Here is a 57,244-nt window from a genome sequence, read left to right on the forward strand (position 1 = left end):
ACGCCTTGCCTAAACTCACCGCACAGCAACACTGTTACGAAGAACGGTTGCGTACGGCTGTAATGATCGTCCAGCGAACCGGCAAGGAGTGGCAACACGGGGCGGAATGCTTGGCGACCAAACGTCACGAAGAATGAATTTGAGTTTCGGGTGAATGACAGCAGCGCCGCAAGTCAGGCCTGAGGCTTCTCGCGCAGGCTGGACGGCAGCGAATCCCAGGCACGGATCAGTTCGCCGACCGAAATAGTGTGCATTTTACGCATCACATTGCTGCGGTGGAGCTTGACAGTGATCTCGCTAATCCCGAGCTCGAAAGCGATCTGCTTGTTGAGCCGTCCGCGCGCTACTTCGCCAAGGACCTGGCGTTCGCGTGGGGTCAGGGTCGCAAACCGGATGGAATGCTGATGGATGTTTTCCGCCTGCGCCCTTTGCTCCACGTCGCGCTGGATACCGGCAATCACGGCGTCGAGCAGCGTCTGATCCCGCACAGGTTTCGTCAGAAAATCGACGGCCCCGGCCTTCATGGCCTGGACGGTCATCGGGATGTCGCCGTATCCGGTGAGAAAGACGATAGGTTTTGTGACGCCACGCGTCGAAAGTTGGTGCTGCAGGTCGAGCCCGCTCGCCCCAGGCATCCGCACGTCCAGCACTAGGCAGCCCGGCCGATTGGGAAGGCCGACACTTAGCAGTTCGCGTGGTGAAGGGAAACAGGCGACATCAAGTCCGACCGATTCCATCAGTTCCTGCAGGGAATTGCGTACATCTTCGTCATCATCGACGACCAGAACCAGCGGACTTTCCGCGACGGCAGCTTGTGTATCCATCTGATCAGCTCCCAGCACGGCAGTTCGTCGGCTCTACCAGGCTCGCTGACGGGTAAGAGACGTCGTTGCAGGCGCGGTCGAAAATATCCTGCATCACTCTAAATCCTCATTTGCGGTTGCGTCGGCATCTGAGCCGCGCACGGTTGTATTCTCAGCCGCCGCCCGATAACCCGCTCTTCAGCTTTTCAGGACAACGCTCAATCCTCTGCTGCACCACCTCGGGACCGCCCCTTCGTCCTTTCCGCGAACCAGTTGCGGACGTCGTCGGAAAACTCCGGCGGCGCCTTTGGACCGAATTCGCCGGCGATATCGGCCAGCGTCTGGCTGGCAAGCGAATCCCGCATCGCCTTTTCCGCGCGCAACATCGCCGCGTGGATAGCGCAAACGCCTTTCATCGCCCATAAAGGCGGCCGCTCCCGATAAACGGCGCAGCGGCCGCGAATCTCCTGACAATCGAACAGCGGCTTCCTGCCTTCGATCGCGTCGACGACCTCCAAGACTGTGATATCTCCAGGCTGCTTTGCGAGCAGATACCCCCCTTTGATACCCTCGGAGGCCGATACGATCCCTGCCTTTTCCAGTTTCGGAAATACCTTCGCCAGAAAACTCGGAGAAATCCCCTGAAAGTCCGCCAGGTCGCGGCTGCTCAGTGGCGCTCCGGGCGAGCCCGCCAGCCAAAGGAGACAATGTAACCCGTATTCCACACCTGCCGTCATATGCGCCATAACGCGGACTGTAATAGTCCGCGTTATGGTAAGCAAGCATTTATTTCTGGCGTCAGACGGCGCAGGAGCTGGCGCCGCTCGGAAATCGGCGGGCGCTGGAGGTCAAAAGTCTATCAATGCCGCGGATTGCTATTGGCTTTCGGCAACCGGCAAGTACATTAAGTTTGCTTTCAACGACAATATCTCCTTCGACTTCCTCGACAAAGCGCTCAACCAGTGGCAAGCGGAAGCCACCGAGCCCTGTCGCTCTCGTTGTGAAGAGCGACTCGAAGGCGCGCTGCGGTGTCTAAGGGCTCCGACCTAACCAGATCGATTATAAACCCGCGCCAAAGGGTTACCCGCACTCTCCGAGCCGCCAGCAGGCTCGAACTCTCGGTATGGCTGGGCGCTGTGCGCTCCGTATGCCACCGTGCTCGTTACCAATCAAAAGAGCCGGAAGACATGACCTCTATCAACATCCTCACTGGGCGCACGCGCACGATCCTGCCGTTGATACCAGGGTGCGACATGGCACACGATCCGTGCAGACGGACAGGCTTGGTTCGTCCGCTATGTCCTGTCAGCTTGTTCAGATGGAGTTTAGCAAGCCTCTTCATATCTGTCGGTAACTCGTATGCACCGATGGAGACGGTATCGAACCGACGAAGATCATTCGGTCTTTGTGATGCGTTCTCACCGCGTCAGACAACAACCATATTTCGGCGCCCGCTAAGCTCGTTACAAGCGGCGAATGAAAAAGTGCGGAATATCCCATGAATTGGTTCTCAGTATTGATGGTCCTGATGGGCGCTATCCCTGTCCTTGCCCAGATACCGTCGCCCGGCACTACAGAAGGAGACGCTTCAACCACGTCAGCATACCAGCAGAAAATCGGCGGCCCGGGGGAGCATTTTGAAGGTATCAACCTTCGCCGCCAGTTTGTAGCCCAGACAGACCGAAATGCCGAGGCTGCGCCACCCTCCCTGAGCAGGACCCATGACGAAACCTCAACCGGAGATATCACCCGGGCGGTGTCAGCCTGGGAAACACGGGCTCGCGTCGAGCTCCAAAGACTGGTTTCGTCGATGCCGCACATTCCCGAAGATATTCGGCTGGCCTACCTTCGCCTTCGCGCGGACGCCACGAGTGAAAGTCATGCAACAGCGACAATCGTCCTCTGTCTGCTTGTCGCGTCCGCGGTAGCAGCCGAATGGCTTGTTCGTCGCAAATTGTGGTGTCATGGCAAGGGGGCGGAGCATTACCTGCCGACAGCCGTCCTCGCCACATTCACGGCTGCATTTTTTTTCGCAATCGAATGGCCGCCGCTGGTTCGGCTGGTCGTCGCCTGCTTTCTCGCGGCCTTCATCACCTATCGTTTTATCGCAGCAGGCATCGCGCACGCCGCGCATCCCGAAATCCACGGACGGCTAAAGATTATCGTTGCCTGGGTTGTGATTGCCATGGCCTTCCTGGCAGCGAGTACGGTCCTTGAGGTGGACGATGGCACCCTTAACGCGGTGGCCCTTCTCGCCTCAATGCTGACCTTGATACTGGCAATCGAACTCGTCTGGCGCAAGCTTACCATGAGCATCGCCGTCAAGACCATGTTGAGCCTTTATCTTGCAGGTGTCTGGCTGCTTTGGTGTCTCGATTTCACGGCGCTGTTCTGGGCCGGCATCTACATTGTCGTGTTTCCCCCAACGCTGCGCGCTATTGGTCATACCTTGCGCGATTACATTGCCGCGCACTTTCTCATTCCCCAGTCGGACAGCCGGAACGTCCTTATTGTCCGCGGAGCCCGGGCGACAATCATCGGGCTCGCCGTTGCCTGGATAGCAACCGTCTGGGAGACGGACGGGCACATGGTCAGCCAGGGCGACCCGCGGGTGGGGGCCGTGTTTTACGGGTTTCTCAAGAGCATCGTCGTACTGCTTTTGGCCGATCTGGTCTGGCATCTTGCCAAGGCAGCGATCGACCGCAACGTTCCGTCTCCCGGCTCGAGTAGCACGGTTATTAACTTGGAAACCAATGGTGCCGTCCAGGAAAGCCCGGCTACTCGGCTTCACACCCTTCTTCCGATCTTGCGCAATGCGATGGCGGTCGCCCTTTTCGTCACTGCCGGTCTCGTCATATTGGGCCAACTCGGTGTCGATATAGGACCCTTAGTCGCCGGAGCCGGCATATTCGGCGTAGCGATAGGGTTCGGATCGCAAGCGTTGGTGCGCGACGTGATCAGCGGAATCTTCTACCTGTTCGACGACGCGTTCCGCGTCGGGGAGTACATTCAGGCGAAGAATTACAAGGGCACTGTCGAAGGGTTCAGCCTGCGCTCTGTCAAGTTACGACACCACCGCGGGCCGCTTTTCACAATTCCCTTCGGCGAACTGGGCGCAGTGGAAAACATGAGCCGCGATTGGTCCAAGGTGAAATTCGTCGTCACGGTACCGTACGATACGGATATCGAGAAGGCGCGCAAGATTGGCAAGGCAATAGGTCGGGAACTGCTCAGCGATCCGGAACTGGGGCCGCTCTTCATCGAGCCTTTGAAAATGAAAGGCGTCGAGGAATTCGGCGCCTACGGGATAGTTATCAGCTTCGCAATGATCACGTTGCCGACCAGCCAGCAAAGCTTCATCCGCCGCTCAGCCTATGCGATGTTACGCGAAGCCTTCCAGAGAAATGGCATCGAATTCGCTCAACCGTCGGTGCAGATCGGCTCCGCTAAGACCCAGGAGGCCCACGCCACGGCTTATCAAGCTCACGAGCTTACGAAGGCAGATGAACGGGAACGCGCGGCAGAACTTTAACTCGCCATCTTTGAATTAACCTGTGGACCTCGTGCCGTCGTAGTGGGCCATGAAAGAGACACGCGTTTCTACGCCTTGAACTGATACGAACCTTCAACCCGTCTTTATGTTGGACTAATTGTGTTTGCGAATTCAGCCAGCCTAGTGCGATCCGACCTCTCCAAACCGGGCGGAGCGATGACGCCTTTACGTATGCTTCTGCATACCCCGGAGAGAACGGATGTCTAGAAATGGGGCCATCTTGTATCACCGTGGTTAAACCCGACTTGTGGGATGGTGATGCATGCCACATTCACATATGGGCAGCGCAAGGCTTAAAGAAACCTGCGAGCAGGGGCTGCATGGCGGTTACGAGTGTACGCTTCGATGACGCTGCAGGCCCGGTCGTTTCAAACTGTCCAGCAAATGCTGCGCCATCGCGTGTCGTCAGGGACGTCGCCGCCGAATGCATCAACTCTTTGAAATCGTCCAGACCCACGTCGTCAGCGCGCATGACCGAACGGATCAGTGGATCTGCGAAAATCTCGGCGAGCGTCATCTCGTCTATCGTGTGTCTCACCTCAGTCTCCTTTCGATAATTCCCAAGCTCTGAAAGCGGGCGATTGCTTGACGGGCTCGCGCCAAGGTGTTACCGGTAAGTAACATTTGAATAGTTACCGATCGGTAACACGCATGTCAACACCGCTTCAGGGTAAAAATTAAACTCATGAAATCCGAGACATCTGATCGTGCTTCTGAGCAAAAAATCGCACCTCGTGACCGGATTGTTTCAACGGCCTGTCAACTGTTTCGTGAACATGGGATACGCGGCATCGGCGTTGATGCCATTGCCGAAGCCGCCTCGACCAACAAGATGACGTTATACCGACATTTTGGTTCCAAGGACGATCTTGTGTGTGAAGCGCTCAAGCATAGTTCTCGAACGCTCAATAAAGCCTGGGAGGATCTCGAAAAAGAGAACCCGGGCGACCCGAGGGCTCAGCTCACGGCATGGGTTAAAGCGCGCGCGCAATGTCTTTCCAGCGAGCCCTATGGATGCGATTTGGCCAATGCTGCGGTAGAGTTGAAGGAGCAAGGACACCCTGCACATGCGATAATAGAAACGTTGAAGATGGAACAGCATTCCCGGCTTGCCGACCTTTGTCGTTCGACAGGTGTAAGCGATCCTGAACTTTTGGCTGATACGCTATCCATGCTGTTGGAGGGAGCACGCGTCAGCAAACTTGCCGCCGGCAAAGAAGGTCCGTCGATGCGATTTACGCGTGCGTGTGAAGCGGCGATGGTCTCGTTTGGTCTAGCTGCACAGGCTTCTGCCTGATCCTGATGGTGCAAGAAGGACGTGCTACCGAAAGAGCGAAGGTAGCATGTTGATCGGCCAACTTAGAATAACCTTCGCAATATGCGTTCTCTTCGGGATTGAGAGACGGCTGACCAGTTTATCAGCTGCATCGAAGCCGCCGGCCGATGAATGGGTTAGCCATTGTGCGCCGCTACAGCGAGCGGGGCGCCCGGAATAGCCGTTGTCGGCGTGAGGCAATCCGCCCCCGTCAACTTTCAATAGAAAGCCTAATACACCCCGACAATCGTTGACCGGGCGAGATCGTTTCGACGCCCCGCCCTTTTCGCTCAATTTCCGGTAAGCCAAGCGCTCCGGCGACCATGGAAACGGGTTCAAGACAAAGATAGCGGTCCATACGATGGGCAGCGAGATTGCTAAAAAAAGGATCAGCTTCGAGCAAAAGTGAAAAACTGCCAAAACTGATGCGCGCATATGACCAATCGGTGAAGTGCAAGGTGTATCCCGTCGTAGCAGGAATGGCAGGTTTCGAGCGGGGCACCGCTTGCTGGCCGGTTGGCACGTTCTGCACATCGAGGGGATATTGCAGTTTGGCATCGGTGCTAGCGTCGCAGCCCAATTCTGCCGCAAAATAGGGATGCCAGCCAAGCGAAACCGGCGCAGGCCGGTCTTCCAGATTGGTTATCGACAATTTCACCGTCAAACTGTCGCTTTCAAGCAGGAACGACTGTTCAGCGCGGAAGGAAAATGGCCATTCAGCATCCGCCTTATAGTCAAGCACCAGCACGCACCGATCGGCCGCCAGGCTGGAAATATCCCACGATCGTCGGTGAGCAGGTCCATGCATGGCATCAGGCGAAAGGGCCGGATGTGGAAGAAGGTCGTGGCGGATATCCGCGTGAACGAATGAGCTGCCATATAACCTGTTGTGGTAAGGAATGAGCGGATAGGCACCTGCCCTCGGCCAGTTGAACGGGTCAAAAGACTCCCCCGCTGTCGGCACCAGAATATCGCCGTGATCCTCGTGGTGCAGATGCGTCATCCTTCCACCCCAGGAAGGGTGGAGGCGAGCCGAAAGCTGCCTGAAGGCAATAGTAACCGTTTCAGGCAAAAGCATATGAGCCATCAGGCCGTTTCGGCACGCGTCGCTGCCAGTGAACATAGCCATCTTCCTGCATGGCCTTTTCATCCATCTCGACTCCCCAACCCGGCCGGTCCGGCCTCAGTTCCAGGTATCCATCCTTTGGCAGATAAGGGTCGACAACATAGCGCGTTTCATCCTCGCGTTTTTCGAGGTCGGTGCCACCATAAACATAGCACTGCCCCTTCGGCAGCCTGTATTCAAGAATACGGAAATTCTGCTGGGCGGCGGAGAAATGCACGTTGACGGCGGTGGCGAGCGGTCCCATCGGGTTGTGCGGCGCGATGCTGACGAAATGCGCCTCTGCAAGCGTGGCGATGCGGCGCATTTCCGAAATACCACCGACAACGCAGATGTCGGGTTGAATGATATCCGCGCCCCGGACTTGCAGAAGACGCAGGAAGTCATTGCGGTTGTAAAGACTTTCACCCGTTGCCAGCGTGCAGTTCAGCCCCTGCTTCAGGTCTCCCCACATCTCGATATTTTCCGGACGCAACGGCTCTTCGAAAAATAGGGGATCGTAAGGGGCAAGCGCATTGCCCAGTTGACGGGCAGCGGCAGGCTCGAAAATCTTGGCATGCGCGTCGAAGGCAATATCGTAGTCGGGCCGCACCGTTTCGCGAAGCGAGCGGAAATATTCGGCCGAACTTCGCACCACCTCACCCCAGCGATGGGCGTGAATATCGACACGCCATGGGCTTAGCTTGAAGGCTGTGAACCCCCAATCTTCGTTGAGACGATCGAATTCTTCCCTTGCCGCCGGCGCATCCGGTGCCGTGTAGACGCCGGCGTAAACCTTGATACGATCACGCACTTCGCCACCCAAAAGCTTGTAGACAGGCACCCCCGCCGCCTTGGCGGCAAGGTCCCAGAGGCAATGGTCAAGCGCTGAGATTGCCGAAAGACCGAGTGCTCCGGGCGGAAAGCGGTTTTGTTGGAGGAGGAGATTGTAGAGATACTCGACCCGAGTCGGATCCTGCCCGGCAAGGAAGCCGTAGAGGTAATCCAGAACCGGGGGCAATGCGAGATCGGGGCCGTGATTGTAGCATTCGCCCCAGCCGGTCAAACCGTCATCGGTATCGAGAGCGACGATGACGCGGGGGCGGTCCTTGTCGCGGGTAACGAATACCCGCATGCGATCGATTTTCATGCTTTGGTCTTCCTCTTGAATTGCGAGAAGCAACAGCCGCACCGTTATCTGGCAGCGGCTCCGTTCTTGATCTCGGACGGCTCGACGTAGCGGAACCTTCTCGTGCGGTCGCGGTCGCGCGGATCAGGGCGCGGAATGGCCGACAGAAGTGCCTGCGTATAAGGGTGATCCGGCGCGTTGCAGACTTTTTCGGCGTCTCCCACCTCGACAAGCTTGCCGCGATACATCACCCCGACGCGGTCGCACATGTATCTGATGACGCCAATGTCATGGCTGATGAAGATGTAAGCCAGGCCAAGCTCGTCCTGCAGCCGCATGAGCAGGTCCAGCACCTGGAAACGCACCGAAACATCGAGCGCCGATGTCGCCTCATCCGCAACGATGATGCGCGGCCGGAGCGTGATGGCGCGGGCGATACCGATGCGCTGGCGCTGGCCGCCGGAAAAGGCGTGTGGGTAACGCTCACGTCCGGCCGGGTCCAGCCCCACCTGCTCCATCAGGGCGCAGACGCGCTCATCCAGTTCCTTGCCTTTCGCAATGCCGTTGACCAGCAGCGGCTCGCCGATGACCTGTCCCACCGTCATGCGCGGATTGAGCGAACCGAACGGATCCTGAAAAACCATGCGCAACTCACGCCGCGCCGCTTTCAGCTCCGCACCTTCGATTTTGGCAAGATCGACCACCGTGCCATCCGCCCGGCGATAGCGCATCTCGCCCCCGGTCGGATCGTAGAGGCGCATGATCGAGCGGCCCATGGTGGTCTTGCCGGAGCCGCTTTCGCCGACGATGCCGAGCGTTTCGCCCGGAAGCAGCTTGATCGACACGCCATCCAGTGCCTTCATCTCACCGAAGTGCATCGAGAGGTCGTTCACTTCTAGGATAGGTGCCGCGGCAAGATTGAGCGGCGGGCGGGCAAGCCGGATTTCCGCCTTCTGCTCCAGCTTCAGAACCGAGCCGATCAGCATGCGCGTATAGGGGTCTTGCGGATTGTGGAATATTTCATCGACAGTGCCATATTCCTTGGCGACGCCGTGATGCATGACCAGCACGTCATCGGCAATCTGCGCCACCACGCCCATGTCGTGGGTGATAAACAGCACCGCCATGCCATGCGCCTTTTGCAGCCGCGATATCAGGTCGAGGATTTCGGCCTGCGTCGTGACATCCAGCGCGGTTGTCGGTTCGTCGGCGATCAACAGTTGCGGTTTGCAGGCCAGCGCCATGGCGATCATGGCGCGCTGGCGCATGCCGCCGGAATATTGGAAGGCATAACGATCCAGCGCCTTTTCGGGGTTGGGAATTTCCACCTGTCGCAGCAGCTCGATGGCTTCCGCCCGTGCCTGCGCCTTGCTCATCTTCAAGTGCAGCCGCAGAACTTCGGTGATCTGATCACCGACGGTATGCACCGGCGACAGCGACGACATCGGCTCCTGAAAAATCATCGCGATATCTGCGCCGCGCACCGAGCGGATGGCCCGGCTGCGCGGATCGAGCTTTGCGAGATCCAGCGACGTGCCGTCGGCACGGTTGAGGATGATCGACCCGGAAGCGATGTAACCGGGGCTGTCGATGATCTGCAGGATCGAGCGGGCGGTGACGGATTTGCCGGAACCGCTTTCGCCCACAACGCAGAGCGTCTTGCCGGGATCAATGGAAAAAGAGAGATCGTTTACCGCGCGGAAAATGCCGTTTCGCACGGGAAATTCGGTGACCAGATTGCGGACGTCAAGCAGCGGTCGGTCTGGCTTCATGGAGAGAATATCGCTCATCCGGGGCCTCACTTGTTATAGGGGTCGGCTGCGTCACGCAGACCGTCACCGAGCAGATTGAGCGCCATGACGGCAACAACCACAGCCACGCCGGGCAGGAACAGCCACGGCGCGGTTGCGATCGAGCGAATATTCTGCGCCTCGCGAAGCAGCACGCCCCAGGAAATGGTCGGCGGCTGGAGGCCAAGACCGAGGAAGGACAGCGAGGTTTCCGCAAGGATCATCGCCGGAACCGCAAGCGTGACCGAGGCGATGATGTGGCTCGAAAAACTCGGCAGCATATGGCGGAAAATGATGCGCCCTTCCGGCACGCCATCCAGCCGGGCTGCCGCCACGAATTCTTCCGTCCTCAGTGACAGGAACCTGCCGCGCACGACGCGGGCAAGCTGCGCCCAGCCGGTCAAGGACAGGATGATGGTGATCATCATATATTGCAGCGTTGCCGGCCAACCCTGCGGCAGGGCAGCGGCAAGCGCCAGCCAGATGGGAATGGTCGGCAGCGACAAAACGAAGTCGATGACGCGCTGCATGACAAAATCGATGCGGCCGCCGTAATAACCGGAGATACCGCCCAGAACGACACCGAGAAGCAGCGAGAAAAACACGCCGACGAGACCGATGGACAGCGAAATCTGCGAGCCCTGTATTACCCGGCTGAAAACATCACGGCCAAGGCGATCCGCGCCGAAAAGGAAGAGCGGTCGGGTCTTGTCGGTCGAGGCCAGCAGGTGGATATCCGTGGTGAACAGGCCGAGCACCGAATATTCGTAGCCGCGACCGAATAGCTGGATCGGGATTTTCTTGGCCGTATCTTCGACGAACACCGCCGCCAGCGTTTCAGGATCACGCGTCAGCTTCAGCGGATAATAATGCAGACCAAGCGAGAGGCCGTCCGTCGTATCGATGAAATGCACACGTTGCGGCGGATGAAAGGTGGCGCGCGCATTCTGCAGAACCGGATCGTTGATGGCGAAGAAACCTGGCAAAAGCGCGACGATATACATGGCGATGGTGACGAACAGGGCGGCCATGGCCAGCCTGTGGCGCTTGAACGCCCACCAGATCAGTTGCCATTGCGAGGCGACGGCAGCGCGGTCCGGCCGGGTATTGGTGGTGATGGCGATATCGCTCATGGCGCCCTCCTATTCGAGACGGATGCGCGGATCGACCAGCGCAAGCAGGATGTCGCTGATGAGCGATCCGATCAGCGTCAACCCGCAGATCAAAAGCACGAAAGCGCCGGCGAGATACATGTCCTGCGCCATCAGCGACTGCAAAAGCAGCGGCGCGGCCGTCGGAAGATTGAGCACGATAGCAACCACAACCGAGCCTGAAATGAGATTGGGCAACAGCCATGCAATCGTGGAAATGAATGGGTTGAGCGCAATTCTCAAAGGATATTTCGTCAGCAGCCGGAACTCGGACAATCCCTTTGCGCGCGCGGTGGTCACGTAGGGTTTGGGTAATTCGTCCAGCATGTTTGCGCGCATGACGCGGATGAGGCTTGCCGTGGAGGACACCGCGAGGATCGCAACTGGTAGCCAGATGTGCGCCATCAGATCCATCATCTTGGCGATGCTCCACGAGGCAGTCTCATACTCCGCCGAAAACAGCCCTCCGACATCGGCCCCGAATTCCACCGCCGCGACATACATCAGCACCAGCGCCAGGAGGAATGACGGTATGGACAGGCCGAAAAAGGAGAAGGCGGTAAAAAGATAATCGCCGATCGAATATTTGCGCACGGCGGAGAAGACGCCGATCGGAAGTGCGATGGCCCAGGTTGCGAGAAGGCTTGCTATGGCCAGAACCAGCGTCAGCGCCATGCGCTCCCAGATGAGGCCGGAAACGGGCTGCTGCCATTCGAACGAGATGCCAAAATCGCCGCGACTGATGATGCCCCATATCCATTTCAGATATTGCACGATCATCGGGTCATCGAGGCCGAAGCGCTCTCGCAGTTGCGCCGCCGTATTGTGGTCTATGACCTCGTTGGACGCAGCAAGCGTGGCGATGTAAGTCGTCACGTAGTCACCGGGTGGCAGCTGGATCAGTACAAAGGCAAGAAAACTGACGGCGAACAGGGACGGTATCATCCACAGCAGGCGTTTTACGATAAATAGCAGCATGACGTTCTCGCAATCACGTTTTACCACACGCGCCGCCTTCCACTACGAGACGGCTTGCGGGTGGTCGAAGCAACCTGAGAGGCGCCGCCGCGTTGATGAAGCGACGCCCATGTGGCGGTGTCAGCTTGTGAAGGTGAACTGTTGCGGCAACGCCGGGCCGGGGTTGGGCCACGACCAGCTGTCGGGTTCTTTCTCCGGCACGTTGCGAAGGTTGTTGCGGATGATACCGAAACCACCAACGGCAAGGCAAAGACCGATCGTCTCGAACTCTTCCGCCGCAATATCGAAGATTTCCTTCATCTTCTCGCCGCGCTTGGCAAGGTCGGCAGTCGAACGCGCTTCATCGAACAGTTTGAAGCGCTTCTTCTGGCTTTCCGGCGGCTCTTCCCCCTTCTGCCCGTTGGATGTGTACCAAAGCGCCCACGGAATCGCGTAGCGCGACCCCTGTGGGTGGAACGCGAAGAAGTCACGCGGGTCGAGCATCGGATCGAGACCGCCCGGACCCGGCCAGACCGCCGCATCATGGGCGTTATCATCGCCGCGTGTGTAGTACAGCGCGCGCTCGATGGTGTTGACCTTGATATCGACGCCGATTTGCGCCCACTGCGCCTTCACCAGTTCCAGCGCATCGACCAGATCGGGATAGAGTGTCGGGATCACATCGATCGAGAAGAAAATCGGCTGGCCGTCAGGCCGGAGCCGCATGCCGTTGCCGTTCTTCTTGTCGTAGCCGGCCTTGTCGAGAAGATCGTTCGCTTTGTCCGCGTCATATTCGGTGTATTGACGTGCCAGCTTTTCATTATACCAGGGATGGGTCGGGCGTGGCCCGGCTTGGTATCCCTCGCTCTGACCGAAATAGACGATATCTATGATTTCCTGCCGGTTAAGAGCGATGGACAGCGCCTGACGGAACGACTTGTCCGCAAACATCTTGCGCATTCCCGGATCTTTATGGGTAATGTTGAGGTAAATCTGGCATTGTTGTGCAGCTGATGGCACCAGCGTCAGCAGGCGGTAGTCGCCTTTCTTCATGTTCTGCGACAGGGTCGGCTTGTTGGCCAGCACGCTGATATGGCGCTCCTGAATGTCGATCTTGCCTGAGATGACGTTCAGCATCAGCGATTCGACATCCTGCGAAATGCCGAAATTGACTTCATCGATGTAGGGCAACTGATTGCCTTCGGTATCGACCTGCCAGAAGTAAGGGTTGCGGGTCATGACAACGCGTGTGGCGCCCCCGGAATAGGGCTCCTTCACCACCCACGGATCAAGTGTCGGCTTGTCGACATTCGACCAGCGCGACGGAATTTCGATGTCACCGCACTTGGCGCGGAACAGTTCCGTCCAGCTGGACACGCCAGCCGCCTTGACGTCGGCATCGAGCGCCGTGTTGTATTTTGGCAGGAACTTGCTGCAATAATGCTTGGCGAACAGCGTCGGATGCTGGCCGAGCGGCGTGGCGAGGTTTTCCAGATAGAGCGCGTTTGGCGCTGCGAATTTGAACCTGACCGTGAAATCATCGACTTTCTCGACATCGACCGCCTTACCGGCGACGGAGAGTTGCGCCGGGGTAGCGCTGTAAAGCTCCTTGTTCTTGATGCAGTCCTCGATGGCGAACACCACGTCATCTGCGGTAAAGGGATGTCCATCAGACCATTTCGCCCCCTGCAACAGATGGAAGGTGAACTGCGAGGCGTCGTCATTGACCTCCCATTTCTCGGCAAGGTTGGGCAGAACTTCGGTGAAGTCCATGTTCCAGCGCACCAGCCCCTGGTTGCCGACCATGCGCAGGATGCCGTTATGGTCCGACGAACCGCGCAGGCCGCGGCGCAATGTGCCGCCATAGGTGCCGATCTTTTCATGCGGCGTCACCACCATCGGATTTTTTGGCAGACGTTCCGCCAACGGCGGCAGTTTCCCGTCTTTTACCAAAGCTGCCAGTTCCGGCGCTTCCTTGCCGGCAGCAGCCAGGGCCGAGCTCCCGATGACGGACACGGCGGCGACGCCGCCAAGCCCAGCCATAAAGGTTCGGCGCGTCACGCCCAGTGAAAATTTATCGCCATCGCGCATCGATTATCCTCCCAAAAAATCACCGGCAGCGAGACAGCTTTCACCGAACCGCAACAGCCTCCCGGCCAGCCAGCACACCGATCCTCCACCGGCAGGGCAGACCATATGGGCGTTTTCAGATGATTACAAGTATTGACAGATTTTTACATATTTTTTATTCGTAGTCCGGTTTTCAGGATCAGGTTTGAGGAAAGAACCGGCACGACAGTAACCACGTTCACGAAAACCCCGGTATTTCTGTTGCGATTGAAATGCAGGAAACCCATTAACTTCAGCGATTTGCAACGGAAGGGCTGCTGATGGACAATCAAACCGCATCCGCCGCCGCTCGAGGCGAGACTCGCTTGAGCGACATCATCTACGAAAAGATCATCGGAATGATTTCTGGTGGGCGGTTTCCCGTGAACGAGCGGTTGCCGTCGGAGCAAAATCTGGCTTCCCTGTTCGGGGCTTCCCGGCCGGTGGTGCGCGAAGCGCTGGAGCGGCTGCGCAACGACGGGCTTATCGTTTCGCAGAAAGGTTCCGGCTCCTATGTGCGCCAGCAGCCGGATTCGTCCGTGTTGCAGCAGGTTCCTGTCGGCTCGCTTGCCGATGTGCAGCGTTTCTTCGAGTTCCGGTCCGGCCTTGAGTCTGCAGCCGCCGAACTTGCAGCACGCAGTTGGCAGGCTGCCGACAAAGCCCGCATCGAACAGGCCATTACCGCACTGGAACAGTGTCTTGCGCGCAACGATCTTGGTGCGGAGGAGGACTTTGCCCTGCACGAAGCCATTGCGAAAGCGAGCCATAACCAGTTCCACATCACCGTGCGGATCTGGTTCAAACCGCATTTCGCGATCGGCCAGTCGGTGACACGCAGCCTCAGCCTCAAGCGCACGCCGCAACATGTGCGCGAGGTACAGAACGAACATACGGCAATCGTGGAAGCGATTTTTGCGCGCCAGGAACAGGCCGCGCATGACGCAATGAAAGATCACATCCTGAAGGCCCGTGCCCGCATGTTTCAGGGCGTCGGCAGCTAGAACCGTTTTTCCACATTTCAAAAGGCGAGCCATACAGGGCAAGGGAAAATAATCAGTGATCCAGCCACGCATCATAGAGCCGAAACTCCGCTCTCTCATCGACACGCCGTTGAAGGTCGGCGAATCACCGGCATGGGATGAGCGTACCGGTAATCTCTGGTTCGTCGACATTCTCGCCCCCGCCATTTTCTGCCTGCATCCGGGCGGCAAACTCGACAGATACGAAATGCCCGCCCAGGTGGGATGCCTCGGTCTTTGTGACAATGGCCTTGTTGTGGCGGGCCTCAAGACGGGCGTGCACCTTCTAGACCCCGCAAACGGCACGCTCGAACTGCTGTGCGATCCGGACGAAGGACGAGCAGACAGCCGTCTCAACGACGGCAAGGTCGGCCCCGATGGCCATTTCTGGGTGGGAACCCGCGACGAGGCTGCCGTGCAGACAGGAAATGCCCGCCTCTATCGTATCGCGCCTGATGGCGGCGTCGAGCTTGTCATCAATGGCGATATGTTCACATCGAACGGGCTTGCCTGGAGTCTGGACGGAACGCGCATGTATCATTCCGACAGCAGCGGTCTGATGTATCAGGCGTTCGATTTCGATGTCGCGACGGGCAGGCTCGGTCCAGCCGAACGCCTGCACGATTTCGCACCCGACGAAGGCAGGCCTGATGGCGCGGCGACCGATTGCGAAGGCTGTTACTGGAGCGCCGGCGTTCAGGCCGGGCGTCTCAACCGCTTTTCGCCGGAGGGCGAACTGTTCGAGATATACAGGTTGCCGTTCAAAGGGCCGACCATGCCATGTTTCGGCGGCCCGGACCTCAAAACGATCTATCTCACGAGTCTTGTAACCGAAACGAACGGAACAACCACCCCAGGTACGCTTGTTGCGTTTGATGTGCCTGTCGCGGGCGTAGCCGTTCACAAATTTTCTATCTGAAGATGCCCTTTGATTTTTAAGGAAACCAGTTGATGATGACATTCGATTTCCGCCAGGCTCTGCACGGTATTTCCGGCGTCCCCGTAACGGCTTATGAGACAGATGGGGAAGTCGATATAGGTGTCACCATCGAAGCCTATGCCCGTGTAGCAAAGGCGGGCATCCACAATATCGTTGCTGCGGGCAATACCGGCGAGTTTTACGCGTTAACGCCCGCTGAAATTCTCAAGGTCTACGAAGCCGCGATAGAAGGGGTGAACGGGCAAGCCCCCGTTACTGCAGCGATTGGACGCTCGCAGCGGGAGGCCCTGTCCATGGCGCGTCGGGCCAGGGAGATGGGCGCGTCTGCAGTCATGTCCCACCAGCCGGTTGATCCGTTCGCAGCGCCGCAATCACAGATCGACTATTTTATCGGCCTGGCTGAAGGCAGCGAATTGCCTCTCGTAGCCTATGTCCGCGCCGACGGGTTCTCGGTCAACGACATGGTCAGACTATCCAGCCATCCGAATGTCGCAGGCATAAAGTTCGCGACGACCGATATTATGCTTCTGTCGCGCGCGATCGCCGCTTCCGATCCTGACGGCTCACTTTACGTGTGTGGACTGGCAGAAAGCTGGGCTCCCGCCTTCTGCGCCGTCGGAGCCCGCGGTTTCACATCCGGTCTCGTCAATGTCGCACCGCACTTTTCCCTGCAAGTTCATGATGCACTGACGGCCGGCAATTTCTCGGCCGCACGTAAGATCGTTGAAAAGATCGAGTTGTTCGAACGGCTGCGGACACGATACCGGAACGGCGCCAATGTGACTGTGGTGAAGGAAGCGATGCAGATACAGGGGCTTGCGGTTGGTCCAGTTCGAGCACCAGGACTCGCCCGTCTTGACGACGAGGATCGTGCAACACTTGAAGTCCTGCTTGCCAGCTGGCAATGACAGAAGCCTCATTCCCAACTGTGGAGAGACACTACGATGCCGATGATGGCGTCCAATCCATCTGTGGAACTATGCGCCTAACCGGCTCGGTTGCGAGGAACAAACGATGCCTCGCGTCACGCCATTTCCTAATACATCTCGCTGTGAGGCGCGCCAGAAAGCTTTCGTTGAAAGTGCACTCCGCTCCGCCGGTACAGACATCTTCATCGCCAAAGAATTACATGATGTTGTCACGTTAAGTTGCCCAAGCCGAGAAAGGCCAGCGGGTCGAAATTTTTCAAGCGATGCAGGCAGCAATCTTCCATGCATCGAACGGCGAATCGTCTCATATGAAATATCAATCCCACGCTCGAGCAGCATTTCCTCAACTTCACGAGGCTCAGGTTGAACCGCAGGTAAAGCCAGACCGCGTGAGAAACGATCTGCGGCGCAAAACGGTGACGCTTGAAACTGATGTCCGGTGTCTGCCTCGCCGAAATTTACGCCCAACCCAAAAGGTAGGCAACGCAAGCCGGTTAACGTGACAACACCCTTGATGCTGCCGTGGTGACAAACCCGGATATCGAGCTGCGCACGGTCACAGCCTGTTCTTTAAGATCTTGCCCCCTTTCATGATCAGGTCGATGTTTTCGCCTCGATGAGTAAAAACCGTAGCATCCACGGTTGGATCGCCTTCCACGACAAGAATATCGGCGACAGCATTCCTTCTGATCACTCCGATCCGGCCCTCCATCATCATCATCTCGGCATTAACGCTGGTTGCCGATATCAAAGTGTCGACTGGGTCCTCGACCTTTGCGCGGAGAGTGAATTCCTCCCCTTGATAGTCGTGCAGTTCGATCCCAAGAAGATCCGTGCCGAAGCCGATTTTCACGCCAGATTTGCGGGCGATTGAGAGGCCCTTGAGCCCCTGATCTCTCACCTGAGCGATTTTTCGCATGCTGTTGCTCGAAAATCCGTATTTGTCGGCAAACTGGGTCAGAATATCGGATGCGACGAGCGTCGGAACCAGGTAAGCACCCGCCTCTCGCATCAGATTGGCTGTCAGCTCATCAATCAGGTTGCCATGCTCGATTGTTCGACCACCAGCCTTGACGACAGCAGCAATAGCCCGAGGCGTGTAGGCATGCGCCATCACATATGTATTCCAGGCGCGCGCTTCCTCTACGATTGCCTCAAGTTCCTCGCCGGAGTATTGCAGGTTTTCGATGGGGTCGGTGACTGAGGCTGCGCCACCTGAAGCCATTATTTTGATGAAATGCGCTCCTTTTCTAAGCTCATCGCGAGCCGCTTCGCGCACTTGCGATATGCCGTCGGCAATGCGAGCGATCGAACTGCCGACCTTGTTTGCGGTCGTTTCGCCCGGAGCGAGCAAGACAGATCGCATATCGCCGTGACCACCAGTCTGGCTGAGTGCCAAACCTGAAATGACCAGCCTCGGACCGGCGATCAGTTCCTGTTCGACAGCCTGTACGAGACCAGCGTCAGCACCACCACCATCTCGGACCGTCGTGAAACCGCGTTGCAGCATTCCTTCCATGATGTAGCGCGCCTGAGTGAAGACGAACGATGGGAAGAACTTGGCAGCGCTTAGATCAACGCTGTTGGCAATGACATGAACGTGAGCGTCGATGAGACCGGGCGTGAGTGTCTTTCCCCGACAATCAACGGTTGTCGTTCCCTCCGGCAAGCTTGGCGACGAAGAGACTTCGCGAATAGTCCCATCTACCTCCAGAACGGAGAGGCCATCGATCAAAGTTCTTTGGAAGCCATCAAATATGCGAGCGTTTTTGAATAGTGTGGCCATTTCGGTCTAGTCTCTCCGGAGGCATATAAAGGAATGGCGTTGGGGGGCTTACGCCCTCGAACGGCTGTCTAAGAAGATAGTTGATAGGAAAGTCACCAGTTCCAGGTACCAGTTGGCATGCACTGCGGGAGAGCTTGGACCGGTAATATTCTAAGGCGAGGAGCGCCGTCAGACGTAAGTCTCGGCAACGGCAGGAGCCAAAATTCCAACCAGCGTCTTCAGATAATCTCCGTCTTGCTCGTCGTAGTACCCCTCCTCCCGATGCGAGAGATTGGCCGATCCGATTACCTTTCCCTGCCAAACGACAGGGATGTTGATCATGCTACCGATGCCCAGTCCGAAAATAATCTGATGGTCCGGGAAATTTGCCCGAATATCATCCGCATTCTTCGAAATCAGTACGCGACCTTCACCGTACACGACACGACCCCAGACGGTATCTTCCCTCTCTTTCCGTCCTCCCGGGGGATAGGTAACGCTGTCACTGGAATAGAGGCGCTCCACGGCGTCTCCGCCCTCGACGATCCTCAGAACGGTGAAAAGTTTGTGGCCAAAACGGTCCTGGATAATGTCATCGAGAACCTCTGCGCTTTCGATGATATCGTTCCGGGCTGTGGTCGCCGCGACCAGGCGTGAAACATCGTCCAGGACTGGGGTCTTGGTTTTCATGACGATCTATTCCTTTCAGGGTGTAGGTTTCGCAAGGTTGGGCAGCTTGGCACGGAGACGCGATACGACTGGATGATCTCGCGCTTCTGGAATGAGGCCGGCTACCCTGAACCTGAGTACAATCAGAAGTGTCGCGCTGAGAAAGAGTTCCCGCATCGCGGCGCCCTGGGGCGGCGTGATATAGGGAATGAAGGGGATCAAGAAGCGCGAGCCTTCAAGGATGACAATGATGATGGCAGCTCCCAGCACCGCACCCCGATTGTTGCCGACACCGCCGACAAGAAGGGAAAGTTTGATGTACAGCGTGAGCAGTGGAACAAACAGATCGGGCGAGATGAAAGATGTGTAGTGAGCATAAAGTCCCCCCGCGAAACCGATGATACCGCTGCCCAGTGCAAATGCCTGCACCTTGAAGACCTGCATATTTTTGCCGGCCACGCTGACGACGACATCATCGTCACGCACAGCACGAAGCACCCGCCCGAACGGCGAATAGAGAATCCGCTGGCAGCAGAAATAAAGCACCGCCAAAATCAGGACCACTATGCCAAGATAGACCAGATTGAATTGCAGCAGGCTGAGATCCGCCCGAAAAGGACCAGGAATGCCCGAAATCCCATCTGTGCCGTTGGTCAACCATATTTCGTTGGACGCGACGATGCGGATCGTTTCCGCGAAACCGAGAGTCACGATGGCAAGATAGTGATCCTTCAGGCGTCGGGTTAGCATGGCGAGCCCTGCGCCGACTATTGCCGCAGCGATTGTGGCGAATATCATACCTCCCCAAATCGGCAGGCCAAGCGTCTTGGTCAGGATGGCGCTGGTATAGGCGCCAACCGCGGCTGAACCGACAAGGCCAAGATTGACGAGGCCAGCCATGCCCCACATCACGTTGAGGCCGAGGGCCATAACGGCATAGATACCCGCCACGACCGAAATGCTGATAATGTAAACTTCCATGACTAGCGAGCCTCGCGACCGAGAAGCCCTTGCGGGCGTAGCGTCAGGATCAGGATAATCGCGACGAAGGCGATTGCCGACTTGTAGCTGGCCGGCAGAACCAGCAATGAGAGTTCCTCTGCGATGCCTACGAACAAGGCACCCGCCACAGCCCCTGGAATGCTTCCCAGCCCTCCGACGACGGCCGCCGCAAAAATCGGCAGCATAGCACGGGAGCCCGTCATCGGATCGATGGAAGCATCGAGGCCAAGAAGCATACCACCCAGGCCTGCAAGCCCCATTCCCATGAATGAAGCAATGCGCGCCACCACGCGGGAATCGATCCCCTTGATGTCGGCAAGCCTGGGATTGTCGGCAACGGCCCTCATCGCCTTCCCCATGCGGGTAAAGGACAGGAAACCAAAGACAATTGCCATTGCGACCAGGGACACCATCAGGTTCTTGAGCTGTTGCGGCCCCAGATGGATGCCGAAAACGGTGATGTCGCGGGCCAGGGGAAGATCGTATCCGCGAAGATCGCTGCCATAAAAGAGGCGGACGACATTCTCCAGCCCGATTGTCAAGGCGAGAGAGCCAATGGCCGTGGTGATCACACCGGCAGCGCGAAACGGCTTCAGGATATATTCATCCGTGAACAGGCCAACAAGCCCGCTGACGAGTAAAGCGACAACCAGCGCAGGCACCACTGACAGGCCGAATTCAACATTCGCGACCCAGCCGGCAAAAGCGCCCACTGTGGCGTGGGACGCAATTGCAAAGTTGGGAAACCGGAGTACGGAATACATGGCCGTCAATCCGATGGCCGGTATGGCGAGAACACTTCCCGCCATGATTCCGTTTGCGATCAACTGGAGAACGTTCATTCCTGGTCCTCGATCAGACGATTTTGATCAGTTGGATCTTGCCGTTTTTGGCTTCGCTGTAGCGGAACCGGCAATCGACGATGTCGCCTTTGTCGTTGAAGTCACACGCACCACTCGCACCGTCGTAATTGACGTCCTTTCCGTCCCGGAGAAGCTTCAGACCCTCGACTGCCGAGTATGTTTTCGCGCCGTTGCCCTGAGAGATAAGCCGGACGGCGTCCCGAATGCCCGTGCCTTCAGCTTTCCCGACCTTTTGGATCGCGAGAAGGGCAAGCGAGATCCAGTCGGTCGCCTGCGCTTCATACGAATCCGCGGATTGGTTGTTCAGGCGTTTCTGTGCGAGCGCGTAAGCTTCGCTGTCGACGTCGCTCGAGGGCTGAGCCGTTACGAGACCGTCGGTTACGTCCGATGGAATACCCTCGGCCACCTTGGTGGTGTAGGCATATGACTGGGTAATGCGTCCCCCTTCATAGCCGGCACGATAGAGGTCTTTCAGGAGGACGGTCAGGTCTGGTCCGTAACTGTTGAGATAGATGAAATCGGGTTTGGCGGCGATAGCGCTATCGATTTCCGAGCGATAGCTCGACTTCGATGGTTCGTAAATCAGCCCGCCGACAAGCTCGGCGCCGTTTGATGCCAGAACGGAGGCAATCTGGTTTTTCATTGTCGCGGCGAAAGGCGTTTGTACCGCCACGTAGAACACTTTCTTCGCACCCGTGGACACAAGATATTCGGCGTGCTTGGTCGCCTGAAGCGCCGTATTTGGTTGCGTTCGGAAAATGTAGCCCTGATGCGGCAGCTGCGTGATGGAATCGGCCCCTGAAACGGTCATCAGGCACGTCTTGCTCTCCCAGCAAACCGGTGCGACGGCTGAGGTCACGGCAGATGCCCAGGTTCCCATGACAACGGGAACGCGATCAACGCCGACGAGTTTTTGAGCCGCGCGGACGGCGGCCTCGGGATTGGTCTGATCATCTTCAACGATCAGTTCGATGGTTCGGTTCAGGACACCACCGGCTCCGTTGACCTCGTCGACAACCGCCTGCATCGCCTTCAGCATACGGGGGCCATCCTGGGCGCCGGCACCGGTAAGCGGCGTCAGCACGCCAAGTTTTATGGAGGTTTCAGCTCGCAGGATTGCCGGTGCAAATAGGCTGCCGGCAACGATGGCGGATGCGGAAAGGAATTCTCTTCTGTTCATGGCATTCCCCTTTTTGTTTGAATGGCAGTAGTGTCTATCAACCCCCGAGGAACATCCTGTTGATGTCCTCGTTCGCAAGCAGGTCTGCCGATGGCCCCTCGATGCTGTTCCTTCCATCGACAAGGATGTAGGTGCGGTCGGAAATCTCCATGGCCTCACGCGCATTTTGCTCCACCAAAGCAATGGCCTTGCCGGAATCCCTCAGTTTGCGAATTTCGCGGAAGAGTTCGTCGGCTGCCGCCGGAGACAGGCCGGCAGTGGGCTCGTCAAGCAGGATCAGACCCGGATCCACCATCAGCGCCATCCCCACCGCGAGCAGTTGCCGCTGGCCGCCGGAAAGCGTGCGTGCCAGTTGGCCTTTCTTTTTCGCAAGAATTGGAAAGTGGCTCATGACATCGTCAGCACGGGCCCGAAAATGTTTCGCGGCGATGTAGCCGCCCATTTCCAGGTTCTCGTAAACGGTCATGTTGCCGAAAACATTATGCTCCTGGGGTACGAAGGCGATGCCCTGGCGGGATACGTCGTGGGGTTTTAAACCGCTGATGGGTGTATCGCCGTAGACGATGCGCCCCTGCGATGGACGAAGCAGGCCTGCGATCGTTTTCAGAAGAGTGGACTTACCTGCGCCGTTGGGGCCGACGATGCATACGATCTCTCTTGGCGATACATGAAAATTCACGCCCTTGAGGATCTGATCCCCTGCGGAGTAGCCAGCGATTACATTTTCGACTGTCAAATCACTCATCGGCGGCTTCCCATATAGGCGCTTTGGACGTCCTTGTTGGCCGCCACGAACTCGAATGTCCCCTCAATCATCTTCCTGCCGTCAGCCATGACGATCACGTGGTCGCAAAGCCTGGAAATCAGGTCCATCTGATGTTCGATGAGCACGATGGTTACACCTTCTCTGGAGATGGCCAGGAGGCGTTCGCCGATCTCCCTGACAAGCGATGGATTGACCCCGGCCATCGGTTCATCAAGCAGAAGCATGCCAGGATCTCGCATCATGGCACGGCCAATTTCGAGCAGCTTTTTCTGGCCGCCGGAGAGGTCAGAAGCCTTGTTGTCCAGAACATGCGACAGCTTCAATCGCTCAGCAATTTCCAATGCCTTGCCGAGCAGTTCCTCTTCGCGGCGAATGCTGGCCTTGCTGCGCGTCAACGCCTGCAAGAGGCTCTCGCCCGGCTGGTTGGTCCCGTAAAGCAGCAAGCTTTCGAGCACGGTCAGACGCGGAAACCCGCGTGCAATCTGAAACGTACGCACGAGCCCGCGGCTTGAAATCTGGTCGGGACGCATCCTCTCGATACGCTCGCCCTTAAATCGGATTTCTCCACTGGATACCGGCAGAACACCCGAGATGCAGTTGAACAGTGTTGTCTTGCCGGCGCCGTTGGGGCCGATCATCCCGATAATGCCGCCTTCGGCAATTTTCAGATCGACTCCTGAAAGGGCGTGAACCCCACCAAAATGTCGTTTAACTCCGCTAATTTCGAGCATACCAACCTCTATGAAAACGACCGCGAGCGAAAGGCAGGTCAGTATTTCCGTTTGACGTAATATCCGGCCACGACGGTAATCGAGATCGTGACGGAGAGGAGGATAAAGGACAGGGCAGCGCCGAATGGCCAGTTCGCCTTGTTGAGAATTTCGCCGACGATCATCGGTGACATCATGCGAAATGACGGACCTCCGAGCAGGACCGGGGTCGCATAGGCATTCATTGTCAAAATGAACGACAGAACGAATGCAGCGAGAAGACCTGGTATGATCTGGGGCAGCTTTACGAGCAGGAAGTTTTGCAGTGGCGTCGCACCCAGGCTTGCAGCGGCAAACTCCACATTCTCGTCCAACCCCTCGAGCACACTCTGGAGCGTCAAGACCACGTAGGGAAGATTGACCGCGACGATACCCACAAAGACCGCTAAGGGCGTATACATTATTTCAAGCGGCGTTGAGATCAGCCCAAGCGAAAGCAGCCCGTAGTTCAACACACCACTCTTGCCGAAAGCAACCATCCAGCCTGCTGCTCTGACAGCGTTCGAAATGAACAGCGGCAGGATAATCAGCATGAGCAGGAAGGTTTTCATACTTCCGTGTTTGCGCGATATCCAGTTGGCCAACGGCAAGCCAACAATCAGGCATACGACCGTCACACCAAACGACATGAGGATCGTTGTCCGCATTCCTTTTAGATAATAACTATCCGAGAAGAAGGCCGAAAAGTTAGCAAGCGTGAAATCGCTCACCATGAACTGACCCGGCACATAGCTGTTCATGCTGTAACGCAAGAGGTACAACAATGGCAGTGCCATGAAGACCAGAACGATAGTTGTCGCGGGCATAAGCATTCCCGCTGCGGAAAGATTGTTTTTCTGCATTACCCGGCATCCGGATCAGTGTTACTGGCGACAGCTACTCGCGTTCTTAAGCGCGAGTAGCGCAAATCAGTTTGTAGTCATCAGGACTTGAAGTCCTTTTCCCACCAGCTTTGCAGACTTGCATCGACTTTAGCCATGTATTCGAGGTCAGGCTGTACGAACTGCTGATCAGGCTTGTAGTTGATGACTGCTGCCAAAGCGGGGTCCAGCGTTACCGTCGAGTTTGGCGGCGCATATCCCATTTTTTCAGCGAATGCGGCCTGCGGACGCTCGTCAAGCATTGCGTTGAGGTAGGCAAAAGCCGCTTCCTTGTTCGGGGCGTTCTTTGGGACACCGACATCGGAAATGTAAAGTGCCAACCCTTCCTTCGGAATAGCGACATCGACATCGATACCAGCATTCTTCCACATAAAGCCGCGCGCATTCCACATGATGCACATGACAACTTCGCCGGACTTCAAGGCCTGCGCCATGGCTTCATTGGTGGGGTATATTTTAACACCCTGCTTCTTTAGCTCGAGCAGCTTTTCCTTGCCTGGTTCGACATTCGAAGGTCCACCGCCCGCAATCATTGCCGCTGATTCAATGGTGTTTTGATACTGAATGTCGATGACACCGACGCGGCCGGCATACTTCGGATCCCAAAGATCGGCGTAGGAACTTGGTGCAAGATTAACCTCCTTCGGATTGTAAAGAATGACGCGCCCAGTATACATGTGAGGCACGGAATACTTGGTCCGAAGGAAGGGATGAACCTTTGCAAGATTGGGAATTTTTGTCTCGTCGAGCTCCTCGAGAGCACCGTTGGCGTACATCTCGTAAGTTCCCTGACGCGTCAGGCAGGCAACGTCCATGGTACCACGTGGCAGACGGCGCTCCGCCAGTATCTTGGATTTTCGAACGGTTTCTGCCGCCGGATCAAATACGACCTGCAGGCCACTATCCTTCAACACGGTATCGACGATGTTTGCCTGCTGCAAACTCTGGTAGTCGCCTCCCCACGTTCCTACGATGACGCGGCCGCGAGCCTGCGCCAGGCCAGGTAGCGCTGACGATAGGAGGGCGCTTGCGGAAAGTGCTCCAAAGGCGCGGCGAGTGATGTTCGGCATTTTTGAGTTCCCCTTTTTTTAATTGAAATCCGCTGCTCGATATGACCGACGACACGCCGGTTCCTGGTCAAAGCGGAATGATGTCTTTCTTTGCGATGCTGACGAAAAGCGGACTGTTGACCGCAGTCGAGAGGCCTTCAAAGTCCAGTTCCCGCGGCGACGTTACTGCCTTCAGTCGAGTTCCGCTTTCAAGTTCGATATCGGCTTCGACCATGCCGCCCAGGAAGACGCAGCGCTCGAGGCGGCCGCGGAAGCAATTGGGCTCCTGTGTCGTCGCTTCTCGCGTCAACCGAATGGCTTCAGGTCTTATGAGGATTTCCTCAGACCCGGCCCGATAGACAGCGGCCTGCATAAGCAGACCATTCTCGGTCCTGAAAGCACCGGCTTCCATGGCGGCCCCTTTGAGAAAATTGGTGCGCCCGATGAAGTCGGCGACGAAACGGTTGGCGGGTGCGTTGTAAAGGTCGCCGGCAGAGCCCACCTGCTCGATCACTCCAGCCTGCATGAGGACGAGGCGGTCGCCGACCGACATCGCCTCTTCCTGATCATGTGTGACCATAATCGTGGTGATGCCGAGAGATTTCTGGAGGTTTCGCAGCTCGTCGCGAACCTGAAGGCGTAGCTTGGCGTCAAGATTGGACAATGGTTCATCGAGAAGAAGAATATCAGGGCGGATCGCAAGCGCCCTTGCGATGGCCACGCGTTGCTGCTGACCACCGGAAAGTTGCCTTGGAAAGCGTCCAGTCAGATGGGACAGCTTCACAAGATCCAGTGCGTCACCCACCCTTTTGCGAATTTCCTCTTCAGCCACCTTTCGACGCCGCAAACCGAACGCAACGTTTTCGAAGATCGAGAGATGGGGGAAAAGTGCATAATTTTGGAACACCAGACCGATATTGCGCCGATGCGGTGGCTCGTGGGTCACGTCTCGAGCCCCGATCGCAATCCGCCCTGCATCTGGCTCGATAAAGCCTGCCATCATGCGCAGCGTCGTGGTCTTCCCGCAGCCGGAAGGACCAAGGAAAATCAGGAACTCGCCTTGTTCTATCTTAAGGGAAATATCCGATACGGCGCGGAACGTGCCATATTGTTTCCTCAGGCCGGTAATCTCGACGTTAGCCATCACACAATCCTGGAAATATTGACGAAACGGTTGGAAACAATCAGAGCGGTTGCCACGAAAGCAACCTGAAGCACGGAGACGGAGGCGATCGTAGGATCGATTTTCCACTCGAGGTACTGCATCATCGCCACAGGAAGCGTGACCTGACCTGGACTTGCCAGGAAGATCGAAACCTCGAGGTTTCCGAAGCTGACGACCAAAGAGAACACAGCCGCTGCAAAAATGCCTGGGCGGATAAGAGGGAGCGTGATCCGCCAAATAATCCCGGCCGGGGTATCACCAAGGCTTGCAGCCGCTTCCTCGACAGAAAGATTGGCGCCTTCCAATGACGCGACCAGAAGGCGAGTGCACCAGGGTATTGTCAGAAGAACATGCCCCATCACGAACACGCCGACTGAGCCCGACAGCGGTAGTCCGGTTGCGATTTCGATCTCGACGACTGTGATGTAGAGCGATGCTCCGATCACAATGGCCGGAACAGTCAACGGTGACATCAGCAATTGAAGGATCGCTGAGCGGCCGCGAAACGCCCGCCGGACGATGATGATCGCGGCGGGGATGGAAACGGCAAGCCCGGCTGCGGCTGCGAATGCAGCAACCACCAAACTGAGAATGAATCCGTCGAGAAACTGCGGTTGGCGGAACGCCTCCTGATACCAGTGAAGCGAATAACCCTCCACCGGAAGCGAAAGGATTTCGTTTGAAATTACGGACAGCCAGCACACCAGGATCAGGGGTAACAGCATCAATCCCAACGCCATGAGATTGACGCTGATGACGAACCAGCGCCCTGTTTTTTCAGGAAGAGTGCTTCCTTTGATCATGGGCATCAGTTTCCGAGAGTGTTTTTGTAGAACTGGCCACCGCGAATAATCATGGCGAGGCTCTCATCGGGCCGCGACAGGAGGTCGATATCCTCAAGCGGATCGCCATCGACAACGATGAAATCGGCATAAGCACCTTCTGCAATGACACCAATCAGATTTTCCATCATGCAAAGTTTCGCAGCAACGCGGCTTGCAGAACGGATGATCTCATGCGCCGACAAGACTTTTCCTCGGATCGAGAATTCCATCGACTGATACTTATGAAGCTGACCGAGAAGGTCAGATCCGAAGGCCATTTCGAGTCCGGCATCGCGCATGATCCGTAAGGATTCCAGACCTGCGACACGTACGGTATCGATTTTCGCCTGAGAATCTGGGCTCAAGCCAAACGCCGCACCTTCGAGAGCGAGCCCTTCATAGGCGACAAGTGTCGGGCAAGCGATGGCACCGGCGTCAGCGGCCAGTTTCGCCGTGTCGGACGTGATCAGATTGCAGTGCTCGAGCGATTTGACACCACATTCCACTGCTCGACGGATCGAAGCATCCGAGTAGGTGTGAGCGGCCACATACATACCGTAGTTTTCCGCTTCTTCCACAATCGCGACTATTTCCTCACGGGAATACTGAAGAACGTGGATCGGGTCATTTGGTGAGGAAACGCCGCCATTGGCCATAATCTTGATGAAGTCTGCTCCGCCTTTGATTTCTTCACGCGTGGCACGTCGCACTTGATCGACGCCATCTGCAATTCGGCCCAATGCACCGAGAGAGCCTGCGTGCAATTCACGTTTGTCGTGGCGGCTTCGGTAATCGCAATGACCTACCGTCTGGCTGAGAGCCTTGCCGCAGATCACCAGCCGTGGCCCGTCGATCATGCCTTCTTCAACAGCCATTTTCATCCCGAGGTCCGCTCCCGCGAGATCTCGAACTGTCGTGAAACCGCGCATCAGCATGTCATGCATGATTTTGCGCGAGCGCAAGGCAATCAAAGACGAGGGCAGTTCTGCGTTCTTGGCCAGATCAACAAGTGTCGCGATGACGTGAACGTGGGCATCGACAAGGCCAGGCATCAGAGTGCGGCCTTCAAGATCAATGCGCGTAACCCCTGCTGCTACTATTGGGTCCGAGGAAACACGCACAATTCGCTCCCCCTCGACTTGTACTTCGACACCCTCGACCAGCACGCCCTTATCGACGTCGAGTACCTTGCCACCGTGGAAAATATAACTGTTCATGAGGACCCCGATTTCGTATTTTCTCAACATTACGAACAGTCATGTCTGTTTGTAAATAGCAAAAATCCAAAAATGTGCCCTGCACAATGCAATTTTCGCACCTGCACAATATGAAGGCATAAAAAAACGCCACCGCACAATGGCGCGCCATTGCCGACAACCCAATGAAGTTGTTATCTTTCTGATAACTCTACAATTTCAATATAAATACTGCTGTCGACAAATTTCGATGAGCAGTTCGCACTGCACGCAACATGAGAAATACGTTGGCTGATTAAAATGCATGACTTCAAGCGTCCCCGAAGCGATTGCGCGACGCGGCGAAGTCGGCTTAGAGCCGGGGCAAATAGGCGACGGCAGCCACACTCGGATCAAATGTAAGGGAAAAGCCGGATGCGAGGTTACTTGAGGGGTTTAACTGGTACCCCCCCCCGCGATGCCCCAGATATGGCGGGGGTTGAAGACATGGTAGAGCCGGCTCAACCCAATCGAAGCAAGAGCAACTGTAATCAGGAGGCTCGCAACGTCACGCAACCGGACCAGATAAGACTACTGCATTTGCCAATCATTTCCATATACAGCAACCAGCATTTCCTTCCATTTTCCAAGCAAGCTTCTCTGAAGCTCTTTGGTCGAATTGGAACTGAAACTGCTATGAAGGGCTATGCCACGCAGAACACACAGGCTGAGCTGTATGAACTCATCCGTTTCCGGCCGATCGAGAGAGACGCCAAGCAGTGTGGCGATAGCGTTGTCCCTGCTCGATGCCCACTTGACCATGATCTCACGAATGCCATTGCCTAATTCGTCATCATTGCGGGAAGCCAGCATTATTTCTAGCGACGCAATGTAGTTTCCTGCCTGGAACAACCTATCCCAAAGAAAATCTGTCACTTCATCCGGAGAGAGGCGGCGCTCATTCTTTACGATAAAATCCAGCCAGTCGGTTTCCCAGGAAACGATGAGATAATCAAACGCGGCGATAATCAGTGCGTTGCGGCTTGGAAACTGATGGGTAAGCGCTCCGCGAGAAACATTCGCCCGCAGCGCAACATCCTCAGTCGAGAACCGTCCGTAACCCACCTCATTCATCGCGTCGAGCGCCGCTTGACAGAGCTTTTTACGTGTTTCCTCAGATCGCTCGGCCTGGGTTCGACGCATCTTTGTGGCCGCCTTCTAGTCTACTGGTCCCGGTTTCGCTTATCGCTTCGGTCTATGTTGCCCACTGCTTTCAATGAACGACGTGCAAATATTCGTCACCCCATATCCATCGCCTTAGAGCTTCTTTCCTCGGCAAAGGTCAAGAAATTATTTCAGTCGGAACTCTGTCATGATACCGCGCAGTTTTTTGGATAGTCGCAGTGGATGCCCAATTGCATGAGATAAATGAAGACGTAACGATACTTTATGTTTGCGACGGGCGCATTGAGCGGAACCGAACCTTCAAAGCGACCTGCTTTTATCATTTGGTATCAGCTTCTTAGGTTTTTCAAGAAGATCCAGAAACTGGTCTTGAACGCGCTATGCGCGATCGAGTCTGACTCTCGTCTGATCGCCCGATTCTACGGCGAGTGGCTACCGCTGAAAGCAGGGGTTCAGCAGGCGCCTCCCCTTGCCCGAAGCCAACAGCATCGAATTGACAGCCTTCTAAATCATCGGAGTGCCGATTGATTGCCTGAGCCTGCGAACATCGCGGACGGGCGGAGCTCCGAACTGCCGCAGATATTCGCGGCTGAACTGCGAGGCGCTTTCATAGCCCACCGCATAGGCGACGTCGGAGGCACTCCGGTCACCGGCGAGGAGCAACTGGCGTGCCTCCTGAAGGCGTAGCTGCTTCTGATACTGGATCGGGCTCAATCCGGTCAGTGCTACGAAGTGGCGATGCAGGCTTGCGCGGCTCATGCCAGCAGCTTCACACAGAGCCTCGATCCGCAGCCGCCTGTTGCCATGGTCGCGGATCCATTCGACCGCACGGCGTATGCCGCCGATTGCGCCTTCCGGGCGGGCGATGTGACGCAACAGTCGCCCCTGCGGGCCCTGCAGGAGACGATAAAGCAATTCGCGTTCGGCCATCGGCGCGAGCGCCGGGATGTCCGCAGGCGTGTCGAACAACGCTAGCAGGCGCAGCAGCGTGTCGCGCACTGGCGGTGTCATCGGGTTGATCGCGATGCCGCTGCCTGGCGCGTCCGCGTCGCGCACCGTCGGCATGGTCGATGCGACCTCGGCCAGACGTGCGGGATCAAGGACCAGCGAAACCGCCACATAAGGACTGCCATCGTCGGCGTCATGGATCTGCCCGCTCAAAGGCAGATCGAGTGCGCTGACCAGATATTGAGAGGCGTCGTAGCGCAGCAAGTCGTCATGGATCGCCACCTCTTTCGATCCCTGCAGAATGAAGCAGATCATCGAGCGGTAGAGACACGGCGAGGTTCCGGAGGTTGCCTGTCCAATACCGATTTCCAGGCGTGGGATTGGCGTCAGGGTCATTCCGGTCCGCCCGTGGCGGAGCGCGAGATCGCGAAGGGGTTTCAGGTCGTTGGTCATGCCTGAAAATATGACATCAATTTTCACGAATGCAAAGACCTTGAGACAATCAGGCAAACAATTGAGAGCATCAGGCGGGGCGTCAAACGCAGCAATCGCCTATTTGACTGGCAGCGAGGGCCGCGCCTCAGCGGCGTGCTGTCCGATAATCAAAACCTCAAGGAATGTAGCCATGACTCAGAAAATCGCACTCATTACCGGTGCCAGCCGCGGCCTCGGTCGCAGCATGGCGCTGCATCTCGCCCGTCGCGGTGTCGGCATCGTCGGCACCTATCGCCAGGCCACCGCAGAAGCCCAGACGCTGGTTGAAGAGATCGAAGCCATGGGCGGCAAGGCGGTGATGCTCGAACTCGACGTCACCAAGGTAGCAAGCTTCCCGGCCTTCGTCGCATCCTTCGCCGAGACGCTCGCGAGCCGCTTCGGCAGCGACCGGTTCGACTATCTGGTCAACAACGCCGGTGCGGTCGTCCACGTGCAGGTCGCTGACGCAAGCGAGGAACAGTTCGATATGATGATCGACATGCACCTTCGCGGACCGGTGTTCCTGACGCAGGCATTGCTACCGATCATCGCTGATGGCGGACGCATCCTTAATGTCTCTACGGGCTTCACGCGCACGTCGATGGCCACCTTCGGCCTTTATGCGGCAGCCAAGGCGGGGCTCGAGACGCTGACCCGGTTCATGGCGCTGGAACTCGGCGCGCGGCAGATTCGCGTCAACGCCATCGCGCCCGGTGCCATCGCCACCGATTTCGGCGGTGGTAGGGTTCGCGATAACGAACAGGCTCATGCCTTCGTCGCGAGCAAGATCGCGCTCGGCCGCGTCGGTCAGCCCGACGACATCGGCGGCGCGGTCGCAACGATCCTGTCAGACGATTTCGGCTGGGCTAACGGCACGACGTTCGACGTATCGGGCGGCCAGTCGCTCTGATCTCCATTCCTGAACATCGAGACACCATCATGACCGAGCAAAACCTCACTCTCATCAGCCACCCACTGTGCCCCTTCGTCCAACGCGCCGCGATCGTCCTTCTCGAAAAGGCGGTAGCGTTCGACCGGGTCAACATCGACCTGTCTGCCAAGCCCGACTGGTTTCTGGCCCTGTCGCCGACCGGCAAGGTGCCGGTGCTGACGGTGCGCCAACTGAGCGGTGAGGAGGCAATTCTCTTCGAAAGCGTTGTTATCTGCGAATATCTGAACGAGACACAAGGCGGCGCGGCGATGTATCCCGACGATGCATTGCTGCGTGCCCGCCATCGCGCCTGGATCGAATTCGCCACCCAGACCTTTGCCGAGGGCTGGCAGTTCCTTCACGCCAAGGATACGGCGACCGCCGACGCCCGGCGGGCAGCCTTCCGTGATCGGCTGAGCAAGATCGAGGCTGAACTGGGGAACGGCCCGTATTTCGCCGGGGCGGACTTTGGCCTGGTCGATGCGGTCTACGCACCGCTGTTCCGCTATTTCGGGATCATCGATCCGCAAGTGGCGGACCCGATCTTTGCTGGCCTGCCTCGTGTGACTGCGTGGTGCGCGGCACTTGCCGAGCGATCCAGCGTCAAGGACGCCGTGATCGACACCTATCCCGACCTGTTTTGCGACCACCTGCGCCAGCAAGGCGCGATGATCGCAGCTTAACAACCAGAATTCCAAGGAGTGATATCATGACCGACGCATCCAAGAGCGCGCTGATCCTGATCGAATATGTCAACGACTGGCTCTCCCCGACCGGCGGCATTTATCCGGTGTTTCAGGACCGGGAGCAGGTCGACACCGCTATCGCCAATTCGAAGATCATCCTCGAAGAGGCCCGCCGTCGCGGCATGCACGTGATCCACGCAGCGCTGAAGTTCGAGCCAACCTTCAAGGTGCTGGGCGAGGCCAAGTACGGCCTGCGCAAGATCACGCGCGACCATGGCGCGTTCCTGGGCGAGCAGGCCGATTTCTTCCCCGGCTTCGAGCCGGCAGAAGGCGAGCATGTCGTTCGCGAGCGCGCTGGCGGCAGCAGCGTCTTCGTCGGAACCACGCTCGATGGCTACCTGCGCAACAATGGCATCTTCGATATCTACCTCGCCGGCTTCTCGCTGCGCCAGTGCGTCGAGTCTTCGATGCGCAATGCCCATGACCTCGGCTACCACACCAACGTCATCTACGACGCATCAGCCGGGTATACCCGCAAGCAGCAGGACGACTTCGTTACGGAGATCGCACCCTTCTACGCCAACGCCATCACCGCCCAGGAGTTCGTGGCGCAGGCATAATCCACCGCTGGACCCGGCTCCGTCATGGGGCCGGGCTTCCCTCGGCCGTAGATACAGGGTGATATAATGATCGGGATGATGGTCGAACTCAGAGTCGCGCCGGGTAGCACCGACGCATTTGAACGCGCCTTCGCGGTCCAGGCGGCCGCAGTGCGTGCCAACGAGCCTCGTACTCGTCTGTACGAACTGTTCAAGTCGCGCACTGTGGCCGACAGCTACACGCTGATCGAAATCTACGAGGACGAGGCCGCTCTCTCTGCGCATCGTACATCGTCGCACATCGCGACAAATCGACCGTTGACCGAACCGTTCCTCGCCGCACCGCCAGTCATGCACATATTCGAGATGTTGCCGATCACGGCGCCCATGTTGCAGCTTCACGGTGCCAACGACGGCTGCATCCTCTCGGCACAGGTCGCCGACGGACATCGGTTTACCGCCCGGCACGCGATGCAGGCCGTCCCGACGTCGGCTATTTCCTGCACATCGAGGCCCCCGGAAGCAATCGCGGACCGGATTACGGCATGGGCCGCTTAGCGGTCTTTCAGCCCTACAAAAACACTCGAACGAAGCTCCTCGACGACAGGAACTGCGTTGCCAGAGCTCCTCGTATACTGATCCTCATCCCGGTATAGTGCAGGCCCGGCTCCCGGAGCAGTACAATTCATTCAACAAGACAGGCGCTGCGTTGATGCTTTCCGGTTACTTGCTCCCGCGAAATGGTCGGAGCTTGCGGTGCCGCTGCTTTCGGAGGCGGCATGCCTGTCCCGACGGCGAACAAGATGGCGCTGAGTCCCGCAAAACCGGCAAACAGCAGGAACATGCCAGCTCCGCCAAAAGCACCCAGCATGGCGCCGCCGAGTGTCGGTCCGATGAAGTTGCCGACGGTCGAGAATGAATGAGCACCAAAATAGCTGCCTCTGTTACGATCGTTCGAGATACCATCGACCAGCGTGTACTCGCAGGGCACGACGAGAATCTCTCCGATCGTAAAAACAACCATTGATGCTGCCAGTCCCCAGAAGCCGACGGCACTGAGAAAGCCGAGTTCCCCAAAAGCAAACAGCACGCAGGCGGTCACAAGGCCGTTGAGAGCGCCTGCGCGTTCGATGAACCTGCGGGCGAACGGATTCCCGATCAGGACGACTGCGCCGTTGATCGAAACGAGGTAGGCGTAAATTTCCATGCCTCCAGCGACATTTCCCGTAAGGTACGGGGCGAGTGTTGCTGACCACTGGCCATAGACCGCCATCAGCAGTGTGCCGCCGCCGACAAAGAAGGCCAGCCGGGGATCGTGGATCGCAGCGCTAAGACTCTCCAGCAATGGGACGGGTGCGGTCGCCTGAGGAACGTCATCACTTCGATGGATGGGCAGTGCAATAGGTGCAAGGCGACGGCGAACGCCACATAAACAGCGCCTGCAATTATGAAAAGAGTAGTGGAGTAACGCCTCGCGTTGGCGGGATTGACGGTGGCCGAGCAGCAGCAACTCAATGCGCTGTCGATCAAGCTGCTTGCAGGCTTGAGGTTGAAAACGTCCTAGGGTCAGGACCTACAAAATGGGCAAAAGACCCGGATGGTTTCGATCCTATTGCGTCAGATCGGGCGTTGGCCCAAAAAGACGCCTGAACCGTCCCAACCCTAGTCTGGTCTTCCGCATGAACCCTCGCCCAGAAGAATCTTGGAATGCCTGGTCGCCAGATGAGCTGCATGCACGTCTTGGACACTGGGGATCAGAGTGGTATGTCGTCGGTGGTTGGGCTTTGGACCTGTGGCACGGCCATCAGACCCGGGCGCATGAAGATCTGGAATTCGCCGTTCTACCTGCCGGTATAGATGGTTGCCGCAAAATCTTGTCCGAGCTGGATTTCTTTGAAGTAAGGGAGGGGAAGCTCTCCTACCTCGCCCCAAACGCTGGGCCACCGGCAGACCTGTGGCAGCTTTGGGGTGCTGACACAGCCGCTGGTTTCTGGCGTGTTGATATGATGGTCGAGCGGGGAACACCGGAAGTCTGGGTGTACAAACGTGATCGTTCGATCCAAATGCCCAGAGCGACCGCCGTTCGAAGGAACAAACTGGGTACCCCCTATCTCGCACCGGCCAACGTTCTGCTCTTCAAGGCAAAGTACCGTAGAGAGAAAGACGAGCGCGACTTCGAGGCCGCGCTCCCCAAACTCAATTTCCAAGAAAAACTTGATCTGCGCCTCTGGCTAGAGGCCCTGCATCCCGAGCATGAATGGATAGCGCGTTTATAAGGGAAACACTACAAACGCAGGCTCCGTCCGCAGAGCGAATCTTGACTGAACAGCTACTATTCCGGGTAATGCAGCGGCAGCCACCTCGATCGTTGAGGATATTTTCGCCGAACGAAAAATCGGCGCCGACCATCTACCGGAAATCACCGGCGCCCGACTCGCGATCGACGAAACGATCGAAGGAAGGCGCGCTGCTAACCGTTTTGTTCATTGCCGTGCCGTTTCACGCCTTGAAAGGATAAGAACATGCGGCCTGCTAATCTCGCTAGGCCGCTGCGCACTGATAGAATTTCAAAGTGCGCAAGGAGGTTGCGTACCGACGGTGTAGGTTGTCAGATCTCCTTTATCAGCTGCTCTGCGATCCGGACACTGAGCGCGGCACCTGTGAGCGTCGGGTTCATGCAGGAGGCAGAGGGCATGACGCTGGTGCCGGCGATGAACATGTTCGGATGGTCATGTGTGCGGCAATCGCGGTCAACGACCGAATCCGCCGGGTCATCACCCATGCGTGTTGTACCCATCACGTGCTGGCGGTTCTGCCATTTTACGTCGGTGGACAACACTTCCGCATCCAGCAGTTCTGCGATCTTTTTCAAATCCTGAAGCCCGCGGTCACGACCGGCATTCCAGTATTCGGTGACGCTATAATAGAGGACAGGAACCGGGATGCCGAGTGCATCGAATTTGGTCTTCGACGGCGTCACCCGGTTTTCAGCCAGCGGAAGCGGCTCAAAATCGATGGCCCAGTTGAGTGAGCGAGCGGAATATTTGCGGATTTGTTCATCGAGCTTCGATCCGAGAATACCCTTTTTGATGAAACCTTCGGTCATCTGTGCTGTCGGCACAGTATTACGGACCTTGATCTTATAGCTTGGATAATCCTTGCGGAATTCACCATCACGCTGGTTGAGATAAACCAGCAGTTCGGTCGGCCCTTCGCCCGGCCACATATCTTCCTTTGTCAGCATGTTCATGCTGATGCCGGTGTGGTCCATCAGGTTGCGTCCGACCTGATCCGACGAGTTGGCAATACCGTTCGGATGTTTTTCCGAAGTCGATATCAAAAGCAGTTTCGCGGATTCGATCCCGTAGGCCGCAAGCACGAAATATTTTGCCGTCAGCCGATGTTCGGAATTGTCGGGCTTCTTGTACCAGATCGCTGTGATCTTGCCATCGTCTCCAGCCTCGATCCTGTAAACCGGAGAATTATCCAGCAGCTTCGCGCCATGCCGTTCGGCTTCATCGATATGCATCGAGCCGTCATACTTTGCGCCGATGGGACAGACCGGATTACAGTTATTATTGCCAGCACAGACCGGACGGTTGCCATAAGGGCGCGAGGCGCGACCATGCGGCTCCAGCACCGGATTGAAGCCACCCACTACAAGCTTTTGCGCCAGCGTGTCGAACATGTAACTGGTGTTAAGCTGCTTCATCGGGAACGGCATCGAACGCGGCGGCATCGGGCCACCGCCTTGGCCGCTTTCGTCCTGACCGTCAGTGCCGGTCACACCGAGTTCGAGTTCTGCCTTGTTGTAATATTGCTCCAGATCGTCGTAACCGATCGGCCAGTCACGGCCCCGGCCGTAAAGGGACTGTATCCGGAAGTCATTCGGTATCATGCGCCACAGCGCCGAACCGAAATGCCAAGTCGTGCCGCCGACCACGCGAAGGTAGGATGTATTGTACTTTACCGGCCCTTCATATTGCAGGTAGTCGCCATAGGTTGACGGTGCATGCGCAAGGCTGGGGAACGGCGAGCCTGCCCCCTGAAGCTTGGCATTGGCAAGCGATAGTTTTACCGGGGCATTTCGATAGGTCTCGACGATCTCGCGGCGATTGACGCGTGGGCCTGCCTCCAGCACGATGACCTTCTTGCCTGCCTTTGCGAGGTTGGCGGCAACGATGCCGCCCATGACACCCGAGCCGATAACGATCAGGTCCGAATCATAGGATGTGTCAGCCATTGTTTTCTTCCTGTCAGATATTGCTACCGGGCTTCGGTCCCCAGGCATTGGGGCCGGGACCATAAGACGGGACGGTAAGGAGGCCCTTGGTCGGGCGGTACATCAGCGAGTCGGCATAGGTGATCAGTTCCGCATCTTCAGGCTCACCAACGACACCGAGATACCAGGCGGATACCACCTTTGTAGCAGTCAGCATCAATGCCGGATCGGTGCCGGTCAGAGCCAGGAAACCGTCCATGTCCGGCACGCCTGACTGTTGGATCAGCTGCGACAAAGCAGCGAGGCTTGCGTCCAGATCCGCGTCGCGCTTCTTCAGCGCCGCGAAAAACCGGGCACCTAGCACCGGGTCGAGCTTATGGCCGGTGAGGAATTCCGAAAGATGGGTGAAAGAAGCAACGCCTTCGTCGGCCGCAGCGGACGATATCGGACCGAGCATATTGGCAGCGATTGCCAGACCGCCCAGGGCGGCCGTGGCGCGCAGTAGACTACGACGCGAGACATGATGGCCGAGCATGGCCGGGGAAGAAGGATCAAAAGGCATCAGGATCTCCGGGGAGCGTTCAATGCGGAAGGGATAGCGATACGAACAGGCTCAGCCGAGCGCCCTTCGCGAGCGACGACGCGACAGCCGCCACAGGATCAGGGCAAGCACGATGACGGCAAGGGCGATCGCGGCAGGAGCTGCAAGCGGCGCCAGCTTGACGATCAACGGCTTCTCTCCGCCCTCACGGATGCGCACCACATCGCCCTCTTTCACCTTGACGGCGGGGTTGCCGTAATTCGCCAGTACATAGTTACTGACGTCGGCGATATCCTTATCCGATAGACGATCCGTATAGGATGCGTCAGGACCAAAAGCCGGCATGAAGGCGACTTGATCGCCAGCGGTGCGATGCAGGCCGTAGAGAATGGTCGAAACGAGGTTGTCCGGGCGGTCTGCACCGGTCGCCGTATTGTGGAACAGCCTCGGGTAATGGTCATTCCCCTGCCCTTCGACCTGATGGCAGGCGGCACAACTGCCGCTGAACACGTGATAACCATTTTCATCCGCCGTCTGGCCCGGCAGGCCGCGAAGCGACGCCTCAATAACGGATGAAGGCTTGCCAAGCTCAGCGCGTGACGGCTTGTCACCGGATGCGATCACCGGCACGTCCCTTAGATATGTGACAATCGCCTTGAGGTCGCGGTCGGAAAGGTACTGCAGACTGTTTTCGACCGCTTCCGCCATTGGACCGGCGGCCTGCGCCTTGCCGGCGACATTACCTGTCTTCAGATACCGGATCAGTTCATCGTCGGACCAGCCGCCGATACCGGCGACCTTGCCGGAGGTGATGTTGGGTGCATACCACGATCCGACGGCACCGCCGGCGAGCGGCTTGCTGGCGTCTTCAGCCATGAAGGCGTTGCGTGGCGTGTGGCACGTCGAACAGTGCTCCAGCGCATCAGCAAGATAGGCACCCCGGTTCCATTCGGCCGACTTTGCCAAGTTGGGGTGAAAGCGGGTTTTGTCGAGGAACAGCAGGTTCCAGACGGCCATCGAGGTCCGGATGGAGAACGGGAAAGGCAGCTCGGTTTTCTGCGGCTTGTTATCGTCCGGCTTCACCTCGTTCATGAAGTAGGCATAAAGCGCCTTCATGTCGTCATCGGTGATCTTGGCGTAAGCCGTGTAAGGCATGGCCGGATAAAGATGGCTGCCATCCTTGGCGACACCTTCGCGCACGGCGCGGGCGAAATCCTCTTCGCTATAATCGCCTATGCCGTCATCCTTCGACGGCGTGATGTTGGTCGAGAAGATCTTTCCGAGCGGAGTGTCGATACCGTAGCCGCCGGCAAAAGGCGTGCCGCCATGCGGCGCGGTGTGACAGGCGGCACAGTCGGCTGCCGTCGCAAGGTAGCGACCACGCGCCGCGAGATCCGAAGCATCGTCCGCGAAGCTGGCGCCAGCCGTTGCAACCAGCGTGGTCAGACAGAATAAAACGGGTCGCAAGGTGAGAGGAAGCTTAGGCATAGGCAACGCGCTTTCATCAAGCATGAATGATATCTGCCAGACCAAGCTTCCCCTCCCACGAGCAAGGCTGATCCATGTGGCCATGATCCCGCGTAGAACCACCAGAAATGCGCCATTCCTTCTAAAGCAATTTTTTGTTTGAAAATGCTTGTTTAGAGAGCCCCTGGAACAGGACATTTGGCGTGTCGATGTGTCGCGGGCACGACTTGGCCAGGGTCATAGCGCCGAAGTGATGGCGTTGAAAATCAATTTGTCATAAAAGCAGCTTTCACCATGGATGAAAGCATGCAGAAATTCGATTTTACAGACCTCAAGATTTTTGTGTCAGCAATCGAGCGCGGGACCCTCTCGGCCGCAGCAGAGGAAAACAACTTAGTCATTGCAGCCCTGAGCAATCGACTGAAGCGGTTGGAACGGGCCTTCAACCTGGAGCTTTTCGAGCGCACGGGGCGAGGCATAAGGCCGACCCTGGCGGGGCATATGTTTGCCCGCCACGCCAGAACCATACTTGATAACGCACGCAAACTCGAAATTGACATTGAAACATTTGCCGAGGGACGAAGCGGAACAGTTCGCGTGCTGTCCAACACCAACATGCTGTCGGAGCACATGCCTCAGGCACTTGGTCCATTTCTTAGAGACAACCCGGACATATTCTTGTCCATGAAGGACAAGCCCAGTCACGAGGTCGTTAATCTTTTGCGCAATGGCGAAGCGGATATCGGCGTGGTTGCCGCGACAGCAGACATGACCGGACTGGAACGATGGCGGTTTGTGCACGATCGGCTTGTGCTAATTGTGCCGACCACTTCGCCTTTGACGGGCTCCGCCAATTTCTCCTCGATCCTCGACTGCCCGTTGATCGGCTTGCCGGAGAAGGTGGCGTTATCGCAATTCCTCCGTCGCCTAGCCAACGAATCGGGACGCCGGCCGAATATTCGTCTCCGGTGCGAGAATTTCGAGTCGCTGAGCCGTATGGTCGAGACCGGTGTAGGCATTGGCATTGTGCCACAAACGGCCGCATCTCGGTACGGTCTCACCATGAGCTTGCGCAGCGTGCAGATCGACGAGCCGTGGGCGGAGCGGGAGCTGTATCTGTGCGTTAGAAACAAACTTCATCTGCCCCGATATGCAGCAAAGCTGCTGGACCACCTTCTCCAATATGCCGAAGGTTATAACGGGACACCTTTTTAGTATGCGTCCATTCTCGACAAGCCTCGCTTGGCCTGATCCAGCAGAAACTGTACGAAATCAAGGTGTGCCAACCACCACGGAGATGTTGGCGGTGGCGCCGTCGAAATGCCGGGCGTCAATCGTTCTAGAGCAGGCCGCGCACAAGGCCGGTCACTTTCGATCCATAGAGGTCAATGCTCTGCATGAGCTTTTCATGGTCCATCGAGCCAGCGGAATATTTCATCTGAAATCGCGAGATTCCGAGAGCCTTTACAGTGTTTGCAATTTTCCGGGCAACGGTCTCGGGTGATCCCGCGTAGAGCGATCCGTGTTCGATCTCGTTGTCAAAATCCGCTTCCGTTACCGGCGGCCAACCGCGCTCCTTACCAAGCCGATCCCGAATTGTCTTGAAATGCGGGAAGAGGTCGCGGCGGGCCTGTTCATCGGTTTCGGCCACATATCCTGGCGAGTGCACGCCGATATCGCCTGTCGTCTGCCCGGCTTGCTCGGATGCCTTTTTGTAGAGTTCGACACAAGGCGCGAAACGGGCAGAATCCCCTCCGATGATGGCAAGCATCAGGTTCATGTCGTAACGCGCGGCACGGATGACCGATTCCGGGCTTCCACCGACGCCGATCCAGGTCTTAAGCTGTCCTTCGGCGATCGGCGGATAGATGCGCTGATGTTTCAATGGTTGATTTGCGGAGGATTGAGCGATGATGGGATGTCAGGTAGCTCCGGCGCAGCTCTTCTACGACTTCTGCCTTGATGATCACCAGACGGTCATCACCGCCCGCTTTCCACAATCCCGGCTTACGCTCTGACAGTTGGATGTGTCGCTGGGTTGGGCATGGATCCCTGAGCCAACCGCGTGCCGCTCACGGCATCGAAGATATGCAAGGCAGGCTCCGGAAACTTGAGAAAGACCGCCCGTCCCTGATAATCTTCGGCGTCTGCAGGAAGAACAACGGCAAATTCCGTAGTGCCGACAGGGCAATAGGCAATGCGGGTTCCACCCAGTTCCTCAACAAGATCGATCGATGTGGCGAGGCCATCGGTGGCTTCGAATGAGACGACGACATCTTCCGGCCGTATACCGATTGTCATTTCGTCGACCCCGGGATCGGCAATATCAATCGCGAAATCCGGCACTGAGGCAAAGCAGAATCGGTCATCGCTGATGCGGATTATCGGAGCAAGATTCATCGCTGGAGAGCCCATGAATGCGGCCACGAAGGTTGACGCCGGCCGGCGATAGATATCGGACGGCGTGCCCATCTGCTCGATCCGCCCTCCATTCATGACGATCAGCATGTCGGCCAGCGTCATGGCTTCCACTTGGTCATGTGTTACGAAAATCGATGTTGCCTTGAGGCGCCGGTGGAGGCGGCGAATTTCGATGCGCATCTGAACGCGCAACTTGGCATCGAGATTGGAGAGCGGCTCGTCGAACAGAAACACGCCCGGTTCGCGAACGATCGCACGCCCCATGGCGACACGCTGGCGCTGCCCGCCGGAGAGCTGCGCGGGCCGACGATCGAGATACTCGCCAAGAGCGAGGATTTCGGCCGTCTCCTCCACCCGCCGGTCCCGCTCAGGTTTCGGCATGCGGGCGATCTTCAGCGGATAGGCCATGTTCTCGCGCACGGTCATGTGCGGATAAAGCGCGTAGTTTTGAAACACCATGGCGCAGCCACGTCTGGACGGTTCGACATCGTTCATCTGTATCCCGTCAATGGCAAGGCGTCCCTCCGTGATATCTTCAAGCCCGGCAATCATCCGCAGAAGCGTCGATTTTCCACAGCCGGACGGGCCTACGATGACGACGAATTGCCCATCCTTGATTTCGATGTCCAGACCGTGGACCACCTGCTTGCCGTCATAGATTTTCTTGACGCCTTCAAAACTCAGGTTTGCCATCAGACGGTCTCCTTTCCCGAGACCAGCAGGCGCATTTGAAGCTTTCCGAGGCATTCTTTGCTCAACCCGATATGCGCGAGATAACCCGCCGCGCCGCCATATTGACCGTCGAGGTGATCCAGCGCCGCGGCCATGATGCCCGGCTCCGAGCCCAGAAGCTTCTTGAATTCTCCCGCGTCGAGCCCGCGCTGAATGGCGTCGGCAACGAGTTCGTCGATGAGAGGGGTTATGCGCTCGCCAGTCAGCGCGTAGTCGGCCAGTATCGTCTCGCGCGGCACGCCGGCTGCTGCAAGCAGCAGCGCCGCGATGATGCCAGTCCGGTCTTTGCCAGCAGTGCAGTGAAACAGCACCCCGCCTTCTCCGGCATGGGCAATTGTCTCCACGACCATGCGGATCGCCTCGCCGCGGCTGGAAAGTGCCTGCAGATACAAATCAAGCAGAATGCCGCCCGTCTTCTTTTCGGAGGCTTGCGGAACAAGTCCTGAAAACAGCGGAACGTTGAGATAACGGACCCGCCCGTCGGCAACGAACGGATTGGGTGCCGCAGCGATTTCATGATCGTGCCGAAGGTCGATCACTAACCGCACACCAGTCTCGACTAGCATGTCAAGGCCGGCCTGACTCACCCGGTGCAGGCCATCGGCGCGCAACACGCGGCGCCAGTGTGTCTGGCCCGACGCTGACGCATAACCGCCGAGGTCGCGGACATTATAGGCACCATCCAGGTGGATGTGCCGTTCGAAGACTGCCGTCATTATCGAATTCCCGATTTCATGAAGGATTGTACGACCTGCCTTTGCAGGACGACGTAAAGAAGAAGTATGGGCAAGCTTGCCATCGTTGAGGCCGCCATCAACGGCCCCCACTCGGTGCCTTCAGCGGTCATGAACATCTGGATGCCGATCTGCACGACGCTGTTCTCGGGCGTTCGCGACAAGAGCAGCGGCCAGAAATATTCGTTCCAGGTGGAGATGAAGATCAGGATCGTCAGGCTGGCGATCGTGCCGCGCAGGCTGGGCACGATGATGTCCCACAGCATGCGCCACCCCCCTGCCCCGTCCATTCGCGCCGCTTCAAGCACTTCTTTTGGGAAGGCGCGCATCGACTGGGTAAGCAGCATTACCGACAGCGCGCTTGCGACATGCGGCAAAATCAGAGCCGTCAAACTATCGAGAAGCCCAAGCCTTGCGACCAGGAGATAGTTCGGAATCATCACAACCTGAAGCGGGATGAGCCAGGTCATCGCCATCAGCGAATAGACCGCTCGAGAGAAAGGAAAGCGGTAGCAGGCGAAAGCGTAGGCCGCGAGCAGGCCCGTCATCAGTTGGAACGCGGTGACCACGACGGAGATCACCACCGTATTCAGCAGCATCCTGCCGATCGGTATGGCCTTCAGGGCATAGGCATAGTTTTCCAGTGACAGGCCGGTCGGCCATACGCCGCCATCGAGCAGTGTATTGGCTGGCCGCAGCGAACTGAGAATCATCCAGTAGACCGGAAACAGGCAGACCAGGGACAGGAGGATCATCACCGCATGTCCGGCCGGTGCGCGCAGTGAAAATTTCGCCGTGGCACCTTTTTGAAGGACGAATGCCGGGTTGGCAGGTGTTTGGGTGGCATCAATTGTCATAGAATGAATACCTGTCGACCAGTCGAAGGAGGCTATAGGCCAGTGCTCCGAAGCCGAGGAAAAGAATGATCGCGGCGGCCGAACTCCAGCCGACCGACATGCTCGAAAAGCCGAAATCCCAAAGGACGTAGAAAATGTTGGTCGTCGATCCGAGCGGTCCGCCCTGGGTCAGCACGACGATGTAGGAAAAGCTCCATTGCGCGCCCAGAAGGATGGTGATCATGACGAGGAAAAGGATGGTGGACGACATCAGCGGCATGCGGACGTCGCGGATGATATCCCAGCGACTGGCGCCGTCCATCCTTGCGGCTTCGATCAGCGACGGATTAATATTGGCGTTTGCAGCCGACAGGATCAGCGTGGAGAAGCCGATCAGCTTCCAACCCGTGATGAAGACGATCGTCCAGATCGCGACAGAGGGATCGGTCAGAAAGCGAATGGGATCGAGGCCCATGCCTTTCAAAAGTCCGTTGACGAAACCGTAGGAGGGATCGAACAGCCAACGCCAGACGGCGGCGGCAACCACGGGCGCGATGATCATCGGCACGAAGATGACTGCCCTGTAGAGGTTTCGGGAACGCGGAGAAAGATCGTGCGTGTAGATAGCGATTGCGAGTGGGACAATCACCGCCATCGGCAGAAGTCCTACAACGTAAATGCCGGTGTTGCGTAGCGCCTGCCAGAATTTCGGTAGCGCGAAAATATTTGTGTAGTTCGACCAGCCGACGAATTTGGGGTGCGTGCGGGGCAACATGTTCCATTCATAGAAGCTCAGCCGCAACGCATCGAAAAGCGGCCAGTAGATCCAGATCAGGAACGTCACGGCGGCGGGAAGGATATAGAGCCAGGGCGCAATCCGGTGTGACGCGCGGCGAACGCCGCGCGCTGTGGGGACCACTCCGCTCAAGGTTGTGGTAGTCATCGAGAACCTCTCCAAATGCTGCCGCCGGCTGATCCGGCGACACAGGAAATGCGGATCAGTTCGTCATCAGACCCTGTGCCTGGTCTTGGGCGGCTTTCATGGTCTTGGCCACGTCGCCGCCGCCGAATACCGCCATCTCGGTTGCATCGAGAAAGATCTTGGCGATCTGCCGATAGTTTTGCCCCGGATAGGCTGTCCATGGCCGCATGCGGTCAAGCTGCGCAAGGTTGGGGCGGACCATGGGGTGCTCTTTCACCCATTGGCCGAGATAGGCGGGATCATCGACAATATCCGTGCGCAGCGGGAGGTAGCCGATTTCCGAGGTGATGACCGTATATCCGCGCTTGGAGGTGAGAAACTTCATCAGTTCCCACGCGGCACGCTGCTTGAGTGGATCTTCGCTGAGGATGACGAGACCACTGCCCGAATTCGTCGGTGTCGATGCCGTGTCGCCGAAGCCCGGCATCTGGGCGGCGCGCAATTCGTACTTGCCGGACGATGCCTTGATGAGACTGTTCTGCGCGGCAGACGTATTGAGCAGCATGCCGAGCTGGCCAGACTTCATCGTTTCGATCATCACGTCACTCGGCATATTCTCGTAGGCACCGGTGTCATGCAGGTCGCGCAGCATAGAAATGGCCTTGATGGCGCCGGCTTCGCCGAATTTTATCGTCTTGCGGTCTTCCGACAGAACAGCTCCACCAGACGACTGGATGACACCTTGCAATGCCCAGTCAAAGCCGGCTGCGCCGCCGCCAGCGACTGCACCGTTGAATCCCTGTGCGCCTGTTTTCTCCTTGATGGTGATGGCCGAATGCTTGACCTCTTCCCATGACTTGGGGGGCTGGTCGGGATCAAGTCCCGCGTTACGGAAGAGATCGGCGTTATAGAACAATACCGGCGTTGAGAACGTATAGGCCAGTGCGTAGGTCTTGCCGTTCAACTGGCCGAGCTTGATGCCAGCCGGGATCATACCGTCGAAATGGGCCGACAGCTCCTTTTGCGGGATCGCGTCCTCGAGCGCGACGGCACCGAGATTATCGGCCACAAAGGAAAGGCCGTCGAATACCACCTGGGCTACGTCGGGAATACGGTTTGCAGCGATATCGCTCTGAAGTCGGCTTGCCATATCCGACGGCGGCACGGCAACGCCCTCGACCTTGATGTCAGGATTGGCCGCCATGAACTCCGCGATGAGCTTCTTGGTGGCGTCGGCCCCGATACCGGCGGATGCCAGATTGTAGTTGTAGAAGGTGATGGTCACCGGCTTGTCGACTGCCAGCTTCGCAGTCTGCGCGAATGCCCCACTCAGCGGCAATGAAGCCGTCAGGATGGTGGAGATCGCGCTAGCAAGAAATGATCTTCTCTGCATCGGTCGAATCCTTACTCAGCCGCAGCCAGGGCAGCAGCGCGTTGCATGTCAATTTCCGCGATTGTGGCAAGCGGAAGGACATGGAGTTCACGCCTATCTGCAGGCTGAGGGACGAAAGAGATCGTCAGGCCGGAGGGACGCAGCTTGCAGAGCGCAAAACCCGATCCGGATACCATCCGCAGGTTTTCATGAAGTTGCAGGACATCCGTCGCCGCATGCTGACCAATACCGACGATCAGTGGAATGCCGTACCAGTCGGAGACCCGGTCGAAGTGAACATGGCCGGAGACGATACCGATTACGTTTCGGTTCTCCAGAACGGAACGCAAAGCAATCGTGTCAACACAGGATAGTGTCTCCCACTGGCCAACAAGATCATCTTCGTCGAGGGCAGGCCCATGATGCATGGCGATCAGTTTCGGCAGTTCCGGATGCCGATCGAGCGCAGCCGTCAGCCATTCCAACTGACCCGGCTCGAAATTGCCACCGATGCGTCCAGGTACCGAAGTGTCGAGAACGATGACGTGAATGCCGCTGACGACCTGGTCGTGATCGTAAGGCGCGGCAAGTTCGGAGGTCCTGCCGAGAACGGTCTGATAGAAATTGCTGCGGACGTCGTGGTTGCCCAAACCGAATAGGACCGGCATCGTCAGGCCGGCATTATGGAATATCCGTTGCAGTTCCTCATAGTCGATGATCTCGCCGCGATTGACCAGATCGCCGCTGATCACGATAAAGTCGGGCTGCGGAACGATGCTCTTGATATCTTCAAGGATTGCCGCAAGCGTTGACGACGTATCTGAAAGCAGATGGTCATCAAAGAGCTCCGGCGCTCCAATGTGGAGGTCGGTCAGGTGAACGAAGGTTGGATGAAGCGTCATTGTCACACTCGCTGATCATATGTATAGCTTCGCCTCTGGAGACGACGCTGACTGAAAACAGTTGGATGCGACTTGCTTGTCCACCCACACACGGCCTGATACCAATCCATCATGACATTGAGATGAACGTTCATTCATGCGCCAACAACTAGATCCACGACAGCGCATTATCGAAGCCTCGGCCCTACTCTTCGTTGAACAGGGCCTACAGGCGTCGATGGTGACTATTGCCAAAACCGCGAACGTCGCAACCGGTTCGCTCTACAACTACTTTCCTTCAAAAGAAGGGTTGATCCTCGATGTCTGCCGGCATCTGGCAGCGATAATGGAGGAAGCAGTTGTTAGGCCGATTGATCGGTCGATCCCGTATCGCACCCGGATTGAGGACTACGTTCTCGCTTATATTGAGTTCATCTGGGCAGACGCGAACCGAGCGATCCTTTACGACTATCTGACTAACTCACCCTCTATTGAGTTAGAGCAGCTCACGGTCATATTTTCTGAGATCACGGAACATAGCATCGCTGTATTCTCTGAAGCCCAGGAAAACGGACCGGAATGGGGACTGTCGGCAAAACTTGCGGGCTCGTTCGTTCGCGGCGCAATCCGCAACACTCTAAAACGACATCGATTAACCGGCGAACCGCTCACGAGCGAACAGAGGGCAGGTATTGTGCGTATGTGTTGGAATGCGCTTTCAACGTGACGCAACTATAATTCGACGAGCAGACCTAAGCCTGCTGGTGTGCATCCACGCTAGCGTAGCAGCCAATGTTACAACCCCGGCACCCGCTACGCCCGCTGACCCCTTTGACGTGAGCATCAGGACACGGAGGATGGTCAATTGTTGGTCGAAGGTAAAAGGGGTGTTTGCGATCAAATGCGGTGTGCTGGCCGCGGCAGTTGCAAACGGTCACGGAATGTACCCTTTTCATACTCCGTGCGGAAAAGGCCCCGACGCTGGAGTTCTGGGACGACCGAGCGGGCGAAATTGACCCAGTCATCCGGAAGCAGCGGGAACATGAGATTGAAGCCATCGGCAACACCGGATGTAAACCACGACTCTAACTGATCTGCTACGTCCACAACTGTTCCAGACACCATGGGGACGGAGCCCGTATTCGCTATCTTTCGCGCAAGCTGCCGGATTGTCGCTGCGCTATTCGTCTCGCTCTTCACGATGTTGAGCCAAGTCCGCCATCCGTCGAACTTGGCCTCGTCGGGCAGTTCAGGCATGGGGCCATCGAGCGGATAAGAGGAAAGATCCATGGCGGACCAGCTCGACAGGAGGTCGAGACTGACGCGATCGATCATAAGCTCTTCTAGAGCGGCCTGCCGATCCTCTGCCTCCTGACGTGAAGCCGACACCACGGGAAGGACACCAGGCAGCAGGAAAAAGCTCTCCGGAGCCCTCCCCTTTTGTGCTAGACGCTTCTCGATGTCGGCCCGGTATTGCTTTCCTTCTTCCTCGTTTCGAAACACTGCGAAGTGGATGTCGGCGTAATCCGTAGCCAGGTCCCTGCCGGCCTCAGAAGAGCCCGCCTGCACAATGAGCGGATGGCCCTGTGGCGGACGCGCGACATTCAGCGGCCCTCGAACGTTAAAGTGGGTCCCGGCATGATCGAGGTAGTGTATCTTCGATGGATCCGCGAAATACCCGCTCTCCTTGTCTATCAGGAGAGCTTCGTCCTCCCAGCTGTCCCAGAGCCTGGTGACGACATCGAGAAATTCGCCAGCGCGCTGATACCGGGTCGCGTGGCCGATATTGGCGCTCAGGCCGAAGTTTCTGGCTTCTTCTTCCAGCGCTGATGTAACGACATTCCACGCCACGCGTCCCTTTGAAAGATGATCGAGGGAAGCAAATGTCCGAGCAATGTTGTAGGGTTCGTTGTAAGAGGTCGATGCCGTGACAATGAAGCCGATGTTCTTCGTAACTGCGGATAGCGCGGCAACAAGTGAAAGCGGCTCCAGGCGTGCGTTGGCATAATGGGCCACGCCACTTTCGAAAGTGTCCCAGATTCCCAGATGGTCTGCTATGAAGATCGTATCGATCTTTGCCTGCTCTGCGACCTCCGCCAATTGCCGGTAATAGTCCAGGTCAAAAATTTCACGGCCAGGGGCGGCCGGATGCCTCCACGAAAGCCGGTGATCTCCCTGTGGGTTGTAGAAAAACGCAGAGAGAACCATGTGCTGGCGTCTTGGCATATCAAATCCTTAAAAACTGCCAATCTCGCTCCTAGAGCTTCGACGCATTCATTCGGTCGGCGGCAGTTCATTTTACACATAACAGGATCCTGGTCGGGTCAATTGTCGAGCCCGACCAAGTTTGGATCAGTTCAGCTTGTTGGCCTTCAGCCAGTCGCTCGCGATTGTATCGTAACTTTCATGCGCGTTGATCCGCGCATTTAATTCGATTAGTCCGTCGGTGGTAAGCGCGGCGGAGACTGCGTCAAGGATCGCCGCAATTTCCTTCGTGGCTTTCGCGGAAGATATCAGCGGGAGGATGTTTTGTGAGGGAAACTGATTGAGTGGGTCGGTCAGAGTAACAAGCTTGTGAGACTTGAGCGCCGGATCCGTGGAGAAGCCGCAGCCTACCTGGATTTGGCCATTTTCAAGAGCCGACAGCACCAGCGGCCCGCATACGTCCAGCGTCTTGTAGGACTTGAACTTTACCCCGTAGTTTTTTTCGAACCCGAGGACGCCGTCGGGCCTTACCTTCCATTCGGGCGGTCCACCCAGAACCCAATCCTCGGCATAGCCTTTCAGATCGCCGATGGACTTCAAGCCGTATTTTTCGGCTGTGGCCTGCGTTACGGCGACAGTGTTTGTATCCTGGGCCGATGATGCTGAGAGTATCTGTACGCCTTCCGGCAAAACCTTCTTCAACGCAGCTAGAACTTCTTCAGTTGAGTTCTGGGTTGAGCCCTTGTCGAGGTAGCGCAATACGGCGCCGCCGTACTCTGGTATAAGATCAATCGAACCATCCTTCAACGCTGGAAAATATACCTCCCGGCTACCGATACTTGGGTGAATCTCAACCTTGATTCCCTTCGCCTCCAGCGCCTTTGCATAGATCGTGGCGAGAATCTGGCTCTCCGGAAAATCGGCGGAGCCAACGATAATCGTCGACTTGTCTGAGGTCCCGGCCGTGCCGCCGAGCGGATCGCTTTGGGCGAATGCGCACGACGGGCCGAAGGCCATAACCATGGCAGCCACAGCAATCGCTAGAGAGCGTAATTTCATAAATTTTCCTCTTTTATATATTAAATCGATTAGATTTATATACAAATAAATCCTGCGATTACAGCAACTTCCGTCTAGCAGCGATTGATTCTCTGAAATGGAAACGACTAAGTGACGCGCCGTATGAAATAAGTTTTCCTTTTAACCGATCCGGCCCCTCAAGCCAGTTGGCACAGCGCGGTCGATAGGCGCAGAGGAACGACTCAGACGGCAAATGAAATATTAAACAGCCCCGCCACAACCGTGCACGACACGATAGCGAGCCACACGGATGCGGCCCGCTGAAGTATCATCAGACGCCAATGGCTTCGCGCACCGACCTGCGTCAACCTGCCGATCAAACCCCAAATCACGGCAACCATGCTTGCCAAGGCAACGAAAATGATAAGTTTTGGCAGGAACTCCGGTGCGATCGGCGGAGGTAGAAGAACAAGTCCGAACACAAGGGCCTTGGGGTTGAGCGTCGTCGTCACAAATATGCGTCGAGTGGTCACGCTGCGGTCCATGACATCTTTGCTTCCTGCCATCCAAAGCTTTATGGCAAGATACATAACCCAAATCCCCGCTGCAGCCTTCAGCACCAGAGCGGTTTCCGGCCAACGCGCGATCAGCTCTCCGCCAAGCCACGTAAGGGGCAAGATCATGCTGAGATAACCAAGCAGTTCGGCGGGCAGTAATCTCGGAACGACCCAGAAACTGTTGCGTGCCGATGCCAACCCCATCAAAGTATTGGTCGGGCCGGGGCTCAGTAGCAGAATGAACACCGCCGAGATAAATGCTGGATAGCTCATTGCAGGTCGCCTGTATTGGAAGTGTCTTCAGTCAATTCCGATGGGGTTCACGCAGGTGATTGCCCTTGGCTTTTCTCAGCTCCAACTATCTGTCTCGTTGCCGTGAGGAATGCTCGACTGGCTTCCCGGACGCGAGCAGGCAATCGCAGCGGCCTTTGCGGCTCGTCGCATCGCCGCGTCGAGCGAGAGGCCTCGATCGAGAGCGGACGCGAGGACGCCCACAAAACAATCACCAGCTGCAGTCGTATCCACGGCATCAACGCGCAGCGCCGGCACCCACACATTCTCGCCATTGATGAATGCTTCGGCTCCCTCTCCTCCCATGGTGCGTAGGACACCGGTGTCGAGAGACTCGGACAACGATCTCGCGGTCGGCTCGCAACCAAGCCAACCGGACAGAGCTTCGGCCTCGTCTTCGTTGACGATTACGATATCGACAAGCGAGAGAAGGTCGCGATCCAGCCGGTAGGCCGGAGCCAGGTTGAGAATTGACTTTGCGGGATGATTAGAAACCCGTCTGATTAGATTTTCAATCTGAACAACGTCATTCTCCATCTGCATTAGGACGTAACTTGCGTTACGAAGCAGCTCATCCTCAACGCCATTGGATTGGGCTATCAGGTTGGCGCCTGCTGCGACTGCGATCATATTGCGGCCATCGGCATCGATGATTATTGCGGCGGAGCCGGTAGGCTCCTTCGATCGGACCACACGGCGGATATCGACCTCGCTTTGCAAATTCTGAAGGGCGATAGGGGCCATGGCGTCGTCACCCACCGACCCCGCCATGACGACATTTGCGCCATCCCGCGCAGCTGCCAGCGCTTGGTTAGCTCCCTTTCCTCCAGCCGCCGTTTGCGATCCGCGTGCTAAGACAGTCTGACCCGCTTGAGGTATCTCGTTAACCAGGTAGATGAGGTCAACATTGATGGATCCGAACGTGACGATCATATTACCAACCCCTTAGCTTGCTGGTCGCCGGCGGCGCCAAAATGGTACCTTAGCCATGCGCGATGGATGAGATCTTCGTCGGTAATATGTGAACATCACCGTGACATTCCCATCAGTTCTCACTCTCAAGCGGATCGCACATAATCAGAATTACTTTTTCTTTTAGAATCCATTTCTATTTTCATCAAGCTCCGAAAAGCAAATCCGAACCTTTCTGGCGAGCGCGTGCCCCGGGCCACCAGATCGAGACTTAACGGCGGCGACAACAAATAGCGATCGGTTGTGGAAGCCTATTCCATATTGGAAACAAACCCTATAGTCTTGACAAAAAGGAGATCAACGTTTGACCGTCGCAGCCGTATCACGATGCCTGACGCTCTTAGAAGTTATGGCTGGAGAAGCAGGATCAATCGAGTTGTCCGACCTCGCCGGACGTCTTGATATGCCGGCGAGTGCGGTCCATCGCCTCTTGACTACCCTGATTAACCACGGTTGGGTTACCCAGGACGCAGCCAGCCAAAACTATGCCCTTTCTCTTCGGTTGAGCGCCTTGGCGTTCCGCAATCTCGATGCCCGAAACGTCCCCGATGTGGTTCAATCTGTCCTGAACCGGTTGGCCGCGGAAACGCAAGAATATTGCCGTCTAGCGATCCTGGAAGACCAGGATTTGGTATGGGTGGCACGCGCACAAGGGGCGACAACCGGCCTCCGGTATGACCCGGACATGGGACAAGAAATTGTCCTTCACGCAACAGCGAACGGAAAGGCGTGGCTTTCTACTCTGCCTGAAGAGCGCGCACTGGAGATTGTCTATTCTCGCGGTTTTACGGCCAAACGGAAGCTTGGCCCCAATTCTGCTCGATCAATCGATGAACTCAGAGTCCGACTGAATGAAACCCGGGAGCGGGGCTTCGCAACCTCTGTCGAGGAGGGTGAGGCTGGTACCGCAGCAGTTGCGGTTCCCTTTCGCACGAGTTCTGATGCTGAAGCGCCGGTCGCTGGAACGATCTCCGTCGCGGGACCTCTTATGCGTATAACCGAAGATCGCTGGCCCGACTTGGTTCGTTCCCTCAAGAAGGCTGCGGAAGAACTGAGCGACATCTGGCCTCTGCGAGTTCGTCAGCGAACCATGACGCCCCTGATCGTTGCAACCGGCGCAGTGCGGTAGCTGGGTCTGCAGTTACTTTGAAGCATGATCACCGCCGGCTGGATCGGCAAGGATCGCCGAGCTCTGGCATTCCAGACCTCATCATGTGCAATCACGGAGGCGGTTCTGCGCGCCTCCCACACGTCGCTACACAGCTTGTCCACTGCCAGCCCGCCAGCAATGCAGGCTGAATGGGACCACACTCGCGTTTATCCTCTGCCCTGTGCCGAAGGCGCGCCTGACTAAATTTTTTACTAGATTTGAAAGGTGATTTCGTTTTAGAAATCATTTCCAATTAATTCTGCAAGTGGAGAGGGTTTGCGATGAGCGTAACAAGATGGGAGGACGACGCCACTCTTTGGCACGGTCCAGATTATGGCTCGGAGGCTTTGAAATACCACCCGAACGTCAAGTCGGCGGCTGTCGCAGGTCGGATCATCACCTGTGTCGAGATCGTCGACTGGAGCGGCACAGGTACAAAGGACATGCTGATTTCTGCATGGGACGCCTGCTACGACGGTCGCGTCTTCTTGCGTCGCCAAATCGGCACCAATCCTGACGGCACACCTATTTTGGGCGAAGAAGAGCTGGTGGAAGGGGTCCGCGGTTACGTGACGGCCGTTAAGGATGGAGATCTCTTCCATCTCATCTCCGCCTCGCGGCTGCGCAAACAGATTTATGTGTTTCCCAACATCGGGACAAAAGGCGCCCCTGAATTCGGCGACCCCGTGCGCCTGGATCTCGATGCCGACTGGGTCAAGGGTAACGAATATTTCCATATGGCCCGGTTCCACGATATCGACGGCGACGGCGTCGCAGAACTTGTCGTCGGAAGCGACTACTGGAACGACTACTGGCCGAACGGTCTGGAATGGAACGACGAAGGTTATCGCGGCTATGACGACGCCGGCCGTTGGCTCGGCGGTCCGCTGCGTGGGTTCCTGTACGCATTCAAGAACTCAGGTACCCTCGCAGCCCCTGTGCTCGAAAAGGGTCATGCCCTCGTCGCCGGCGAAACGCCGCTTGAAGTTTATGGGCAGCTGGCGCCTGCTTTCGGCACGTTTGGGACTAATCAGCAACACATTGTAGCGGGCGAGTTCTGGAATATCCTGCATATTGCCCGGCAGCGCGAAGACGGAACCTTCGAGCCAACCAGCCTGGTCCGCGGTGTGGACGACGCAGTGCTGGAACTCGATCACTGCATCCATCTCCCCTGCGTCGTCGATTGGGATGGCGACGGTCGTGAGGATATCCTTTATGGCGCCGAAGATGGCTACATCAGCTTCCTCAAGAACGTCGGAGATGGTGAGGATGGCCTACCACGTTTTGAGCAGCGCGGCCGCATCGAAACCACGAAGCCGTTGATCCACGCAGGTATCCTGCCAAGCCCGGCGGCCTATGACTTCAGTGGCGATGGGCACTACGATCTTGTGGTTGGCAACAGCACAGGCGAACTCCTCTTCTACCAAAGCCGAGAGAAAGACGGCACCATCTTTCTCGACAAGGAAGTTATGCTGAAGGGTGGCGACACGCCGATCCGGATTGCGGCCGGATTAATGGGCTCTATCCAGGGACCGTCGGAGAAAATGTTTGGCTATTCCTGCCCGACGCTTGCCGACTGGACCGGCAATGGCAGCATGGACATTTTGGTTAGCGACGTCACGGGCCATCATCGGCTATTCCGCAACACCGGCCAAAAGGTCCTGCCGCCACGCTTCGGCGAGGAAGAGTTTCTAACCTTCAACGGCAAGCCCTTGAAGACAGTCTGGCGGGTTCGACCGGCGGTCGTTGATTGGCTTAACGACAGCGACCTTCATTACATCGCATTGGATGAGGATGGGGTCCTTAGTGATTGGAGGAAAGCGTCTGACACGGAGCTCGTCGACAAACGTTTCCTTCGTTGGGAAAATGGCGAAGCAATGCGCTTTACGGTCGATGTCGGCGGAGGTCGCGGTCGCGTGAAGCTATGCTTCTGCGATTGGGAGGGGTCAGGTCGTACCGATCTGATTTTTGGGACCCATGCTCGCGCCTGCGTGCCGCCGGATCCAAAGACCGGCGCACCACGCAATACAACAAAGCAGGCAGGCCTGTTCTACTCCCGCAATGTCGGCACACCGGACGAGCCGCGGTTTGAGTTACCGATACCGATCAAGCACCGTAACGAGATTACTCAGATGGCTATGCACGTTGCTTCCCCGGAAGTTGTCGATTGGGCTGGCCGTGGAAGCCTCGATATCGTCGTTGGGATCGAGGACGGCAGCATTGTCTGGCTGAAACGCGAGGAGTTGTCGTGGTGAGCGGCGTTATCATTCGAGGTACAACTAGGTTGATCGGCATAATCGGCGATCCTATCGCCCAGGCCAAGTCGCCAGCTGCGGTCAACCCTCTTTTTGCGGCACGCGGGGCTGATATCGTCTCCGTTCCTCTCCATGTACCCGCGACAGACCTGGCTACGATCTGGGCTGGCTTGAGGGCGATGCCGAACCTCGTGGGGTTCGGCATTACTCTACCTCACAAGCAAACTGCGATCGATCTTTGCGACAGTCTAGATCCGGTGGCAGCCCGGGTCGGCGCTGTCAACTTCGTCCGACGCGAACGCGACGGTAGTTTTCGAGGCTACCAATTCGATGGCAAAGGCTTTGTCCGTGGCCTTCAATCGAAAGGGATTGCGACAGAGGGTCGCGATGCTCTCATCATCGGAGCCGGTGGTGCTTCGGTTGCTATAGCGTTTGCACTCGTCGAGGCAGGTGCCAACAGCATTACGGTGTCAAATCGAACTTTTGACAAAGCCGAAGCGCTTGCTGAGACGGTGAATGCTGACTTTGGGAGAACGGTTGCCAAGGCAGGCAGAGCCGAGCCGGAAGCTGGGCAACTCGTCGTCAATGCCACGTCACTGGGCCTTCAAGATACGGACGCGCTACCCCTCGATCCGGATCTCCTGCAGCCTGGAATGACACTGGCTGAAGTCATTGCTCAGCCAGAAACAACCAGGCTTCTTGCGCTGGCTGCAGCACGGGACGTCGAAACGCATTCCGGCATGCACATGATCACCGGACAAGCCGACCTCACTGTCGACCATATATGTGAGCTTTGGGCTTAGTTGCGCTTAGGCTGGGTAGCCTCCAAATGAGGTGGCTTTAAAAGCGCGCTCTGGCACCTGTCAGGAGGGCCATTGCAATGCGTTGGCTAAGAAGAGGCTGCTGCTCTGACAAACGGGGACCCTGCCGAGGCGGT

At 57.0% G+C, this 57,244-nt stretch carries 53 protein-coding genes and 2 pseudogenes; 15 read left to right on the forward strand and 40 right to left on the reverse strand.

Annotated elements, in window-relative coordinates; genetic code table 11:
- Positions 1-173 precede the first annotated feature (173 nt).
- Positions 174-824, reverse strand: coding sequence for a response regulator transcription factor (locus CRO62_RS01610; protein ID WP_097098923.1), 651 nt, complete (start codon positions 822-824; stop codon positions 174-176).
- A 197-nt stretch (positions 825-1,021) separates the two neighbouring features.
- Positions 1,022-1,549: an RrF2 family transcriptional regulator gene (locus CRO62_RS01615; RefSeq protein WP_097098924.1), complete on the reverse strand. Its 528-nt coding sequence runs from the start codon at positions 1,547-1,549 to the stop codon at positions 1,022-1,024.
- 752 nt (positions 1,550-2,301) lie between these two features.
- On the opposite strand from CRO62_RS01615, the gene CRO62_RS01625 reads away from it, so the two are divergent.
- Positions 2,302-4,335, forward strand: coding sequence for a mechanosensitive ion channel family protein (locus CRO62_RS01625; protein WP_097098926.1), 2,034 nt, complete (start codon positions 2,302-2,304; stop codon positions 4,333-4,335).
- Positions 4,336-4,627: 292 nt separating this feature from the next.
- Here CRO62_RS01625 and CRO62_RS01630 read toward each other — a convergent pair whose 3' ends face one another.
- On the reverse strand, positions 4,628-4,894 hold the full coding sequence (locus tag CRO62_RS01630) for a hypothetical protein (protein ID WP_097098927.1): 267 nt from the start codon (positions 4,892-4,894) through the stop codon (positions 4,628-4,630).
- 147 nt (positions 4,895-5,041) lie between these two features.
- Between CRO62_RS01630 and CRO62_RS01635 the strand changes: the two genes are divergently transcribed.
- The gene (locus tag CRO62_RS01635; protein ID WP_097098928.1) at positions 5,042-5,653 is read left to right on the forward strand and encodes a TetR/AcrR family transcriptional regulator; all 612 of its coding nucleotides are present in this window, start codon (positions 5,042-5,044) and stop codon (positions 5,651-5,653) included.
- Positions 5,654-5,882: 229 nt separating this feature from the next.
- Here CRO62_RS01635 and CRO62_RS01640 read toward each other — a convergent pair whose 3' ends face one another.
- The 6 genes from CRO62_RS01640 to CRO62_RS01665 all read right to left on the reverse strand — a co-directional run bounded on the left by CRO62_RS01640 (position 5,883) and on the right by CRO62_RS01665 (position 13,891).
- Positions 5,883-6,749: an aldose 1-epimerase gene (locus tag CRO62_RS01640; protein ID WP_097098929.1), complete on the reverse strand. Its 867-nt coding sequence runs from the start codon at positions 6,747-6,749 to the stop codon at positions 5,883-5,885.
- Entirely contained in the window at positions 6,736-7,923 is a 1,188-nt protein-coding gene (locus CRO62_RS01645) for a galactarate dehydratase (protein ID WP_013637437.1), read from the reverse strand. Before CRO62_RS01645 ends, CRO62_RS01640 begins: the two co-directional genes overlap by 14 nt.
- A gap of 44 nt (positions 7,924-7,967) precedes the next feature.
- Positions 7,968-9,692 (reverse strand): ABC transporter ATP-binding protein, encoded by a 1,725-nt coding sequence (locus CRO62_RS01650; RefSeq protein WP_179784431.1) that lies wholly within the window; start codon positions 9,690-9,692, stop codon positions 7,968-7,970.
- Between the two features lie 8 nt (positions 9,693-9,700).
- Complete coding sequence (locus tag CRO62_RS01655) at positions 9,701-10,825, reverse strand: ABC transporter permease (RefSeq protein ID WP_025591532.1); 1,125 nt, start codon at positions 10,823-10,825, stop codon at positions 9,701-9,703.
- Between the two features lie 9 nt (positions 10,826-10,834).
- Entirely contained in the window at positions 10,835-11,821 is a 987-nt protein-coding gene (locus CRO62_RS01660; protein WP_003517191.1) for an ABC transporter permease, read from the reverse strand.
- Between the two features lie 120 nt (positions 11,822-11,941).
- Positions 11,942-13,891, reverse strand: a complete 1,950-nt coding sequence (locus CRO62_RS01665; RefSeq protein ID WP_038496694.1) for an ABC transporter substrate-binding protein — start codon at positions 13,889-13,891, stop codon at positions 11,942-11,944.
- Between the two features lie 299 nt (positions 13,892-14,190).
- Between CRO62_RS01665 and CRO62_RS01670 the strand changes: the two genes are divergently transcribed.
- Genes CRO62_RS01670 through CRO62_RS01680 form a run of 3 tightly spaced genes read left to right on the forward strand, consistent with a single transcriptional unit; the run spans position 14,191 to position 16,776 of the window.
- Entirely contained in the window at positions 14,191-14,910 is a 720-nt protein-coding gene (locus CRO62_RS01670) for a FadR/GntR family transcriptional regulator (RefSeq protein ID WP_097098930.1), read from the forward strand.
- 55 nt (positions 14,911-14,965) lie between these two features.
- Positions 14,966-15,847 carry an SMP-30/gluconolactonase/LRE family protein gene (locus CRO62_RS01675; RefSeq protein WP_097098931.1) on the forward strand — a complete coding sequence of 294 codons (882 nt, stop codon included), beginning with the start codon at positions 14,966-14,968 and terminating at the stop codon, positions 15,845-15,847.
- 32 nt (positions 15,848-15,879) lie between these two features.
- Complete coding sequence (locus CRO62_RS01680) at positions 15,880-16,776, forward strand: dihydrodipicolinate synthase family protein (protein ID WP_097098932.1); 897 nt, start codon at positions 15,880-15,882, stop codon at positions 16,774-16,776.
- A gap of 312 nt (positions 16,777-17,088) precedes the next feature.
- Here CRO62_RS01680 and CRO62_RS01685 read toward each other — a convergent pair.
- From CRO62_RS01685 to CRO62_RS01755, 15 genes and pseudogenes are all read right to left on the reverse strand, one after another.
- Positions 17,089-17,231: pseudogene (locus CRO62_RS01685) on the reverse strand (IS6 family transposase); the annotation flags it as partial.
- A gap of 122 nt (positions 17,232-17,353) precedes the next feature.
- A complete protein-coding gene (locus tag CRO62_RS01690) occupies positions 17,354-18,583 on the reverse strand; it encodes a metal-dependent hydrolase family protein (RefSeq protein WP_097098933.1) in 1,230 nt (409 codons plus the stop codon).
- Between the two features lie 168 nt (positions 18,584-18,751).
- On the reverse strand, positions 18,752-19,252 hold the full coding sequence (locus CRO62_RS01695) for a GAF domain-containing protein (RefSeq protein WP_051489749.1): 501 nt from the start codon (positions 19,250-19,252) through the stop codon (positions 18,752-18,754).
- Between the two features lie 15 nt (positions 19,253-19,267).
- Entirely contained in the window at positions 19,268-20,212 is a 945-nt protein-coding gene (locus tag CRO62_RS01700) for a branched-chain amino acid ABC transporter permease (protein WP_097098934.1), read from the reverse strand.
- Positions 20,213-20,214: 2 nt separating this feature from the next.
- Entirely contained in the window at positions 20,215-21,075 is an 861-nt protein-coding gene (locus tag CRO62_RS01705; protein ID WP_038496658.1) for a branched-chain amino acid ABC transporter permease, read from the reverse strand.
- A 13-nt stretch (positions 21,076-21,088) separates the two neighbouring features.
- Complete coding sequence (locus tag CRO62_RS01710; RefSeq protein WP_097098935.1) at positions 21,089-22,276, reverse strand: ABC transporter substrate-binding protein; 1,188 nt, start codon at positions 22,274-22,276, stop codon at positions 21,089-21,091.
- 37 nt (positions 22,277-22,313) lie between these two features.
- Positions 22,314-23,021, reverse strand: coding sequence for an ABC transporter ATP-binding protein (locus CRO62_RS01715; protein WP_097098936.1), 708 nt, complete (start codon positions 23,019-23,021; stop codon positions 22,314-22,316).
- A complete protein-coding gene (locus tag CRO62_RS01720; protein WP_097098937.1) occupies positions 23,018-23,773 on the reverse strand; it encodes an ABC transporter ATP-binding protein in 756 nt (251 codons plus the stop codon). The genes CRO62_RS01715 and CRO62_RS01720 overlap by 4 nt, the downstream gene beginning before the upstream one ends.
- 38 nt (positions 23,774-23,811) lie before the next feature.
- A complete protein-coding gene (locus tag CRO62_RS01725) occupies positions 23,812-24,654 on the reverse strand; it encodes an ABC transporter permease (RefSeq protein WP_323455432.1) in 843 nt (280 codons plus the stop codon).
- A gap of 80 nt (positions 24,655-24,734) precedes the next feature.
- On the reverse strand, positions 24,735-25,763 hold the full coding sequence (locus CRO62_RS01730) for an ABC transporter substrate-binding protein (protein WP_097098938.1): 1,029 nt from the start codon (positions 25,761-25,763) through the stop codon (positions 24,735-24,737).
- Between the two features lie 67 nt (positions 25,764-25,830).
- The gene (locus CRO62_RS01735; RefSeq protein WP_097098939.1) at positions 25,831-26,886 is read right to left on the reverse strand and encodes an ABC transporter ATP-binding protein; all 1,056 of its coding nucleotides are present in this window, start codon (positions 26,884-26,886) and stop codon (positions 25,831-25,833) included.
- On the reverse strand, positions 26,886-27,710 hold the full coding sequence (locus tag CRO62_RS01740) for an ABC transporter permease (protein ID WP_210201844.1): 825 nt from the start codon (positions 27,708-27,710) through the stop codon (positions 26,886-26,888). The genes CRO62_RS01735 and CRO62_RS01740 overlap by 1 nt, the downstream gene beginning before the upstream one ends.
- A 5-nt stretch (positions 27,711-27,715) precedes the next feature.
- Positions 27,716-28,948: a metal-dependent hydrolase family protein gene (locus CRO62_RS01745; protein WP_097098940.1), complete on the reverse strand. Its 1,233-nt coding sequence runs from the start codon at positions 28,946-28,948 to the stop codon at positions 27,716-27,718.
- A gap of 549 nt (positions 28,949-29,497) precedes the next feature.
- The gene (locus CRO62_RS01750) at positions 29,498-30,109 is read right to left on the reverse strand and encodes a TetR/AcrR family transcriptional regulator (protein ID WP_097098941.1); all 612 of its coding nucleotides are present in this window, start codon (positions 30,107-30,109) and stop codon (positions 29,498-29,500) included.
- 486 nt (positions 30,110-30,595) lie between these two features.
- Positions 30,596-31,492, reverse strand: coding sequence for an AraC family transcriptional regulator (locus CRO62_RS01755; RefSeq protein WP_097098942.1), 897 nt, complete (start codon positions 31,490-31,492; stop codon positions 30,596-30,598).
- A gap of 172 nt (positions 31,493-31,664) precedes the next feature.
- On the opposite strand from CRO62_RS01755, the gene CRO62_RS01760 reads away from it, so the two are divergent.
- From CRO62_RS01760 to CRO62_RS01775, 4 genes are all read left to right on the forward strand, one after another.
- Positions 31,665-32,423, forward strand: a complete 759-nt coding sequence (locus CRO62_RS01760) for an SDR family NAD(P)-dependent oxidoreductase (protein ID WP_097098943.1) — start codon at positions 31,665-31,667, stop codon at positions 32,421-32,423.
- Positions 32,424-32,452: 29 nt separating this feature from the next.
- Positions 32,453-33,127, forward strand: coding sequence for a glutathione S-transferase family protein (locus CRO62_RS01765; protein WP_097098944.1), 675 nt, complete (start codon positions 32,453-32,455; stop codon positions 33,125-33,127).
- A 26-nt stretch (positions 33,128-33,153) separates the two neighbouring features.
- Positions 33,154-33,750, forward strand: coding sequence for an isochorismatase family cysteine hydrolase (locus tag CRO62_RS01770; protein ID WP_097098945.1), 597 nt, complete (start codon positions 33,154-33,156; stop codon positions 33,748-33,750).
- A gap of 66 nt (positions 33,751-33,816) precedes the next feature.
- Complete coding sequence (locus CRO62_RS01775) at positions 33,817-34,287, forward strand: putative quinol monooxygenase (RefSeq protein WP_097098946.1); 471 nt, start codon at positions 33,817-33,819, stop codon at positions 34,285-34,287.
- A gap of 127 nt (positions 34,288-34,414) precedes the next feature.
- Here the strand turns inward: CRO62_RS01775 and CRO62_RS01780 are convergent, their stop codons facing one another.
- Positions 34,415-35,074, reverse strand: a complete 660-nt coding sequence (locus tag CRO62_RS01780) for an MFS transporter (RefSeq protein ID WP_097098947.1) — start codon at positions 35,072-35,074, stop codon at positions 34,415-34,417.
- Between the two features lie 235 nt (positions 35,075-35,309).
- Between CRO62_RS01780 and CRO62_RS01785 the strand changes: the two genes are divergently transcribed.
- On the forward strand, positions 35,310-36,005 hold the full coding sequence (locus tag CRO62_RS01785; protein WP_323455433.1) for a nucleotidyltransferase domain-containing protein: 696 nt from the start codon (positions 35,310-35,312) through the stop codon (positions 36,003-36,005).
- Between the two features lie 332 nt (positions 36,006-36,337).
- On the opposite strand, the gene CRO62_RS01790 is transcribed toward CRO62_RS01785, so the two are convergent.
- Genes CRO62_RS01790 through CRO62_RS01800 form a run of 3 tightly spaced genes read right to left on the reverse strand, consistent with a single transcriptional unit; the run spans position 36,338 to position 39,980 of the window.
- On the reverse strand, positions 36,338-37,972 hold the full coding sequence (locus tag CRO62_RS01790) for a GMC family oxidoreductase (RefSeq protein WP_097098949.1): 1,635 nt from the start codon (positions 37,970-37,972) through the stop codon (positions 36,338-36,340).
- A gap of 13 nt (positions 37,973-37,985) precedes the next feature.
- Positions 37,986-38,513, reverse strand: coding sequence for a sugar dehydrogenase complex small subunit (locus CRO62_RS01795; RefSeq protein WP_097098950.1), 528 nt, complete (start codon positions 38,511-38,513; stop codon positions 37,986-37,988).
- Between the two features lie 51 nt (positions 38,514-38,564).
- Entirely contained in the window at positions 38,565-39,980 is a 1,416-nt protein-coding gene (locus CRO62_RS01800) for a c-type cytochrome (RefSeq protein WP_097099269.1), read from the reverse strand.
- 285 nt (positions 39,981-40,265) lie between these two features.
- On the opposite strand from CRO62_RS01800, the gene CRO62_RS01805 reads away from it, so the two are divergent.
- A complete protein-coding gene (locus CRO62_RS01805; protein WP_179784432.1) occupies positions 40,266-41,174 on the forward strand; it encodes a LysR family transcriptional regulator in 909 nt (302 codons plus the stop codon).
- 124 nt (positions 41,175-41,298) lie between these two features.
- Here CRO62_RS01805 and CRO62_RS01810 read toward each other — a convergent pair.
- The 7 genes and pseudogenes from CRO62_RS01810 to CRO62_RS01840 all read right to left on the reverse strand — a co-directional run.
- Positions 41,299-41,877: pseudogene (locus tag CRO62_RS01810) on the reverse strand (LLM class flavin-dependent oxidoreductase); the annotation flags it as partial.
- 89 nt (positions 41,878-41,966) lie between these two features.
- Entirely contained in the window at positions 41,967-43,073 is a 1,107-nt protein-coding gene (locus CRO62_RS01815) for an ABC transporter ATP-binding protein (RefSeq protein WP_097098952.1), read from the reverse strand.
- A complete protein-coding gene (locus tag CRO62_RS01820) occupies positions 43,073-43,828 on the reverse strand; it encodes a tyrosine-protein phosphatase (RefSeq protein ID WP_097098953.1) in 756 nt (251 codons plus the stop codon). The genes CRO62_RS01815 and CRO62_RS01820 overlap by 1 nt, the downstream gene beginning before the upstream one ends.
- On the reverse strand, positions 43,828-44,703 hold the full coding sequence (locus tag CRO62_RS01825; protein WP_097098954.1) for a carbohydrate ABC transporter permease: 876 nt from the start codon (positions 44,701-44,703) through the stop codon (positions 43,828-43,830). The genes CRO62_RS01820 and CRO62_RS01825 overlap by 1 nt, the downstream gene beginning before the upstream one ends.
- A complete protein-coding gene (locus tag CRO62_RS01830; protein ID WP_097098955.1) occupies positions 44,693-45,625 on the reverse strand; it encodes a carbohydrate ABC transporter permease in 933 nt (310 codons plus the stop codon). The genes CRO62_RS01825 and CRO62_RS01830 overlap by 11 nt, the downstream gene beginning before the upstream one ends.
- Positions 45,626-45,680: 55 nt before the next feature.
- Complete coding sequence (locus tag CRO62_RS01835) at positions 45,681-46,997, reverse strand: ABC transporter substrate-binding protein (protein ID WP_097098956.1); 1,317 nt, start codon at positions 46,995-46,997, stop codon at positions 45,681-45,683.
- Positions 46,998-47,008: 11 nt separating this feature from the next.
- Positions 47,009-47,878 (reverse strand): metallophosphoesterase, encoded by an 870-nt coding sequence (locus CRO62_RS01840; protein ID WP_097098957.1) that lies wholly within the window; start codon positions 47,876-47,878, stop codon positions 47,009-47,011.
- 136 nt (positions 47,879-48,014) lie between these two features.
- Here CRO62_RS01840 and CRO62_RS01845 point away from each other — a divergent pair, with 136 nt between their 5' ends.
- Positions 48,015-48,584, forward strand: coding sequence for a TetR/AcrR family transcriptional regulator (locus tag CRO62_RS01845; RefSeq protein ID WP_097098958.1), 570 nt, complete (start codon positions 48,015-48,017; stop codon positions 48,582-48,584).
- Here CRO62_RS01845 and CRO62_RS27770 read toward each other — a convergent pair.
- From CRO62_RS27770 to CRO62_RS01870, 5 genes are all read right to left on the reverse strand, one after another.
- On the reverse strand, positions 48,576-48,701 hold the full coding sequence (locus CRO62_RS27770; RefSeq protein ID WP_373694508.1) for a hypothetical protein: 126 nt from the start codon (positions 48,699-48,701) through the stop codon (positions 48,576-48,578). The genes CRO62_RS01845 and CRO62_RS27770 overlap by 9 nt on opposite strands.
- Before the next feature lie 53 nt (positions 48,702-48,754).
- Positions 48,755-50,083 (reverse strand): LLM class flavin-dependent oxidoreductase, encoded by a 1,329-nt coding sequence (locus CRO62_RS01855; protein ID WP_210201845.1) that lies wholly within the window; start codon positions 50,081-50,083, stop codon positions 48,755-48,757.
- 126 nt (positions 50,084-50,209) lie between these two features.
- Positions 50,210-51,121 (reverse strand): ABC transporter substrate-binding protein, encoded by a 912-nt coding sequence (locus tag CRO62_RS01860; RefSeq protein ID WP_097098961.1) that lies wholly within the window; start codon positions 51,119-51,121, stop codon positions 50,210-50,212.
- Between the two features lie 203 nt (positions 51,122-51,324).
- Positions 51,325-51,912 carry a LysE family translocator gene (locus CRO62_RS01865; protein ID WP_097098962.1) on the reverse strand — a complete coding sequence of 196 codons (588 nt, stop codon included), beginning with the start codon at positions 51,910-51,912 and terminating at the stop codon, positions 51,325-51,327.
- Positions 51,913-51,987: 75 nt separating this feature from the next.
- The gene (locus CRO62_RS01870; protein ID WP_097098963.1) at positions 51,988-52,863 is read right to left on the reverse strand and encodes a ribokinase; all 876 of its coding nucleotides are present in this window, start codon (positions 52,861-52,863) and stop codon (positions 51,988-51,990) included.
- Between the two features lie 343 nt (positions 52,864-53,206).
- On the opposite strand from CRO62_RS01870, the gene CRO62_RS01875 reads away from it, so the two are divergent.
- From CRO62_RS01875 to CRO62_RS01885, 3 genes are all read left to right on the forward strand, one after another.
- Positions 53,207-54,031 (forward strand): IclR family transcriptional regulator, encoded by an 825-nt coding sequence (locus CRO62_RS01875; RefSeq protein ID WP_081307465.1) that lies wholly within the window; start codon positions 53,207-53,209, stop codon positions 54,029-54,031.
- 302 nt (positions 54,032-54,333) lie between these two features.
- Positions 54,334-56,307: an FG-GAP repeat domain-containing protein gene (locus tag CRO62_RS01880; RefSeq protein WP_097098964.1), complete on the forward strand. Its 1,974-nt coding sequence runs from the start codon at positions 54,334-54,336 to the stop codon at positions 56,305-56,307.
- On the forward strand, positions 56,304-57,110 hold the full coding sequence (locus tag CRO62_RS01885; protein WP_272448217.1) for a shikimate dehydrogenase family protein: 807 nt from the start codon (positions 56,304-56,306) through the stop codon (positions 57,108-57,110). Before CRO62_RS01880 ends, CRO62_RS01885 begins: the two co-directional genes overlap by 4 nt.
- Positions 57,111-57,244 lie beyond the last annotated feature (134 nt).

Origin of the sequence: Rhizobium sp. AN6A (assembly GCF_900215635.1) — a bacterium.
Classification (GTDB): Bacteria; Pseudomonadota; Alphaproteobacteria; order Rhizobiales; family Rhizobiaceae; genus Agrobacterium; species Agrobacterium tumefaciens.

Bases quoted from the DNA above. Each gene is read 5' to 3' on its own strand.
- CRO62_RS01740 (WP_210201844.1), bottom strand. From the start codon at position 27,710: ATGATCAAAGGAAGCACTCTTCCTGAAAAAACAGGGCGCTGGTTCGTC.
- CRO62_RS01705 (WP_038496658.1), bottom strand. From the start codon at position 21,075: ATGAACGTTCTCCAGTTGATCGCAAACGGAATCATGGCGGGAAGTGTT.
- CRO62_RS01770 (WP_097098945.1), top strand. From the start codon at position 33,154: ATGACCGACGCATCCAAGAGCGCGCTGATCCTGATCGAATATGTCAAC.
- CRO62_RS01725 (WP_323455432.1), bottom strand. From the start codon at position 24,654: ATGCAGAAAAACAATCTTTCCGCAGCGGGAATGCTTATGCCCGCGACA.
- CRO62_RS01795 (WP_097098950.1), bottom strand. From the start codon at position 38,513: ATGCCTTTTGATCCTTCTTCCCCGGCCATGCTCGGCCATCATGTCTCG.
- CRO62_RS01670 (WP_097098930.1), top strand. From the start codon at position 14,191: ATGGACAATCAAACCGCATCCGCCGCCGCTCGAGGCGAGACTCGCTTG.
- CRO62_RS01695 (WP_051489749.1), bottom strand. From the start codon at position 19,252: ATGAAAACCAAGACCCCAGTCCTGGACGATGTTTCACGCCTGGTCGCG.
- CRO62_RS01665 (WP_038496694.1), bottom strand. From the start codon at position 13,891: ATGCGCGATGGCGATAAATTTTCACTGGGCGTGACGCGCCGAACCTTT.
- CRO62_RS01715 (WP_097098936.1), bottom strand. From the start codon at position 23,021: ATGAGTGATTTGACAGTCGAAAATGTAATCGCTGGCTACTCCGCAGGG.
- CRO62_RS01690 (WP_097098933.1), bottom strand. From the start codon at position 18,583: ATGGCCACACTATTCAAAAACGCTCGCATATTTGATGGCTTCCAAAGA.
- CRO62_RS01735 (WP_097098939.1), bottom strand. From the start codon at position 26,886: ATGGCTAACGTCGAGATTACCGGCCTGAGGAAACAATATGGCACGTTC.
- CRO62_RS01820 (WP_097098953.1), bottom strand. From the start codon at position 43,828: ATGACGGCAGTCTTCGAACGGCACATCCACCTGGATGGTGCCTATAAT.
- CRO62_RS01805 (WP_179784432.1), top strand. From the start codon at position 40,266: ATGCAGAAATTCGATTTTACAGACCTCAAGATTTTTGTGTCAGCAATC.
- CRO62_RS27770 (WP_373694508.1), bottom strand. From the start codon at position 48,701: ATGCTCACGTCAAAGGGGTCAGCGGGCGTAGCGGGTGCCGGGGTTGTA.
- CRO62_RS01835 (WP_097098956.1), bottom strand. From the start codon at position 46,997: ATGCAGAGAAGATCATTTCTTGCTAGCGCGATCTCCACCATCCTGACG.
- CRO62_RS01610 (WP_097098923.1), bottom strand. From the start codon at position 824: ATGGATACACAAGCTGCCGTCGCGGAAAGTCCGCTGGTTCTGGTCGTC.
- CRO62_RS01645 (WP_013637437.1), bottom strand. From the start codon at position 7,923: ATGAAAATCGATCGCATGCGGGTATTCGTTACCCGCGACAAGGACCGC.
- CRO62_RS01860 (WP_097098961.1), bottom strand. From the start codon at position 51,121: ATGAAATTACGCTCTCTAGCGATTGCTGTGGCTGCCATGGTTATGGCC.
- CRO62_RS01615 (WP_097098924.1), bottom strand. From the start codon at position 1,549: ATGGCGCATATGACGGCAGGTGTGGAATACGGGTTACATTGTCTCCTT.
- CRO62_RS01855 (WP_210201845.1), bottom strand. From the start codon at position 50,083: ATGCCAAGACGCCAGCACATGGTTCTCTCTGCGTTTTTCTACAACCCA.
- CRO62_RS01750 (WP_097098941.1), bottom strand. From the start codon at position 30,109: ATGCGTCGAACCCAGGCCGAGCGATCTGAGGAAACACGTAAAAAGCTC.
- CRO62_RS01710 (WP_097098935.1), bottom strand. From the start codon at position 22,276: ATGAACAGAAGAGAATTCCTTTCCGCATCCGCCATCGTTGCCGGCAGC.
- CRO62_RS01840 (WP_097098957.1), bottom strand. From the start codon at position 47,878: ATGACGCTTCATCCAACCTTCGTTCACCTGACCGACCTCCACATTGGA.
- CRO62_RS01720 (WP_097098937.1), bottom strand. From the start codon at position 23,773: ATGCTCGAAATTAGCGGAGTTAAACGACATTTTGGTGGGGTTCACGCC.
- CRO62_RS01790 (WP_097098949.1), bottom strand. From the start codon at position 37,972: ATGGCTGACACATCCTATGATTCGGACCTGATCGTTATCGGCTCGGGT.
- CRO62_RS01830 (WP_097098955.1), bottom strand. From the start codon at position 45,625: ATGACTACCACAACCTTGAGCGGAGTGGTCCCCACAGCGCGCGGCGTT.
- CRO62_RS01640 (WP_097098929.1), bottom strand. From the start codon at position 6,749: ATGCTTTTGCCTGAAACGGTTACTATTGCCTTCAGGCAGCTTTCGGCT.
- CRO62_RS01625 (WP_097098926.1), top strand. From the start codon at position 2,302: ATGAATTGGTTCTCAGTATTGATGGTCCTGATGGGCGCTATCCCTGTC.
- CRO62_RS01865 (WP_097098962.1), bottom strand. From the start codon at position 51,912: ATGAGCTATCCAGCATTTATCTCGGCGGTGTTCATTCTGCTACTGAGC.
- CRO62_RS01730 (WP_097098938.1), bottom strand. From the start codon at position 25,763: ATGCCGAACATCACTCGCCGCGCCTTTGGAGCACTTTCCGCAAGCGCC.
- CRO62_RS01825 (WP_097098954.1), bottom strand. From the start codon at position 44,703: ATGACAATTGATGCCACCCAAACACCTGCCAACCCGGCATTCGTCCTT.
- CRO62_RS01635 (WP_097098928.1), top strand. From the start codon at position 5,042: ATGAAATCCGAGACATCTGATCGTGCTTCTGAGCAAAAAATCGCACCT.
- CRO62_RS01765 (WP_097098944.1), top strand. From the start codon at position 32,453: ATGACCGAGCAAAACCTCACTCTCATCAGCCACCCACTGTGCCCCTTC.
- CRO62_RS01660 (WP_003517191.1), bottom strand. From the start codon at position 11,821: ATGCTGCTATTTATCGTAAAACGCCTGCTGTGGATGATACCGTCCCTG.
- CRO62_RS01755 (WP_097098942.1), bottom strand. From the start codon at position 31,492: ATGACCAACGACCTGAAACCCCTTCGCGATCTCGCGCTCCGCCACGGG.
- CRO62_RS01785 (WP_323455433.1), top strand. From the start codon at position 35,310: ATGGGCAAAAGACCCGGATGGTTTCGATCCTATTGCGTCAGATCGGGC.
- CRO62_RS01800 (WP_097099269.1), bottom strand. From the start codon at position 39,980: ATGCCTAAGCTTCCTCTCACCTTGCGACCCGTTTTATTCTGTCTGACC.
- CRO62_RS01880 (WP_097098964.1), top strand. From the start codon at position 54,334: ATGAGCGTAACAAGATGGGAGGACGACGCCACTCTTTGGCACGGTCCA.
- CRO62_RS01680 (WP_097098932.1), top strand. From the start codon at position 15,880: ATGATGACATTCGATTTCCGCCAGGCTCTGCACGGTATTTCCGGCGTC.
- CRO62_RS01700 (WP_097098934.1), bottom strand. From the start codon at position 20,212: ATGGAAGTTTACATTATCAGCATTTCGGTCGTGGCGGGTATCTATGCC.
- CRO62_RS01845 (WP_097098958.1), top strand. From the start codon at position 48,015: ATGCGCCAACAACTAGATCCACGACAGCGCATTATCGAAGCCTCGGCC.
- CRO62_RS01745 (WP_097098940.1), bottom strand. From the start codon at position 28,948: ATGAACAGTTATATTTTCCACGGTGGCAAGGTACTCGACGTCGATAAG.
- CRO62_RS01650 (WP_179784431.1), bottom strand. From the start codon at position 9,692: ATGAGCGATATTCTCTCCATGAAGCCAGACCGACCGCTGCTTGACGTC.
- CRO62_RS01870 (WP_097098963.1), bottom strand. From the start codon at position 52,863: ATGATCGTCACGTTCGGATCCATCAATGTTGACCTCATCTACCTGGTT.
- CRO62_RS01775 (WP_097098946.1), top strand. From the start codon at position 33,817: ATGATCGGGATGATGGTCGAACTCAGAGTCGCGCCGGGTAGCACCGAC.
- CRO62_RS01815 (WP_097098952.1), bottom strand. From the start codon at position 43,073: ATGGCAAACCTGAGTTTTGAAGGCGTCAAGAAAATCTATGACGGCAAG.
- CRO62_RS01655 (WP_025591532.1), bottom strand. From the start codon at position 10,825: ATGAGCGATATCGCCATCACCACCAATACCCGGCCGGACCGCGCTGCC.
- CRO62_RS01760 (WP_097098943.1), top strand. From the start codon at position 31,665: ATGACTCAGAAAATCGCACTCATTACCGGTGCCAGCCGCGGCCTCGGT.